The organism is Metabacillus fastidiosus NBRC 101226 (genome assembly GCF_001591625.1).
Taxonomy (GTDB): Bacteria; Bacillota; Bacilli; order Bacillales; family Bacillaceae; genus Metabacillus; species Metabacillus fastidiosus.
In genome coordinates this window covers 1-57,671 of record NZ_BCVG01000007.1, presented here as the reverse complement: position 1 = coordinate 57,671, position 57,671 = coordinate 1, and the positions used below count along the sequence as shown (strand labels likewise).

The 57,671-nt window shown below is 34.2% G+C and carries 59 protein-coding genes and 3 riboswitches; of the genes, 40 read left to right on the top strand and 19 right to left on the bottom strand.

Going from position 1 to position 57,671, the window contains the following annotated elements; genetic code table 11:
- Positions 1 to 143: 143 nt before the first annotated feature.
- Together BFA01S_RS03455 and BFA01S_RS03450 are read left to right on the top strand one after the other, a co-directional pair.
- The gene (locus BFA01S_RS03455) at positions 144 to 1,010 is read left to right on the top strand and encodes a cation diffusion facilitator family transporter (protein ID WP_066225774.1); all 867 of its coding nucleotides are present in this window, start codon (positions 144 to 146) and stop codon (positions 1,008 to 1,010) included.
- 108 nt (positions 1,011 to 1,118) lie between these two features.
- Complete coding sequence (locus tag BFA01S_RS03450; protein WP_066225771.1) at positions 1,119 to 1,304, top strand: hypothetical protein; 186 nt, start codon at positions 1,119 to 1,121, stop codon at positions 1,302 to 1,304.
- A gap of 169 nt (positions 1,305 to 1,473) precedes the next feature.
- Here BFA01S_RS03450 and BFA01S_RS03445 read toward each other — a convergent pair whose 3' ends face one another.
- On the bottom strand, positions 1,474 to 1,764 hold the full coding sequence (locus BFA01S_RS03445) for a YxcD family protein (protein WP_066225768.1): 291 nt from the start codon (positions 1,762 to 1,764) through the stop codon (positions 1,474 to 1,476).
- Positions 1,752 to 2,189 (bottom strand): hypothetical protein, encoded by a 438-nt coding sequence (locus BFA01S_RS03440; protein ID WP_066225766.1) that lies wholly within the window; start codon positions 2,187 to 2,189, stop codon positions 1,752 to 1,754. Before BFA01S_RS03440 ends, BFA01S_RS03445 begins: the two co-directional genes overlap by 13 nt.
- Positions 2,190 to 2,585: 396 nt before the next feature.
- On the opposite strand from BFA01S_RS03440, the gene BFA01S_RS03435 reads away from it, so the two are divergent.
- From BFA01S_RS03435 to BFA01S_RS03420, 4 genes are all read left to right on the top strand, one after another.
- On the top strand, positions 2,586 to 3,218 hold the full coding sequence (locus tag BFA01S_RS03435; protein ID WP_169800428.1) for a Crp/Fnr family transcriptional regulator: 633 nt from the start codon (positions 2,586 to 2,588) through the stop codon (positions 3,216 to 3,218).
- 237 nt (positions 3,219 to 3,455) lie between these two features.
- On the top strand, positions 3,456 to 5,519 hold the full coding sequence (locus tag BFA01S_RS03430) for a bifunctional diguanylate cyclase/phosphodiesterase (RefSeq protein ID WP_066225761.1): 2,064 nt from the start codon (positions 3,456 to 3,458) through the stop codon (positions 5,517 to 5,519).
- Between the two features lie 173 nt (positions 5,520 to 5,692).
- Positions 5,693 to 6,349 (top strand): TetR/AcrR family transcriptional regulator, encoded by a 657-nt coding sequence (locus BFA01S_RS03425; protein ID WP_235842956.1) that lies wholly within the window; start codon positions 5,693 to 5,695, stop codon positions 6,347 to 6,349.
- A gap of 268 nt (positions 6,350 to 6,617) precedes the next feature.
- The gene (locus BFA01S_RS03420) at positions 6,618 to 7,988 is read left to right on the top strand and encodes a VWA domain-containing protein (RefSeq protein WP_066225756.1); all 1,371 of its coding nucleotides are present in this window, start codon (positions 6,618 to 6,620) and stop codon (positions 7,986 to 7,988) included.
- A gap of 142 nt (positions 7,989 to 8,130) precedes the next feature.
- Here BFA01S_RS03420 and BFA01S_RS03415 read toward each other — a convergent pair whose 3' ends face one another.
- The 3 genes from BFA01S_RS03415 to BFA01S_RS03405 form a co-directional block, all read right to left on the bottom strand.
- Positions 8,131 to 9,069, bottom strand: coding sequence for a processed acidic surface protein (locus BFA01S_RS03415; RefSeq protein WP_066225754.1), 939 nt, complete (start codon positions 9,067 to 9,069; stop codon positions 8,131 to 8,133).
- 113 nt (positions 9,070 to 9,182) lie between these two features.
- A complete protein-coding gene (gene thiC, locus BFA01S_RS03410) occupies positions 9,183 to 10,940 on the bottom strand; it encodes a phosphomethylpyrimidine synthase ThiC (RefSeq protein ID WP_066225752.1) in 1,758 nt (585 codons plus the stop codon).
- Positions 10,941 to 11,075: 135 nt separating this feature from the next.
- Positions 11,076 to 11,190, bottom strand: a riboswitch (TPP riboswitch).
- 108 nt (positions 11,191 to 11,298) lie between these two features.
- On the bottom strand, positions 11,299 to 11,544 hold the full coding sequence (locus tag BFA01S_RS03405) for a hypothetical protein (RefSeq protein WP_066225750.1): 246 nt from the start codon (positions 11,542 to 11,544) through the stop codon (positions 11,299 to 11,301).
- 231 nt (positions 11,545 to 11,775) lie between these two features.
- Between BFA01S_RS03405 and BFA01S_RS03400 the strand changes: the two genes are divergently transcribed.
- The 3 genes from BFA01S_RS03400 to BFA01S_RS03390 all read left to right on the top strand — a co-directional run bounded on the left by BFA01S_RS03400 (position 11,776) and on the right by BFA01S_RS03390 (position 13,287).
- Positions 11,776 to 11,961 (top strand): stress protein, encoded by a 186-nt coding sequence (locus tag BFA01S_RS03400; protein ID WP_412758821.1) that lies wholly within the window; start codon positions 11,776 to 11,778, stop codon positions 11,959 to 11,961.
- A 227-nt stretch (positions 11,962 to 12,188) separates the two neighbouring features.
- Positions 12,189 to 12,647 (top strand): MarR family winged helix-turn-helix transcriptional regulator, encoded by a 459-nt coding sequence (locus BFA01S_RS03395; protein ID WP_066225746.1) that lies wholly within the window; start codon positions 12,189 to 12,191, stop codon positions 12,645 to 12,647.
- A 118-nt stretch (positions 12,648 to 12,765) separates the two neighbouring features.
- Positions 12,766 to 13,287, top strand: a complete 522-nt coding sequence (locus tag BFA01S_RS03390) for a D-glycero-alpha-D-manno-heptose-1,7-bisphosphate 7-phosphatase (RefSeq protein WP_066225744.1) — start codon at positions 12,766 to 12,768, stop codon at positions 13,285 to 13,287.
- Positions 13,288 to 13,316: 29 nt separating this feature from the next.
- On the opposite strand, the gene BFA01S_RS03385 is transcribed toward BFA01S_RS03390, so the two are convergent.
- Positions 13,317 to 14,078 (bottom strand): undecaprenyl-diphosphate phosphatase, encoded by a 762-nt coding sequence (locus tag BFA01S_RS03385; protein ID WP_066225742.1) that lies wholly within the window; start codon positions 14,076 to 14,078, stop codon positions 13,317 to 13,319.
- Positions 14,079 to 14,349: 271 nt separating this feature from the next.
- Positions 14,350 to 14,520: riboswitch (yybP-ykoY riboswitch) on the top strand.
- A gap of 115 nt (positions 14,521 to 14,635) precedes the next feature.
- Here BFA01S_RS03385 and BFA01S_RS03380 point away from each other — a divergent pair.
- The 3 genes from BFA01S_RS03380 (at position 14,636) to BFA01S_RS03370 (ending at position 18,053) form a co-directional block, all read left to right on the top strand.
- Positions 14,636 to 15,427: a TerC family protein gene (locus BFA01S_RS03380; protein ID WP_066225740.1), complete on the top strand. Its 792-nt coding sequence runs from the start codon at positions 14,636 to 14,638 to the stop codon at positions 15,425 to 15,427.
- A 644-nt stretch (positions 15,428 to 16,071) separates the two neighbouring features.
- Positions 16,072 to 16,827, top strand: a complete 756-nt coding sequence (gene sigI / locus BFA01S_RS03375) for an RNA polymerase sigma factor SigI (protein WP_066225738.1) — start codon at positions 16,072 to 16,074, stop codon at positions 16,825 to 16,827.
- Entirely contained in the window at positions 16,824 to 18,053 is a 1,230-nt protein-coding gene (locus tag BFA01S_RS03370; protein ID WP_066225736.1) for an anti-sigma factor domain-containing protein, read from the top strand. The genes sigI and BFA01S_RS03370 overlap by 4 nt, the downstream gene beginning before the upstream one ends.
- A gap of 67 nt (positions 18,054 to 18,120) precedes the next feature.
- On the opposite strand, the gene BFA01S_RS03365 is transcribed toward BFA01S_RS03370, so the two are convergent.
- Positions 18,121 to 18,318 (bottom strand): alpha/beta-type small acid-soluble spore protein, encoded by a 198-nt coding sequence (locus BFA01S_RS03365; protein WP_066225734.1) that lies wholly within the window; start codon positions 18,316 to 18,318, stop codon positions 18,121 to 18,123.
- 179 nt (positions 18,319 to 18,497) lie between these two features.
- The gene (locus BFA01S_RS03360; protein WP_066225732.1) at positions 18,498 to 19,196 is read right to left on the bottom strand and encodes a DUF1836 domain-containing protein; all 699 of its coding nucleotides are present in this window, start codon (positions 19,194 to 19,196) and stop codon (positions 18,498 to 18,500) included.
- A gap of 148 nt (positions 19,197 to 19,344) precedes the next feature.
- Here BFA01S_RS03360 and BFA01S_RS03355 point away from each other — a divergent pair, with 148 nt between their 5' ends.
- From BFA01S_RS03355 to BFA01S_RS22725, 4 genes are all read left to right on the top strand, one after another.
- Entirely contained in the window at positions 19,345 to 20,700 is a 1,356-nt protein-coding gene (locus BFA01S_RS03355; protein WP_066225731.1) for a TrkH family potassium uptake protein, read from the top strand.
- Positions 20,701 to 20,777: 77 nt separating this feature from the next.
- A complete protein-coding gene (locus BFA01S_RS03350; protein WP_066225729.1) occupies positions 20,778 to 22,799 on the top strand; it encodes a penicillin-binding transpeptidase domain-containing protein in 2,022 nt (673 codons plus the stop codon).
- Positions 22,800 to 22,892: 93 nt separating this feature from the next.
- Positions 22,893 to 23,045 (top strand): hypothetical protein, encoded by a 153-nt coding sequence (locus tag BFA01S_RS22730; protein WP_169800427.1) that lies wholly within the window; start codon positions 22,893 to 22,895, stop codon positions 23,043 to 23,045.
- A gap of 2 nt (positions 23,046 to 23,047) precedes the next feature.
- A complete protein-coding gene (locus tag BFA01S_RS22725; protein ID WP_169800426.1) occupies positions 23,048 to 23,209 on the top strand; it encodes a hypothetical protein in 162 nt (53 codons plus the stop codon).
- Between the two features lie 29 nt (positions 23,210 to 23,238).
- On the opposite strand, the gene BFA01S_RS03345 is transcribed toward BFA01S_RS22725, so the two are convergent.
- Positions 23,239 to 25,005, bottom strand: coding sequence for a B12-binding domain-containing radical SAM protein (locus BFA01S_RS03345; RefSeq protein ID WP_066225727.1), 1,767 nt, complete (start codon positions 25,003 to 25,005; stop codon positions 23,239 to 23,241).
- Between the two features lie 245 nt (positions 25,006 to 25,250).
- On the opposite strand from BFA01S_RS03345, the gene BFA01S_RS03340 reads away from it, so the two are divergent.
- Together BFA01S_RS03340 and BFA01S_RS03335 are read left to right on the top strand one after the other, a co-directional pair.
- Complete coding sequence (locus BFA01S_RS03340; RefSeq protein WP_066225725.1) at positions 25,251 to 27,431, top strand: PAS domain S-box protein; 2,181 nt, start codon at positions 25,251 to 25,253, stop codon at positions 27,429 to 27,431.
- A gap of 9 nt (positions 27,432 to 27,440) precedes the next feature.
- Positions 27,441 to 27,938, top strand: a complete 498-nt coding sequence (locus tag BFA01S_RS03335; RefSeq protein ID WP_066225722.1) for a methylated-DNA--[protein]-cysteine S-methyltransferase — start codon at positions 27,441 to 27,443, stop codon at positions 27,936 to 27,938.
- Between the two features lie 274 nt (positions 27,939 to 28,212).
- Here the strand turns inward: BFA01S_RS03335 and BFA01S_RS03330 are convergent, their stop codons facing one another.
- On the bottom strand, positions 28,213 to 28,980 hold the full coding sequence (locus BFA01S_RS03330) for a divergent polysaccharide deacetylase family protein (protein WP_066225721.1): 768 nt from the start codon (positions 28,978 to 28,980) through the stop codon (positions 28,213 to 28,215).
- 65 nt (positions 28,981 to 29,045) lie between these two features.
- Positions 29,046 to 29,441, bottom strand: coding sequence for a YkvA family protein (locus BFA01S_RS03325; protein WP_066225719.1), 396 nt, complete (start codon positions 29,439 to 29,441; stop codon positions 29,046 to 29,048).
- A 432-nt stretch (positions 29,442 to 29,873) separates the two neighbouring features.
- Between BFA01S_RS03325 and BFA01S_RS03320 the strand changes: the two genes are divergently transcribed.
- The 3 genes from BFA01S_RS03320 to BFA01S_RS03310 all read left to right on the top strand — a co-directional run bounded on the left by BFA01S_RS03320 (position 29,874) and on the right by BFA01S_RS03310 (position 31,811).
- A complete protein-coding gene (locus BFA01S_RS03320; RefSeq protein ID WP_066225717.1) occupies positions 29,874 to 30,128 on the top strand; it encodes an aspartyl-phosphate phosphatase Spo0E family protein in 255 nt (84 codons plus the stop codon).
- Between the two features lie 119 nt (positions 30,129 to 30,247).
- The gene (locus tag BFA01S_RS03315) at positions 30,248 to 30,703 is read left to right on the top strand and encodes a hypothetical protein (protein WP_066225715.1); all 456 of its coding nucleotides are present in this window, start codon (positions 30,248 to 30,250) and stop codon (positions 30,701 to 30,703) included.
- A 160-nt stretch (positions 30,704 to 30,863) separates the two neighbouring features.
- Positions 30,864 to 31,811, top strand: a complete 948-nt coding sequence (locus BFA01S_RS03310) for an aldo/keto reductase family protein (protein WP_066225714.1) — start codon at positions 30,864 to 30,866, stop codon at positions 31,809 to 31,811.
- A 97-nt stretch (positions 31,812 to 31,908) separates the two neighbouring features.
- Here the strand turns inward: BFA01S_RS03310 and BFA01S_RS03305 are convergent, their stop codons facing one another.
- Positions 31,909 to 33,408, bottom strand: a complete 1,500-nt coding sequence (locus BFA01S_RS03305; protein ID WP_066225713.1) for an ATP-binding protein — start codon at positions 33,406 to 33,408, stop codon at positions 31,909 to 31,911.
- A gap of 187 nt (positions 33,409 to 33,595) precedes the next feature.
- Between BFA01S_RS03305 and BFA01S_RS03300 the strand changes: the two genes are divergently transcribed.
- Complete coding sequence (locus BFA01S_RS03300; protein ID WP_066225712.1) at positions 33,596 to 35,161, top strand: bifunctional metallophosphatase/5'-nucleotidase; 1,566 nt, start codon at positions 33,596 to 33,598, stop codon at positions 35,159 to 35,161.
- Between the two features lie 63 nt (positions 35,162 to 35,224).
- On the top strand, positions 35,225 to 35,671 hold the full coding sequence (locus BFA01S_RS03295; protein WP_066225710.1) for a MarR family winged helix-turn-helix transcriptional regulator: 447 nt from the start codon (positions 35,225 to 35,227) through the stop codon (positions 35,669 to 35,671).
- Between the two features lie 68 nt (positions 35,672 to 35,739).
- Here BFA01S_RS03295 and BFA01S_RS22225 read toward each other — a convergent pair whose 3' ends face one another.
- The 6 genes from BFA01S_RS22225 to BFA01S_RS03275 form a co-directional block, all read right to left on the bottom strand.
- Positions 35,740 to 35,910: a hypothetical protein gene (locus BFA01S_RS22225; RefSeq protein ID WP_156483517.1), complete on the bottom strand. Its 171-nt coding sequence runs from the start codon at positions 35,908 to 35,910 to the stop codon at positions 35,740 to 35,742.
- Positions 35,911 to 36,076: 166 nt separating this feature from the next.
- Positions 36,077 to 36,835, bottom strand: a complete 759-nt coding sequence (gene motB / locus BFA01S_RS03290) for a flagellar motor protein MotB (protein WP_066225708.1) — start codon at positions 36,833 to 36,835, stop codon at positions 36,077 to 36,079.
- 8 nt (positions 36,836 to 36,843) lie between these two features.
- A complete protein-coding gene (motA, locus tag BFA01S_RS03285) occupies positions 36,844 to 37,626 on the bottom strand; it encodes a flagellar motor stator protein MotA (protein WP_066225707.1) in 783 nt (260 codons plus the stop codon).
- A 130-nt stretch (positions 37,627 to 37,756) separates the two neighbouring features.
- Entirely contained in the window at positions 37,757 to 38,041 is a 285-nt protein-coding gene (locus tag BFA01S_RS22220) for a hypothetical protein (protein WP_156483516.1), read from the bottom strand.
- Between the two features lie 92 nt (positions 38,042 to 38,133).
- Entirely contained in the window at positions 38,134 to 39,159 is a 1,026-nt protein-coding gene (locus BFA01S_RS03280; protein ID WP_066225706.1) for an FUSC family protein, read from the bottom strand.
- A 312-nt stretch (positions 39,160 to 39,471) separates the two neighbouring features.
- The gene (locus BFA01S_RS03275) at positions 39,472 to 41,598 is read right to left on the bottom strand and encodes an ATP-dependent Clp protease ATP-binding subunit (RefSeq protein ID WP_066225704.1); all 2,127 of its coding nucleotides are present in this window, start codon (positions 41,596 to 41,598) and stop codon (positions 39,472 to 39,474) included.
- 315 nt (positions 41,599 to 41,913) lie between these two features.
- On the opposite strand from BFA01S_RS03275, the gene BFA01S_RS03270 reads away from it, so the two are divergent.
- From BFA01S_RS03270 to queF, 8 genes are all read left to right on the top strand, one after another.
- Complete coding sequence (locus tag BFA01S_RS03270; protein WP_066225702.1) at positions 41,914 to 42,951, top strand: YkvI family membrane protein; 1,038 nt, start codon at positions 41,914 to 41,916, stop codon at positions 42,949 to 42,951.
- A 492-nt stretch (positions 42,952 to 43,443) separates the two neighbouring features.
- A complete protein-coding gene (locus BFA01S_RS03265; RefSeq protein ID WP_066225700.1) occupies positions 43,444 to 44,796 on the top strand; it encodes a hemolysin family protein in 1,353 nt (450 codons plus the stop codon).
- Positions 44,797 to 44,842: 46 nt separating this feature from the next.
- Entirely contained in the window at positions 44,843 to 44,965 is a 123-nt protein-coding gene (locus BFA01S_RS23140; RefSeq protein WP_235842955.1) for a DUF6254 family protein, read from the top strand.
- Between the two features lie 69 nt (positions 44,966 to 45,034).
- Positions 45,035 to 45,187, top strand: coding sequence for a DUF4083 domain-containing protein (locus BFA01S_RS21700; protein WP_235842954.1), 153 nt, complete (start codon positions 45,035 to 45,037; stop codon positions 45,185 to 45,187).
- A 115-nt stretch (positions 45,188 to 45,302) separates the two neighbouring features.
- A riboswitch (PreQ1 riboswitch) is annotated at positions 45,303 to 45,347 on the top strand.
- A gap of 123 nt (positions 45,348 to 45,470) precedes the next feature.
- Positions 45,471 to 46,130 carry a 7-cyano-7-deazaguanine synthase QueC gene (gene queC, locus BFA01S_RS03260; RefSeq protein ID WP_066225698.1) on the top strand — a complete coding sequence of 220 codons (660 nt, stop codon included), beginning with the start codon at positions 45,471 to 45,473 and terminating at the stop codon, positions 46,128 to 46,130.
- Positions 46,130 to 46,564 carry a 6-carboxytetrahydropterin synthase gene (locus BFA01S_RS03255; protein ID WP_066225697.1) on the top strand — a complete coding sequence of 145 codons (435 nt, stop codon included), beginning with the start codon at positions 46,130 to 46,132 and terminating at the stop codon, positions 46,562 to 46,564. Before queC ends, BFA01S_RS03255 begins: the two co-directional genes overlap by 1 nt.
- Positions 46,565 to 47,296: a 7-carboxy-7-deazaguanine synthase QueE gene (gene queE / locus BFA01S_RS03250; protein ID WP_066225695.1), complete on the top strand. Its 732-nt coding sequence runs from the start codon at positions 46,565 to 46,567 to the stop codon at positions 47,294 to 47,296. It begins immediately after the preceding gene.
- A gap of 19 nt (positions 47,297 to 47,315) precedes the next feature.
- Positions 47,316 to 47,813: a preQ(1) synthase gene (queF, locus tag BFA01S_RS03245; RefSeq protein ID WP_066225693.1), complete on the top strand. Its 498-nt coding sequence runs from the start codon at positions 47,316 to 47,318 to the stop codon at positions 47,811 to 47,813.
- Between the two features lie 55 nt (positions 47,814 to 47,868).
- On the opposite strand, the gene BFA01S_RS03240 is transcribed toward queF, so the two are convergent.
- On the bottom strand, positions 47,869 to 48,069 hold the full coding sequence (locus tag BFA01S_RS03240; protein ID WP_066225691.1) for a YkvS family protein: 201 nt from the start codon (positions 48,067 to 48,069) through the stop codon (positions 47,869 to 47,871).
- Positions 48,070 to 48,463: 394 nt separating this feature from the next.
- On the opposite strand from BFA01S_RS03240, the gene BFA01S_RS23615 reads away from it, so the two are divergent.
- The 9 genes from BFA01S_RS23615 (at position 48,464) to BFA01S_RS03200 (ending at position 57,596) form a co-directional block, all read left to right on the top strand.
- Positions 48,464 to 48,565: a helix-turn-helix domain-containing protein gene (locus tag BFA01S_RS23615; protein ID WP_235842953.1), complete on the top strand. Its 102-nt coding sequence runs from the start codon at positions 48,464 to 48,466 to the stop codon at positions 48,563 to 48,565.
- Between the two features lie 187 nt (positions 48,566 to 48,752).
- Complete coding sequence (locus tag BFA01S_RS03235) at positions 48,753 to 48,947, top strand: hypothetical protein (RefSeq protein ID WP_066225689.1); 195 nt, start codon at positions 48,753 to 48,755, stop codon at positions 48,945 to 48,947.
- A 196-nt stretch (positions 48,948 to 49,143) separates the two neighbouring features.
- Positions 49,144 to 49,689, top strand: coding sequence for a cell wall hydrolase (locus BFA01S_RS03230; protein WP_235842957.1), 546 nt, complete (start codon positions 49,144 to 49,146; stop codon positions 49,687 to 49,689).
- Positions 49,690 to 49,811: 122 nt separating this feature from the next.
- Positions 49,812 to 51,278, top strand: coding sequence for a spore germination protein (locus tag BFA01S_RS03225; protein WP_066225687.1), 1,467 nt, complete (start codon positions 49,812 to 49,814; stop codon positions 51,276 to 51,278).
- A 19-nt stretch (positions 51,279 to 51,297) separates the two neighbouring features.
- Positions 51,298 to 52,389, top strand: a complete 1,092-nt coding sequence (locus BFA01S_RS03220) for a GerAB/ArcD/ProY family transporter (protein WP_169800425.1) — start codon at positions 51,298 to 51,300, stop codon at positions 52,387 to 52,389.
- Positions 52,386 to 53,456: a Ger(x)C family spore germination protein gene (locus BFA01S_RS03215; RefSeq protein WP_066225683.1), complete on the top strand. Its 1,071-nt coding sequence runs from the start codon at positions 52,386 to 52,388 to the stop codon at positions 53,454 to 53,456. The genes BFA01S_RS03220 and BFA01S_RS03215 overlap by 4 nt, the downstream gene beginning before the upstream one ends.
- 68 nt (positions 53,457 to 53,524) lie before the next feature.
- Positions 53,525 to 54,862, top strand: coding sequence for a polysaccharide biosynthesis protein (locus BFA01S_RS03210; RefSeq protein ID WP_066225682.1), 1,338 nt, complete (start codon positions 53,525 to 53,527; stop codon positions 54,860 to 54,862).
- Between the two features lie 151 nt (positions 54,863 to 55,013).
- Complete coding sequence (locus BFA01S_RS03205; protein WP_066225680.1) at positions 55,014 to 55,496, top strand: TlpA disulfide reductase family protein; 483 nt, start codon at positions 55,014 to 55,016, stop codon at positions 55,494 to 55,496.
- A 171-nt stretch (positions 55,497 to 55,667) separates the two neighbouring features.
- A complete protein-coding gene (locus tag BFA01S_RS03200) occupies positions 55,668 to 57,596 on the top strand; it encodes a heavy metal translocating P-type ATPase (protein WP_066225678.1) in 1,929 nt (642 codons plus the stop codon).
- Positions 57,597 to 57,671 lie beyond the last annotated feature (75 nt).

The following is a 57,671-nucleotide window of genomic DNA, read 5'->3' as shown; positions in this document are numbered from 1 at the left end:
AAATAGAAGAAAAGTGGATTTTGGTCATAGGAAACAGTGTTTGAATGTCTTTATTTTTATAGGTTCATTAAAAAACGTTGCTATAGACCCACACGATTCTACATTGTTAAAATATTGTTAAAGTAGGAAGTGGAGGAAGAAAGATGGAGGAAAAATATAAAGATTTAAAATTGGGGGAAAGAGGAGCCATTATCAGTATTGCTGCATATCTTTGTTTGGCAGCTCTTAAATTGATTATCGGTTTTCTATTTCATTCAGAGGCGCTGCGTGCCGATGGTTTAAATAATACGACAGATATTTTTGCATCTATAGCTGTATTAATTGGACTTAGAATTTCTCAAAGACCACCTGATCATAATCATCGTTACGGACATTGGAAGTCAGAGAATATTGCTTCTATGGTTGCTTCCTTTATTATGATGGTTGTCGGTCTTCAAGTTCTATATCAAGCTGCAATTTCAATCTTTACTCCATCGTTAGAAGCACCGGATTTAATTGCTGCATGGACAGCCGCATTTGGCGCAGTTGTCATGTACTTTGTGTATCTTTACAATCGAAAGTTAGCAAAAAAAATTAATAGTCAATCTGTTATGGCAGCAGCAAAAGATAATCTTTCCGACGCATGGGTCAGTATAGGAACAATTATTGGAATTGTCGGTGCTCAGTTTCATCTACCGTGGCTTGATCCGCTTGCTGCATTTGTTGTCGGTATTATTATTTGTAAAACAGCATGGGGTATTTTTTCCGAAACATCTCATCATTTAACGGACGGATTTGATGAAGAGAAGCTGGAATTGTATAGAGGAACAATAGAGGAAGTATATGGTGTAAAAGGTATTAAAGATATTAAGGCAAGAAACTATGGGAATAATACAGTTGTTGATATTATTATTCTCGTCAATTCGAAGTTAGGTATCCAAGAAGCTCATGAGATTTCTTGTGATGTAGAAAAGGCATTAAGAAAAACCCATGATGTATATGATGTTCATGTTCATGTGGAACCACATTAAAAGGTGTACATTCAAATGTTGAGTGTACATCTTTTTTTATTTTTCTTAAGGAAAAGTTAAGGAGGGAATTCATAATGAGCTTATTCAAAGAAAACAAGGAGGAGGAGAATGAAACAAAGCTTAATTAAGGTATTACTTATTATAAATTTAGTTATTGGTATATGTACGGCGGCAGGAGTTGGCTACTTGGCTTATAAGCAAAATGCATGCCCTGGTTTCTCTGAAATGGGACCGGGAGGCAATGGACAGATGATACGAGCCGATGGACAAATTCAGCAAAATCAAACTCAGTGATAGAAAGGGAGAATGGAAATTGAAAAAGTGGATTATTGTTTCGATAATTGTTGTTGTAATAGGAGGAGCAACTGAGGTCTGCCTCTCTTACACGTAAATGTACGACAAACTAAAAAGGATAGAGAAAGCTTATGAAAAAGCTGCTTTCTCTATCCTTTCCTTATTTTATTTACCCTATATAAGCGATAATTCCCTCTTCATCATCGAGAACTAATTCAATCCGTGCAGAAAACGGATCGATGTTCATTTCTGCATCGAGGAAAAAGCGAATTGCTTCTATTATATTTGCAGTAATAAGCACTTGTTTTCGGTCGTTCACATATGATTCAGCTGAGAAGCCATAGTCATCATCATACATTAATTCAATTTCAACTTCCTGCGGAGTTATTTGTCTTTTAAATGCAGTATGCAGACAAAGAGCATTAATAATGTCCTGTTCCGAAAGAGTTATTTTTTCCATGTATTATAATCCTCGTCTTTTCGTTTCCGCTTTAACATTGTGAATACTTTTCTAATGATAACGATTAGGAAAATGATCGCTGCTATATTAACAAGTAAGCCGAGAATAGAACCGAGCATACCCATTCCGCTTAATAAACCGCCGAATAATAATCCTGCAAGACCCCCAAGCATTAAGCCTTTCATAAGTCCGCCTTTATTTGTTTGTTTCGTCGTATTTTTATTAAGCGAGTTTGTTTCCTGTTTCTTTTGCTGATCTTTTTTTAACTGAGGGGAGTTCGTATTATTATTTGATTTAAACGATCTTTTCCCTGATTTATACCCTTTCGCACTAACTTCAATCGGGTCTTGTTTGAAAACGAAATCGCCGACTGGTGTAAAGGCCAATGATAGTACAATTGCTGCACCGATTAATTTTTTAAACATTTGAAAACCCTCCTAGATATCTTTCTAATATTTATTATATAGTTAATACGTTCTAGATAAAAGAAAGTTTCATTTTTTATTTCCACTATTTTAATGGAAGAGTTATGAATTATTCATAATTTAACTCTCAAAGCCTGTTAAATATGGGATAAAATAAAAAAAGGTAAAAGTTGTGGAATTATGTCGAAAATATGTTAATATATTTTATAAATAGTTCTTTTGGATTATTAAAGATAATTTGGAAAAAAAGCTATTTTTATTATAAATAGCTAGTGGAGAAGACATATTTTAAGGATGGACAATAATGTGACAGATGATCTAACTAAAATAGTTGATGGAATGTTATATAATTCGTACATATTCTCTGAAGAAAGTATAAAAAATTTTAAAAATATAATGTATGAGAAAAAAGTAAAAAGAAGCTGTTTTATTTTCGAAGAAGGAGATAAAGCTGATAAGCTTTATTTTTTATACGAAGGGAAAGTAAATATTTCAAAGGTAATGACTGACGGGAAAATTATTTCATTTTTTCAGTTTAATAGATTTGATCTATTTGGTGAATATGGATATATAGAAGGAAAAAAAAACAGTTTTAGTGCAAAGGCATTGACAGACTGCAGAGTAGGGGTTATTTTTCAAAGAGATTTAGATATACTTCTTTGGCAAGATCGAAAGATTTCTTTTGAATTTATGAAGTGGTTAGCATATATGCGCCAGCTTACCGAAACCAAACTTCGCGATTTATTGTTTTTTGGGAAAAGCGGAGCACTTGCATCAACACTTATACGAATAGCAAATATGTATGGAAGAAAAGATGAAGAAGCCATTTATATTACAAAAAAATTCACAAATGGGGAAATTGCTGATCTCATCGGGGCAACGAGGGAAACTGTTAATCGAATGCTTAATCAATTAAAGAGGGAGTCCGTTATAAGAGATGAAAAGGGCTTTCTCATTATTTTAAATATAGATAAGTTAAGGAATTTGTGTCATTGCGAAGGCTGTCCAAATCATGTTTGCCGTCTATAGTAGCAGGACAGCATTTTTAAACGGTCGATAAGTTTATATTGAATTTGCATCTGAAAATAAATAAAGCGCTTTCGTTAGAGCTTCTAAATTATTGGAAAGATGAATCGACGATGCCTCATTCCAATGTAAGGAGTGGGGTTTTATATATTTTCCCGTTAACTATGACTTGGATGATAAATAAAAAAGAAATGTATACAGACTGATGCTCTTTATGAAGAGTGAGGGGAGTTCGATAAAATGAAAGATTTAGTGGAAGAAATAAAAAAGCTCGGTGGAAATATGGAAGAAACAATCGATTTTGTTTATTGGAAAGATGGAGATGGAAATTGGATAGAGGTGAATGAGTCAACAGAAAAAATATTTGAGTTAAATGGTGTTAATTATGATGGGAAGACGGCAAGTGATATTGCGCACTATGTACCAAATTTTAAAGAGTTTTTCGATACTTGCTCAATAACAGATGAACAAACTTGGAAAAATGAAAAAGTAACAAGGTTTGAGGAACACTTTACTGAGCAAAATGGTAATAAAAGAATTTTTGCTGTAACAAAAGTGCCCTTCTATAATCAGGATGGAAGTCGAAAAGCATTATTAATTATAGGAAAAGATATTACAAAAGTAACACAAAATGAAGCAATACTAGAAAAGACAATTAAAGAATTAGCAGATTTCAAATTTGCGTTAGACCAATCTTCCATCGTTGCGATTACTAATAATAAAGGTAAAATTACGAATGTTAATGATAAATTTTGCGAGATTTCTAAATATAGTAAGGAAGAGCTAATTGGAGAGGATCATCGGATTTTAAATTCTGGGCACCACCCGAAATCTTTCTTCAAAAATATGTGGAAAACGATTGGAAGCGGAAAAGTCTGGATCGGAGAAATAAAAAATAGAGCAAAGGATGGCTCTTTTTATTGGGTGAAAACAACAATTATTCCATTTGTTAACTCGAATAATATTCCTTATCAATATATTGCTATTAGACAAGATATTACAGAACAAAAAGAAATAGCAGAACAAATCTTATATAATGCTTATCATGATAATTTAACGGGACTTAGAAATCGTCATGGGTTTAGAGAAGATATAAGCGACTGGATTGAGGAAAATAGAGAAACGGGGAAAATGGCTGTCTTTTTCCTTGACTTAAATCGTTTTAAATATATAAATGATACACTTGGCCATAATGTTGGTGATCAAATTCTTAAAGCTGTATCAAACAGATTATACAATCACCTCAATGAGAAAGCAGATTTATACCGTTTTGGGGGAGACGAGTTTATTATCGTCGTTAAAAATCATTCTGTAGAAGAAGTAGAACAATTTGCAAAAGATATTATGAGTTTATTTTTAGATCCATTTTATATTGGGAAAGAAAGACATTATCTTACTTCCAGTTTTGGAGTCAGTTTATTCCCAAGGGACGGCCAAGACTTTGACACACTTATTAAAAAGGCAGATACAGCAATGTATTTGGCGAAAGAAAAAGGACATAATGCTGTTCAGTTTTATACAGTTGAAATGTCAGAAAATATGAAGAAGACGATGAAGCTGGAGAAAGCATTAAGACAGGCGATTGATCAGGAGCAATTTATTCTTTATTATCAGCCGCAGATAGATGTAAAAACACAGAAAATGATCGGAGTGGAAGCGTTAATCCGCTGGGAGCATCCGACCCTTGGAATGGTCCCGCCTAATGAATTTATTCCTTTAGCTGAAGAAACAGGCTTGATCACTCCTATTACAGAGTGGGTTTTAAGAACCGCCTGTAGACAAAGCTGTAAGTGGCAGGAAGAGGGAATTAAACCGCTTAGGATGGGAGTTAATATTTCTCCATACTTGTTTAAAGCGAATTTAGTTAATATGGTGAAACAAATTCTCGATGATACAGGACTGGACCCATCTTATTTAGAATTAGAAATAACAGAAAGCATTATGCAGGCAGCTGAAATAACGACTCCAATATTAAATCAGTTAAAGTCGCTTGGGGTAAGGCTTTCTATTGATGATTTTGGTACGGGATACTCATCGCTGGCATTTTTAAGATATTTCCCAATCGAAAGCTTGAAAATTGATCGTTCCTTTATTGATGAAATCGAGAAAGACAATGGAGTTATTGTAAAAACAATTATTGATATGGCAACCCATTTAAACTTAAATGTTGTGGCAGAAGGAATTGAGACGAAGGAGCAATTAGATTTCCTTTCTGAACTTGATTGTGATGAGGGCCAAGGATATTTATTCAGCCGTCCTTTACCAATTTCCCAAATGGATGAGTTATTGCATAAGATGAATTAATTTTTTAAGACTGGATAACTATTATCCAGTCTTTCTTCATATGCTAACGCAGCAGAAATTCTTTATTTAACTTCATTATGTTTTTATCCTAACAGCCGTTATAATAGGAAGTATCACTTTTCATATTTTATATTTATAGAAAAAGGTATAGGCAGTATAGCGAAAAAACAGAGGTGTCAAAATTGTACTCAGCTTTTGAAAAATTATCGGAAGAGAAAAGATTGTTAATTATTAATGTTTGTGTACAGGAGTTTGCACAAAATGGATATGAAAAAACATCGACAGATATAATTACAACGAAGGCAGGGATTTCAAAAGGGATCTTATTTCATTACTTTAAGAATAAAAAGAATCTCTATCTTTATATAGTTGATTATGTCGTAAAATTCTTAACAGAAAAAACATTACAGACAGTAAAGGAAGTGAAATCAACAGACTTTTTTGATCGGATAAAGGAACTTGTATTATTAAAACATCATGTAACATTTGAATATTTCCTGGAAAGTCAGCTGCTTATGAATGTTTACTCTAATCCGCCCATTGCCGTAAAAGCGGAGGTGGAACAATTATTTGCTAAGCATATAGAGAAATATGGCGGAGCCGAGATAAATGAATTATATAAGACAAGGCTATTAAATGAGGAAAGCTTAAGAGATGGAATTACAGTTGAAAAGATAACAAATATGACGTTATTAATTTTGGAGCAGTTAGTAAATAAATATATTAATCTTTATAAGCTTGGTCAATTTGATTTTCTGAAAAACCCAGAACCGCTTATTAAAGAGCTCGATGATTATATTGATATCATTAAAAATGGTGTATATAAATAAGGATTTTAATAATTAATATTTAATTAATTTTAGCTCATTTGACTGTTGGAAAATGGATTCTCTTTAAGAGCGAATGAATTATCCGATTTTTAAATTGTATATTATATTTTTTAGAAAATGACAGGGAATTATGAGGAATGACATAGGCAATTATGCACAGGTAATTAATTAAATGGAAAATTAACCTAAAAGTACCTTGTATTAATATACATATATGGTAATATTGCAACTATATTTCTAGTTAGAATTAGAAGAACGGAGGTTTAGCATGAGAACTGTAAAGCAAGTACTTTTTATTGCTTTAATTGTTTTATTATCGGCTATATTATTCGCTTGTGGCTCGAATGAAACTGGAAATGATCAAAAGCCTGGAAATGAAAATAAAAACAAATTAAAAGCTGATGAAAAGGCAGAAGACGAGGAGGAAAAGCTCCCGTTTGCATCAACAGCTGAAGAAATTTTGAAAGAAAAACCAGGACAATATTCAGGAAATAAATATAATAAAGCAATCATTCATCGGACACTAGACGAGGAAAATTTTCTAGAGAAAGACAGCTTTGAAATTTATAATACTCTTTTAACATATATTCGTGAAGGAGAAAATTATAAACAGCATTACGATTTTTTTGAAGAGTTTAATCCGTCCATTGAAACACCGGTATCAGAAATGCCTGGCGGAATGAAACTTGAAGAAAATGGTGAGGTTGGGCTAAACACGAATATTGCTATATTGCTTGATGCAAGCGGCAGTATGGCACAGAAAATCGGCGGGAAAACAAAGATGGAGCTTGCAAAAGAAGCAATCAATGAGTTTGTTGCGACGATGCCGGAAGAAGCAAATGTCATGCTGCGTGTATATGGTCATAAAGGAAGCAATGATGATGGGGATAAAGAGCTGTCATGCGGGGCGACGGAAGTTATGTATGATCTGAAGCCTTATAATGAAACAGAGTTTAGATCCTCTTTAGAAAGCTTTGAGCCTAAAGGATGGACACCGATTGCAAAGGCGATTCAGGAAACGAAAACCGATTTTGAAAAGGGAAATGAAGGAAGCAATATTATTTATGTTGTAAGCGATGGAATTGAAACATGTGATGGAGATCCTGTTCAGGCAGCAAAGGAACTCCATGATTCAAATATAAAAGCAGTCATTAATATTATCGGATTTGATGTTGACAGCGATGGACAGAAGCAATTGTTTGATGTTGCTGAGGCTGGTGGCGGACAATATAAAACAGTTAGCAATGCTGCAGATTTTAAAAAGCTTTGGGAAAGTGAAAGACGCCGTTTGTTTAATGAATGGTGGAATTGGAGCAACTCTAACTGGAGTAAAGTATGGAATGAACAAACAAAGAAATCAAACGAAATTTATAAGGAAAAATCAAAGTTTAACAGCTTAATCTATGATGAAAAATCTCGATTAAATGAGGCAGCATACTATTTACAGCAAAAAGAGCAAATGAGCTATGAGACAAGACAAGAAGTCGATAGTTTAATTAAGCAGCGTTATGACATTTTAGATACATATTTATCAGATAAATCTGATGAATTAAGGAAGACACTTGAAGAGGAAAGTGCAGAATTAAAAGAGGCTATTAAAACAAAAGGCGAGGAAATGAAAAAGAAGTATGGAGATTGATGAAAAAGAGGATGTCTAAAAGGCGACCCCTTCCAGACATCCTCCTGAAAGGCCCCTTTAGGAGAATCCAGTAAAATTAAGGATTTTGTGAAGGGGCCTTTCAGCTTTTCAAACTTATTAGGGACTTATCGGACAGCTCCTTTTAGTAACGCCATTTTCTTATAATTGTACCGAATAAAATTAAAAGCAGTCCAGCCGTTATATATAAGCCAAAAGGAGATGCTGTATCGGGGAGTCGATTATTTTGTTTATTCGTCAGCCCACGTGTAAAATCATCAGCATTTGCAACATTTTGACCAAGTTCCATTAGGAAATCAGAGTTCAGCATATTTTCAGATAAGAGTACATCTAATAAAAATTTCCCTTCTGTACTATATAACTGAATTAATAGGTCATTTCCGTAAGGTTCCTTCATATTGAGTAATTCGCTGAATGAGATAGCTGTTTGTTTCCCATTTTTATCGACTAAGAAAAACTTTGTTTCCAAATGGAAAGCTTTCATCGTATCCTGTAAAATAGAAACTAATTCATCCTGTTGTGCCTGTGTTAATTCTGTTATATCTTCTATATTTAAAAAGGAGTCTAATCTTGAGGTAATTGCCTCCATCTCTCGTTCAAGGGTTGCTTCATCAAGTGCCGTAAAGTGGTTTACTAACCTTTCAATTTCCTCTTCAGTAAGACCAATCATAGAAAGAAATTCATTATATTCTTCCATATTTTCATCATAGTTTAAATAAAAATCCATCGTTTCTTCCACTTCTTCGATGAAAAAATAATTTTCAAGAGAATCATCAAATTCTGAGAATAAATCGTTAACATCTTGTCGGCTCATTTGATAATCAGAAAATAAAGCATTGAGCCCGCTTTCTGTAATTGGGGTACCTAATTCATTTTTAAGATCATCAATTGTTGCATAATCCTCTAAACTTACTTCATAAAAATCAAGATATCTTTGCAGGTCATTATTCGTCCAGCCAATCTCTTGTAATAATTTATTTACTTCAACTGATGAGGGGGCAGCAGAAACTTCGTACTGAAATAAAATGAGTAATAGTAATATAGAACAAATTAATTTCTTCATTTACAACACTCCCAAATAATTCTTATAAAGTTATTATTTGTTGATAAATTTAATTTATACTTGGGAGTTTAATTACAAGAAGGAGGCTGCCATAGTGGACAGCCTCTTCCTTATTATTTATAAATCTCAGAACCTGTACTTACAAATTCCTCTGATTTTTCTTTCATACCTTCTAAAATAACATCTTGCTCTGATGTTCCTTTTTGTCTAGCGATCTCACGAATATCATGAGAAATTCTCATAGAACAGAATTTAGGACCACACATAGAACAGAAGTGAGCAGTTTTTGCTCCTTCAGCAGGTAACGTTTCATCATGATATTCTCTTGCTCTTTCAGGATCAAGAGATAAGTTGAATTGGTCTTCCCAGCGGAATTCGAAACGAGCTTTTGATAATGCATCGTCACGAATTTGTGCCCCAGGATGTCCTTTTGCAAGGTCTGCAGCGTGTGCTGCAATTTTATATGCGATAACCCCTTCACGAACATCGTCTTTATTTGGAAGTCCTAAATGCTCTTTCGGTGTAACGTAACAAAGCATTGCTGTACCGAACCAGCCGATCATTGCTGCACCGATTGCCGATGTAATATGGTCATAACCGGGTGCGATATCTGTCGTTAAGGGTCCAAGCGTATAGAATGGTGCGTCGTGACAGATTTCTCTTTCTTTATCAACGTTTTCCTTAATTAAGTGCATTGGAACGTGACCAGGTCCTTCGATCATTACTTGAACATCATATTCCCAAGCAATCTTCGTTAATTCACCTAATGTTTCAAGCTCAGCGAATTGTGCTTCATCGTTCGCATCAGCGATTGATCCAGGACGAAGACCGTCACCAAGTGAAATAGAAATATCATATTTATTTAAAATTTCACAGATTTCTCTGAAATGTGTATAAAGGAAGTTCTCTTCATGATGAGCAAGACACCATTGAGCTAAAATTGATCCACCGCGAGAAACGATACCAGTAGTACGTTGAATTGTTAAATGGATATAGCGTAATAGAACACCGGCATGAATGGTGAAGTAATCAACACCTTGTTCAGCTTGCTCAATTAATGTATCACGGTATACTTCCCAAGTTAAGTCTTCTGCAATACCGTTTACTTTTTCTAATGCTTGATAAATTGGAACAGTTCCAACTGGTACTGGTGAGTTACGGATGATCCACTCACGAGTTGTATGTATGTCTTTACCTGTTGATAAATCCATTATGTTATCTGCGCCCCAGCGTGTTGCCCATGTCATTTTTTCTACTTCTTCTTCAATAGAAGATGTTACTGCTGAGTTTCCGATGTTTGCATTTACTTTCACAAGGAAGTTACGGCCGATAATCATTGGCTCACTTTCAGGGTGATTAATATTTGCAGGAATAATAGCACGGCCGCTGGCAATTTCTGAACGGACAAATTCTGCGTCTAAGTTTTCACGAATTGCGATAAATTCCATCTCAGGAGTAATGATGCCTTTTCGAGCATAGTGAAGCTGTGTTACAATTTTTCCTTCTTTTGCACGAAGAGGGCGAATATGATCTGTGTTAAAAACTTCAAGTTTTTTACGTTTTTCTTCTGAACGATAGCCATCGTCCTCCGGTTTAATAGTACGGCCTACGTACTCTTCCACATCATTTCTTTCTTTGATCCAATTTTCTCTTACTCTAGGTAGCCCTTTGCGAATATCCACTTGGTGGTTCGGGTCCGTATATGGACCACTTGTATCATACACACCAACTGGTGCATTATATTCATCACCAGATTCACGCTTTGTTTCGCTAAGAGTAATTTCTCTTACAGGTACTTTAATATCTTCTCGTGAACCTTGAATATAAGTTTTTGAGCTTCCTGTGAATTGTTTTTTGAAATCGATTTGCATTTTGTAAAGTCCTCCTATTAATCGTTATTTTGATCAAATAGAGAACCAGCAGCGGGTAAAATAAAAAACGGGTTCTGTATATATACAGAACCCGATTGAATGTAAGAACAGAAAAGCTAATAGCAAAAAAAAGCTTTACGTCTGTTGCTACTTCCCTACGCTGGTATCATCCAGATCAGGTTCAAAGGGTCTAGAAACTTAAAACAGTTCCATTCTCAGTCCAAATTATTGGACCCCCCTAGTAGAAATTGAGATATTTAGTTTACGAGTCTTAATATAGCATATAAAGATATAAATGGAAGTTTATTTCGTTGAAAAACTATAAAATGATTCAAAAGTCCTATTTATTTTCTCTTTTCTAGTTTCTTTCTAACACAATATAGCCATTTACACCTGTTGATTGTTCAAATTGTATTTTGAAGCCGTTATTTAATAGACATTTTAATACTGGTTTAAGTTTTGCCCCATTAAAAATTTGATGAGTGCAAGGTCTCACCTCACCGATAATAGTGAATTTAAAAATTCTTTTCGGTGAGTTAGGTTGCAAAGGATTTTTTTTCCAATAAAGGAAGATAACATCGGATTGTCTAGGGATTGTTACCATAGAATTCATCACCTCCAATCTATAAAGATCTTTTATATTTTATGTAGTGGCAGTTAAAATGTTTGGTCTAATGCTAGTAAATATAAAAATAAATAGATTTTCACTATTTGTTCATAAATTTTTAATAATTCGGTTAGCAAATCTTTACATTCTGTTAATTTTCTACTTACAATTTTAGGGTAGATTATAGAGAGTAAATATTATTAATGGAGATGATGCATCTTGAGCAGCATGATAAAAATTGCTCTTGAAGAGCAAAGAAAATATTACTCTCAAAAACTATTGGCAATTGGGGTATACAATTTAGAAATAATGGAACAAATGACTCTCTCAGAACTGAAAAATGAGTACAAATATTTCTACCATAACGTCCCAGAAATAAAGAGACAGAAAAAAATGGGTGATTTCAGCATTTAATCTATTTACTCACTGATGATCCACTTTCTGAAGCAGAAAATCCCCTAAAAAAGTATCCACTTTAGCTATCAGATAGAATTAATATTATCTATCTGATTATACCTTTAAAGAAAAAAACAATTTTAGAGACATTTGATGAAAATCCTTCTAATTTTAGTAGAATAATAGTAAAATTAAAAATATAAGGGACATAAGGATTATTATTATAGTGGTAAAGGGCGAGAAGAATGAGGTCATATACAGAGGAAGAATTACAGAATGCATTAAATTTGTTCAAAACTTTTGCAAGGGCTTTCAAAAGCATATCTGAACACTCTATTCGGGATAGCAAGGAGCATGGATTTAATCCAACAGAGTTTGCTGTACTAGAACTTTTATTTACAAAAGGCCCGCAAAAGCTTCAGCAAATTGGTTCGAGACTTTTACTCGTAAGTGGGAATGTAACATATGTTATTGATAAATTAGAGAAAAATGAATTTATTTATCGGGAGCAGGATCCGAAAGATAAGCGGTCAGTTTATGCAAAATTAACGGAGAAAGGCCAGCAATATTTGAGCGAAATTTATCCAATTCATGCAGTTCGAATCGCTAGGGCTTTCTCAGGATTAACAGCTGAAGAACAAGAAGAATTAATGAAGTTATTGAAAAAAGCAGGTGTTCATAGCCAGCATTTACTTTTTCGCTAATTAGTCTGATCATTATGATTAGGCTTTTTTATTTTTTAATCCTATCCGGTATAAAATTTTTTGAATAGTACATAGTAAGTGAAATACATACCATTTTCGGCTGTAAAAGGAGAGATATATGGAAAAGGCAATATTTTTAGATCGTGATGGGGTTATTAATGAAGTATTAACGAAGCGAGTTAAATTTGTAAACAATCCAAAGCAGTTTTATCTGCTTGATGGTGTCGGAGAAGCGATTAATTTAATGAAAAATATGGGATATAAAATATTCGTTGTTACAAATCAAGGTGGTGTTGGGCTTGGGTTTATGAAAGAGGAAATGTTAAAACTTGTTCATGAGAAAATGAAAAAGGAGATAGCTAAATTTGGCGGGGAAATTGATGATGTTATTTATTGTGCACATAAACCGGAATCAGGCTGTTCATGCCGTAAGCCGGAACCGGGAATGATCATGTCATTAGCAGAAAAACATCATATTTCTCTCAGTGAAAGTTATATGATTGGTGACCGCGATGTAGATATTATTGCAGGAAGGAAAGCAGGGACGAAAACGATCTTAATAGGAAATGAAGAAGGAGTAGCAGATTATGAATTCAAGACATTGTTTGAGGCTGCAAAATGGCTGGGGACAGTCCAATGAATTAGATAATGAAGGACTATCCCCGTTCATTAGATGAAAAGCACAACTAGACCAAGTGCGAAAACATAGACGGCAAATATTTTTAATGAGCGCTTTTTAACAAACGAGATCATAAATTTTACGGCTATATATCCGAAAATAGCGGAGGCGATAGTAGCACATAACATTGATAAAAAAGAGATTTGCGGTATATTTCCTGTATAAATATCCTTCATTTGAAAAACAACACCACCAAAAATAGCAGGGATTGATAAGAGAAATGAGAAATATGCTGCTGCTTCTTTGTCCATCTTTCGGATAATTGCTCCGACAATTGTCATTGCTGACCGCGATATGGCCGGGAAAATGGCGAATGCCTGAAAACTGCCGATGAATAATGAATCAAAAAGGGTCAGGTCCTCTACTTTTTTCTCACCCTTTTTGATGGAATCAGCGAACCAGAGAACCAGTCCGGTAATGAGAAATTCCCAACCGATTGTTACACCAGTTTTTGAAATTTCATCAAAAAAATCACTGAATAGAACCCCTGCAATGACAGCTGGAATGGTACCGACAATTAATAATAATGTGAGCCTGCTAAAAGGGTTTTTAATTAATTTTAGTAAAATATCTTTGTAAAAAACAATTAGTGCAATAAAGGTACCTATATGCAGCATCGTATCTAAGAAAAGACCAGCTTCTTCAAGTCCGAAAAGCTTTCGTCCTAAAAAAAGATGCCCTGTACTGCTAATTGGCAAAAATTCGGTCAACCCTTGAATAATACCTAAAATGATCGCTTGAAGCCAATCCATGACGTAAAATCCCCCATTCGTAGTAAGGTTGTCTCTCTTATGAATATGTATAAGCTTTCGCATTGTAGAACTGTTATAAGTGTCTTAATCCATTTTAAATAATGATTATGGAGATTTAATGCCTAGTTTTACAGGAAAGTTAAACCGTATTTATAGATAAATCCAAGGTATGCTTCTAACAAAATTTGTCTATATATATTTATCTAAAAAATATAAAAAATGGATTGACAAATTAAAAGAATAAAAGTTAAAATGATATTAACTTAATAATCTTCTTTTCAAAGGGGAGTAGCGTTCAGGTTTATACCTGAAAACAAAGTCGTCATTTCATGGATACTCGTCCATCGGCTTTGTTGGCATGAACGGTGATTTTTAACATGTCTAGCAAGACCTTTGCCTAAATAATCGGCAAAGGTCTTTTTTGTGTCTTGCAAAAATGCCCAGCCAGTAAAAGGTAGAAACGCTGATTATTTATGGATTGAAGAAGGTTTATCAAAGTAAATCTGAAGTATGAAGAACCCTATATTCTTCATACAATCTACATTAGGGGGAAGAAAATGGAACTATCATTATTACTCGAATATGGATGGGTTTTACTCGTCCTAATCGCACTTGAAGGGATCTTATCAGCTGATAATGCACTAGTTATGGCAATTATGGTAAAGCATCTTCCTGAAGAACAGAGAAAGAAAGCATTATTTTACGGATTAGCTGGAGCATTTGTTTTACGATTTGGATCGTTATTCATTATTTCCTTTCTTGTTAATGTATGGCAAGTACAGGCAATTGGTGCACTCTATTTATTATTTCTTGCACTTAATCACATATTTAGAAAGTATGTGTTTAGAAAACAAGAAGAAGAAAAAGATGGCAAGAAAAAGAAATCAGGCTTTTGGGTTACTGTTTTAAAAGTAGAGCTTGTTGATATTGCATTTGCAGTTGACTCTATCTTAGCGGCAGTAGCACTTGCGCTTACATTACCGAAGACAAATTTACCGCAAGTTGGAGGATTAGATGGTGGACAATTTGCTGTTATCTTCCTCGGTGGTATTATGGGATTAATTATTATGAGGGTTGCAGCAAACTTCTTTGTAAAGCTGCTTCACGAAAGACCGAGCTTGGAAACAGCAGCTTTTCTAATCGTTGGCTGGGTTGGAGTTAAATTAGGATTGTACACGTTGGCACATATTCATATTATTCCAGAAGAATTTATTCATTCAGGATTATGGAAAACTATTTTCTGGGTAGTACTTGCTGGATTAGCTGTCGGAGGCTTCTTCTTATCTAAGAAATCAGAAGGACCGGCAGAAGATGATGATGTTGTATTAGGAAAAGCAGAAAATCAATAAAAGTATTAAGAAAAAGACTAATCTATATGGTTAGTCTTTTTCTGTTGAAAAGGACCGAAGCTTTGTTAATATAGGTCTGCAAGATTGTCTGCATATGGAGAATAGATAAGTATTGTTCCGTATAAAAAATATCTCTTTTTCTATTCATAGAAGGGAACGGGGGAATCAGAAACATTTTCTACATACTTATATCTATACAAATAAAATTTAAAATCTTGAGAAATATTTTGAATAAAGAGCTGATATATAGGATGATTTTATGAAAAAATGAGCAAATATACATGGTTAGATGTATAATAATATACCTATAAATTACTAAATAAAAGTTAAAATAAGGTCTATTTACTTAATTCAGCTATTAAATTTAATTTTTATTTAAAATTATCCCCTAAAATAATAATATCATTACGAAAATATTTATTGAGTTACAAAAAGATTACAAAGGAGGTTTGTTTTCTAAGTCTTTAAACCTAATCCTTTTTACTTATTTTTAAAAATTTTTACCCATAATTGTAAGAGTTGTTTTGTTTTTCTCTCTTTTCCTATTTGTAGTAATTGTAACAGCAGCTAATTTCCATCATTCTTCCTTTGCTTACTCCTGACAATCTAGTATTATTAACAGGATAGGATTGGGAAGAACTGAGGTGAAATCAGTGCTAAGCCTTTTGTTTAGACTGAAAACGAAAGAAAGAACATTAGAAGAAACGGTTTTATTAATTCAACAAGGTAACTTACAGTTACAAAATGAATTGATCGAACAGTATAAACCATTTATAGCAAAAGCAGTTTCATCTGTTTGTAAGAGATATATAAGTGAAAAAGATGATGAATTCAGTATCGGATTAATCGCTTTTAATGAGGCGATTGAAAAGTATTCAAGAGATAAGGGAAGTTCCTTACTCGCTTTTGCAGAATTAATTATAAAAAGAAAAGTAATTGATTATATAAGAAAAGAAGTAAGATACGGACAAACAGTAAATTTTGATTTTCAAGAGAATGAAGATGGAGAAATATCTCAAAGTAAGGTTGAAGCTGATTTATCTATCGATGAATACAAGAAACTTATCGAACAGGAACATCGGAAAGAAGAAATCATTTTTTACCAGAAGAGATTAAATGATTTTGGATTAACGATGGCAGAATTAATTGAATATTCCCCAAAGCATATGGATGCAAGACAAAATGCGATAAAAGTAGCACAAGTTCTTGTTGAAAATGAACAATTAAGGGAAATACTTTTCCAAAAAAAGCAACTTCCAGTAAAGCAGCTGGAACAGTTAGTTTCTGTTAGCCGAAAAACGATTGAGAGAAATAGAAAATATATTATCGCGATGTCTATCATTATGTGCGGTGATTTTACTTATTTAAAAGATTATATCAAAGGGGTGCTTCATTCATGAAAAAAGGGGTCGTCGTTGAGTTACAAGATGACTTTGTTATATTGCTCACCCCAGACGGGCAATTTTTAAGGACAAAAGTTGGTACGGCGAATTACGAATTAGGGGAAGAAATACCCTTTTTAACGACTATGGATGATAGGGAAGAAGCTATAACCCGGAGTGGGAGACGGGAAAGCTTTTTTAACTTTCAAAAAATGAAACTTGGTGTGATTTCTGCACTTGCTATTATTTTGATCTTTTTTACTGTAGCACCAGTTTTTAAAGAAGATAGAGTATATGCTTATATGACTGTTGATATTAATCCAAGCTTTGAGATTGCAGTGGATGAACATCTTAAAGCGATTAGTTTGAAGCCTATTAATAAAGACGGAGAGAAGATAGTGGATGAAATCTCTAACTGGAAGAAAAAGCCGGTTAAGGATGTCATACATATTATTATAAGTAAATCAAAGGAAAAGGGATATGTTTATAGCGGCAAGGAAATCTTTCTAACGACTGTTTATAAAGAAGAAGATAAAGAAAAAAAGTCCGAGCTTGAAAAAGGTGTAAAACAAATTCAATCTTCTTTTGAAAAAAGTAACGTGGTTGTAAATATTGCGGAAACAGATGTTAATACGCGAGAAAAAGCGTTAGAGCAAGGGATATCCACAGGAAAATATTTAAAAATACAATCAGCTAATAAGCAAAAAGAAGAAATAAAAAAAGCAAAAGAAGATCATAAGGAAATAAAAAGAGAAGTTGAAAATAAAGCTGAAGTAGAAATAAAGGTACCAGAAAAAAATATTGAGCAGCAGAATAATAATGAAGTGAAAGATTCATTACAAAAAGAGACAAAAACAAAACTTCAAGAAGTTCAAAAGAGTTTAAAGGAAAATAACCGGAATGAGGAACGAGAGGAACAAAGACAACAAGAATTAAAGAAACAAAGGCAAAAAGAATTAGAGGAACAAAGGCAAAAAGAATTAGAGGAACAAAATAAATTAAGAGAAAAACAATTAAAAGAACAGAACAAGAAGAAGGAAGAGGAAGAGAAGGAACGAGAGAATCAGAGGAAAAAACTGGAAAAACAGAAAGAAAAAGAATCGAAAGAACGAGAGAAACAGAGAGAAAAATTTGAGAAGCAACAAGAAAAACACAGAGAGAAGCAAGAAAAGGAAAGAGAAAAGCAGGAAAAGGAACGTTATAAACAAAAAGATCACGATGATGATGACGATGACGATGATTAAATAAATGGAAAACGAGGCTGGCTTATAAAATGAGATCATTTTATAAGCCAGCCTTTATTTATATGTTTTATTTATATTTTCCATTTAGCTCTGCTTGGGCTTGGGTAACTAAACGTTTTGTTATTTCCCCGCCAACAGATCCATTTGCTCGTGAAGCTGTACTCCCATGCAGCTGGACACCAAATTCTTGAGCGATTTCAAATTTAATTTGATCCAATGCTTGTTCGATACCAGGAACAAGCAATTTATTACTGCTACTAGTCATCCTTATTCACTCCTTCATATCATATTTCCTCTTTAGTTTTTAAAACTAATTGCTATCTTATACTTAGAAAAATATGTATGACGCTTATTACTCTCCCGAGAAATTAATATATAAACAGGTTTAGTTCCATGTCTTACGGTGAAAATGAATTTATATAATGGATATTAAGAATTTTTTAATTATCCTCGTTCATTATAGTTTATTTGAAACAATTGTTGTGCTTTCCTCTGAATATGAGAGGAAAGTACAGCGAGTACAGTAATAGTAAGGATATATTTAATTTCTATCCATTCACAAGTTTGGAGTGCACAGAAACGATGTTGAAAGCGGTCAATTGTCAACATTACTTGTTCTTCAAGTGTCTGACCATAAATGGAAAAATCCCCAACTGGGTCCATTTCTTCTAATACAGAAGAATATGTTTCATAAAAAATAATTGGGCTTATTAAATCATCGCTTCGGTCTGATAATGTATTAAAGACAACTGTTAATATTTTTCGAATGGTTTCAAAATCAAAAACTGCTTTTAAATCACGGACAATAAGAAGAATGGCAACTTGTTCAATCGAGTATTTTTTACCAAGTTCGGGAGGGCCGATTAATTCTTTTACATCACGTTTAATCCAATTTTGGACCGATGTTGATTTTAAAAATGTTAACTCACATAAATTGGCGAGAAGGACAATTTCATTCGTTGATAATCCAATTTCATTCATTTTTCGCTTTCTTTCGAATTTTTTTAAAAAAGGAGGGAGATTTTTCTCATCTATATTTAAATCGATTGCTTCTTTTAATACTTGCAATGGACTGGAATAGTCTCCTTTTAAAGAAACAAGCAATTTCGCCATTTGTTTTCTAGTTAATTGAAGTAACATAATCCACCTCAGTTTCTACGTACTAACAATACATTATAGTTCACTATACAAAAAGATACCAAATAATTAGTATGGATTAGGAAGAAAGTCTTTATCTTTCAGTCTTTATCTTTTAATATAGTAAAGGTTAAAGTGAAATGAATAATAAAGGATGAGTTTTTTGAATATATGGAAAAGATATTTGCGAAATATGACACATGTGCGGCTCATTGTTTCATATTATATATTTGCCGTTACTGTTTCTGTTCTACTATTAAGTTTGCCGATCGCTCACAAGCCTGGTATTGATCCGTCATTCATCGATACATTATTTACAGCAGTTAGCGCAGTAAGTGTCACCGGGTTAACAGTTGTATCCACAGCCGATACATTCAGCACTCAGGGAATTTTCATCCTTGCATTTGTATTGCAATTTGGCGGTATTGGGGTAATGACTCTTGGCACATTCGTCTGGTTAATTGTTGGTAAAAAAATTGGATTAAAAGAACGCAGCCTTATCATGCTTGACCAGAATCAGTTAAGCTTATCTGGAGCTGTTCAATTAATTAAACAAATTATTATCTTAATATTGCTTATTGAATTTATTGGTGGCCTTGTATTAGGTACATATTTTTTAACATATTTTGAAACGTGGCAGGAAGCTTATTTAAATGGGTTTTTCCTATCAATTAGTGCAACGACTAACGGTGGTTTTGATTTAACAGGTGCATCAATGATTCCTTACGCAAATGACTATTTTATTCAGTTTATTGTCATTTTGTTAATTGCATTAGGTGCAATTGGCTTTCCTGTTCTTATTGAGCTGAAAAAATTTTTAGCGAGTGAAAGAGGAAATTATCGCTTTTCTCTTTTTGCTAAACTAACGACACTTACTTTCTTAGCCCTTATCGTTCTTGGTACTATTTTTATCGCAATTTTTGAAAATAATCTATTTTATAAAGGAAAAGAATGGCATGAAGTGTTCTTCTATTCCCTTTTTCAATCAGCAACGACAAGAAGCGGCGGTCTTGCAACGATGGATATTAGCCTCCTGTCAGATCCGACACTGCTTTTATTATGCGCACTTATGTTTATTGGAGCTTCCCCAAGTTCAGTCGGAGGTGGAATTAGAACAACGACATTTGCGCTGAATCTTTTATTCGTTTATCATTTTGCAAAGGGAAATAAGACGATTAAAATTTTTAAGAGGGAAATTCATGAAGACGATATAAGAAAATCAGTTGCTGTTACGATTACTGCATTTTTAATATGCTTTATTTCTGTTCTTACTTTATCAATTACTGAAAATTTCAGCCTTATTGAAATTTTATTTGAAGTCTGTTCTGCATTTGGAACGACAGGTCTTTCGATGGGTATTACGCCAGAATTAAGTACAATCGGTAAAAGCCTTATTATCGCTTTAATGTTTATCGGCAGGATTGGTGTTTTCTTCCTTTTGTTATTAATCGGTTCAAAAGAAAAAGAAGCGAATTATCATTATCCAAAAGAACGTGTAATTATCGGGTGATTTAAAAAAGTTGGTACAAATTATAAAGTACCAGCTTTTTTATTATGATACAATTTATTGAAAAAGGGGGAAGGTAGATGAAGAAATTATATTTTATTTTCACACTTCTTTGTTTTGTCATCATATTAAGTTCCTGCTCGAACAAGCCGACAGCTGAGCAGCGTCTTAATGAGTATATAAACTTATGGAATAAACAAAATTTTTCTGAGATGTATCGTATGCTCTCAGCTGATACACAGGAAAAGGTTAGTGAAAAGAACTTTATTGATCGATATAAAAATATATATGAAGCAATTTCTGTTAAAAATTTAAAAGTCTCAACGAAGAAAATAGAAGAGAAAGAGAAGGAGAAGGCTACTGTCTCATTGCCATTGTCTTTAAGTATGGAAACAGTTGCAGGACCTATTTCATTTACAAAAGAGGTTACTCTCCAAAAAGAAGAAAAAGAAGGAGAGAAAAACTGGTATATAAATTGGGATCCTTCTTTAATTTTTCCACAGCTAAAGGAAGGGGATGAAGTGAAGGTTACTTCTGACCAGCCTCTGCGGGGAGAAATTTATGACCGGAATAATAAAGGACTTGCGGTAAATGGTACTGCTTATGAAATAGGGATTATTCCGCAAAAACTTCTTGAAGATAAAGATGAGATTCTTAATCAATTAGCGGCTCTACTGGAAATAGACCGTGCTCAAATTGATGCGAAGCTGAATGAGAGCTGGGTTAAACCTGAGTTATTCGTTCCAATTAAGAAAATAGATCCAGCCGATAGGGAAAGATTTGAACAGATTATTGATATTCCAGCTGTCCAGAAGAAAGACAGTGCATCAAGATATTATCCAGCCGGAGAAGCTAGTGCTCATTTGATTGGCTATATCGGCAGTATTACAGCAGAACAGCTGGAAAAATTAAAGGATAAAGGATACAGTACAAATTCCGTTGTTGGAAAGTCTGGTCTTGAGCAGGTGTTTGAAGACCGTTTAAAGGGAGAGACTGGTTATAAAATTTTTGTCGGCGGAACAAATGAAGTAATTGCTGAAAAGAAAGCTAGAAACGGTGAAGCAGTCTATTTAACAATTGACTATCAATTACAAAAAAATATGTATGAGCAGTTAAAAGGTGATGCAGGAACAGCTGTTGCTCTTAATCCAGTTACCGGTGAAACGCTGGCAATGGTGAGCAGTCCTGCTTATAATCCGAACGAGTTCATCTTTGGAATGGGGGCGTCTAAATATCGCGAACTTTCTGAAGATCCTTTAAAACCGTTAATGGCAAGATTTAATAAACTGTATTCTCCAGGTTCATCATTGAAGCCTTTAGTCGGTGCTGTTGGCTTAGAGACAGGTACAGTAAAAGGTTCTGATGTGAAGAAGATTGAAGGTCCAACATGGCAAAAAGATGCTAGCTGGGGAAATTATTTTGTTAAAAGAGTTTCCACGAAAGTATCGGATGTGAATTTACAAAAAGCACTGATGTATTCGGATAATATTTATTTTGCACAGCTTGCATTAGAGCTTGGAAGTGAAAAATTCAGTACAGGTTTAAAACAATTTGGATTCGATGAAAAAATAGACTTTATTTTTCCAACAGGACAGTCATCTATTGCAAATAGCGCATTAAGTAATGATCAGCTTCTTGCAGATTCAGGTTATGGGCAAGGTGAAATACAAATGAGCCCTATTCATTTGGCAGCTGCATACACGACATTTTTAAACGAGGGAAATATGTTAAAACCTTATTTAGAAAAGACTGATGAAGCAAACGTGACCGTTTGGAAGGAAAAAATCATTTCTTCTGAGACTGCAGCAGTAATTTTAGATGATTTAAAGCAAGTTGTTGAAAATCCTGAAGGAACAGCATATGCACCAAAATTGGAAGGTGTCCAGCTTGCAGGAAAAACAGGAACAGCAGAACTAAAGCAATCGAAAGATGATACGCAGGGAAAAGAAAACGGCTGGTTCGTTGCGGCTGATATGAATGAACGACACCTCCTGACTGCAATGATGATTGAAGATGTGAAGTCAAGAGGAGGAAGTCATTATGTCGTTCCAAAAGTGAAAAAGGTATTTGAGCAATACGTGAAAAGTAGTCCTCAAGAATAAATCTTGAGGATTTTTTTGTTTCAAAAAAATGACATTCATATATTCGATAATATAGAACAAATTAAATAAGAATAATTAAAAGAGGTGACGAACATGAAAAGAAGAGTTGCAAGAGATGCAGCGATTAAAAATAATTTTACACCGAAGGAAAGTATGCCGGATACGGAATTTTCAGCTGCTTATGATAATGAGAACCCAATGAAAGGTGCAAACCGAAATTCTAAAAAAGGCAGCCAGGGGAGATAAAAATGACGAAGAAGAAAATGCATAGTAAAGACATGCAAAACCATAAAAAACCTTTTTCAAAAGATTTATTACAAGAGGAATTTGGCAGTGAACTTGGTGACGTAAATTCATCTAAGATATATGATCTTTTAGCTGATAAAACTGACAAAAAAGAAAAAAAGTGAGGGGATTTCCTCACTTTTTATAAATTAAATTAACTTACTTTTACTTCAAGCTCACGAATAGGAGAAGTAAAGACGGTTGTTTTTCCTTCATTCGGTTCATAATGAACAAGCAGTAAAGAATCGTCTTTTATAATTTCACCTGTTTCTTCATAATGCTTTATATTAAACGGGAGAACTTCAATGACAGTATGTTTAAATAAGTCCTTCTCTGTAAATTGCTTTTCAGAAAACTTTGTCCCCAGCCTCTCCGGCTTTTCTAAAATCTTACGGTAAAGGGCTGAACGTTCTTCCTTAGATAATAAATCTGACCACCAAGGCTTTCTTGGTTTATGTTTCTGGTTGCGTAAATAATCATATTTCATAAAGCTTCTTGCAATTGTAAGCTCCTCTTCATATGACTCTTCCAAAAATTCATAAAGTCGTCTATATAAATCCTCCAGCTGATGACCGATTCTGCTCCAGCCTCTATCATCCCAGAATGTTCCAAATTGTTGGAAGAAATCAAAAGGAGAAGGAAACACATGTTGAACTAAATATTCTACTGTTTCATCCATACGGTGATCATTCCAATATTTCTCTAAAACATCTTCTACCTGTTTAATTTTCACGATATCCTCAAACGGCAGAACATTATTTTTTAATATTTCATAAGGAGAATGATCCATATATACATAATCATGATCACTCGCGCGAAGTCTTAAGCCGGTTCCGCGCAGCATTTTTAAGAATCCGAGCTGCAATTCTTCAGGACGCATTTCAAATACATCATTAAATGTCTTTCTGAATGAATTATAATCCTCTTCTGGAAGACCTGCAATTAAGTCCAGATGCTGATCGATTTTATTGCCTTCTTTCACCATGGTAACTGTTCTTTTCAGTTTACTGAAGTTTTGTCTTCTCATTACTAGCTCGTTTGTTGCATCATTCGTTGACTGGACACCGATTTCGAAACGGAACAGTCCTTTTGGAGCATTATTATTTAAAAACTCGATTACTTCAGGACGCATAATATCTCCGGTGATTTCAAACTGAAAAACAGTTCCAGGAACATGCTCATCAATTAAGAACTGGAACATTTCCATCGCGTAGCTGCGGCTAATATTAAAAGTCCGGTCAACGAATTTAATCGTTTTTGCTCCATTTTTCATTAAGAAGCGTATATCATCTTTTGTTTTTTCACGATCGAAATAGCGGACACCTACTTCGATAGAAGATAAACAAAATTGACAGCTGAAAGGACATCCTCGACTTGTCTCAATATATGTGATACGCTTGGATAAGTATGGTAAATCTTCTTCGAAACGAAAGGGGGATGGAATTGATTTTAAGTCTAACTTACCACTTTGCGGGTTAAAGGCAATCTTTCCATCTTTCCGATAGGCAACTCCGCTCACATTTTCAAATTGCTGCTTCCCATGGATTTCATCTAAAAACTGCTTAAATGACTGTTCACCTTCACCGATGAAAATAAAATCAACTTCAGGGATTTTTTCCATCCATTCTCGCGTATCATATGTTACCTCAGGTCCGCCCAGCAAGATAATTAAGGATGGGTTAATTTTTTTAAGCATCTTAATTACTTTGATCGTCTCTTCAATATTCCAAATATAACAGCTAAACCCAATAACATCAGGATTTTTTTGAAATAGGTCAGTGACGATATTCATCGCTGGATCATTAATTGTATATTCAGCGAGCTGTACATTATACTCTGGCTGTGCATATGCTTTCAAATAACGAATAGATAAGCTTGTATGAATGTATTTTGCATTTAAAGTAGATAAAATAATATTCATATTACACCACTTCTTCTCATTTTATTAACTTCTTATTTTACCATAGTTTAAAGTAAAAATAAAAAGGAGAGAAAAAGAAGATTTATCCTTTTTGTAATGAAGTTGTAACTTAATTGTAATTAAATTACAAATGTCATTTGGTATATTTTGAGTAGAAATTCAATTTTGGAAAAATGGAGGAGAGTGAAAGGAGAAGGTCAATCATTTTTTGCTGAAAAGGTTCAGTAACATAGGGGGCGTGTCTTATGAGACAAGCAATAAGTGAAAATGAAATAAATAGGCAATTAAGGCTAGAAAATGAAAGATTATTAAGAGAATTAGAAAATCAGCAGCTTATTTTTGAATGTACACTTGACGCCATTATGATACTTGATGAAAAAATGAACTTTATGTCAGTTAACAGTGCTGCGTGTAAAATGTTTCAATTGAGAGAAGAGAAGTTAAAAACAAGGAGTTTAAAAGAATTTCTTTCTTTATTTCCGGAAGATGGTCTAAAAAAGGTAGAAAACCACATAAAAGAGAAAAAGGAATGCTGCTCAGATGAATTACTCATAAGGCTTGACAATGGACAACTTAAATTTATTGAATATGCTGTTCGGAAGAATGATTTTAGCACATCGTTTCTTATTATTATGAGAGATATATCTGAAACAAAAAAATTAGAAAGAGAAAATGCGATTAATGAGAGGACAGTGAAAGATTTATTTCATCAAGCAGTGGATTGTATCGTTATTTTTGATTTAAAAGGCCGCTTGATTGAAGTAAATCGCTCCTTCCTAGTGAACTTTGAAGTTCAGGAAGAAGAATTACAGAAATTAGTGCTTGCTGATTTTGTAAAAAAAGAACATAAATCCGAGCTTCTATCTTTATGGGATCGGTTAAATGAGCATAGCAAAGTACATGGAGAACTACCAATCGTATTAAAAAGCGGGAAAAAAAAAATATTTGAATATACGATTACATCAAATATTTTCAGTGGTCTTTATATGGCTATTATGAGAGATGTTACTGATAAGAGATTAATTGAAAGAAAGCTTTATAAAAGTGAAGAGAGATTTAGAGAAATTTATGAGAATGCTGTTGATGCTATTATGATTATGGATAAAAGAGGAAGAATTATTCAAGCTAATAACTCAGCTTCACGGACATTTGAAATTCCGCTGGAAAAATTGATAGAATCTAAATTTACAGATTTCATTGCTAAGAAGGATGAAAACTATGAGCGCGTAAAAATGGAATATAGGAAAAAAGGATCAATCCGCAGTGAACTGCTTTTTTATATGCCAAACGGTGAGTATAAATCACTGGAATTCACCGCGAAATTTGATGCAGTGGAAGGACATCATTTAGCTATTTTGAGAAATGTAAGTGACCGGAAGAAGATGGAACAAGATTTACGAAAGAGCGAAGAGAAGTTCCGAAAAGTATTTAATGCTTCCATGCATGCCATTATTTTATTCGATAATGATTATAATATATTAGATGCAAATCCAATTGCAGGGGAAATTTTTAATATTCCATATGACAAAATAAGTTCTTCTAATTTATTTGAGGATATTATACATAAAAGGGAGAAGGGAAGCAGCAGCCTTGATAATTTTGAGGAGATTGATAAAGCAGCAGGGGAACTTGTCTTTAAACTCGAAGGAAGAGAAAAGATAATTGAGTTTTGTTTAAAACGGAATATTACTGAAAACATGAATTTAGCAACTTTTCGGGATATTACAGAAAGAAAACAATTAAAGGAACAATTAAGAAAGTCTGATACTTTACACGTTGTTGGAGAATTAGCAGCGGGTATTGCTCATGAAATAAGAAATCCGATGACTTCATTAAAAGGATTTATACAGCTTTTAGAAGCTAGTGTAAAAGAAGATTTCTCTACATATTTCGGTATTATTACATCAGAATTAAATAGAATTGAATCCATCATTACTGAATTTCTCGTTTTAGCAAAACCTCAGGCAACTAAATTTTTACAAAAAGATATATGTGAAATAATGAAGAATACGATTGATTTATTAAATGCCCAGGCAAATTTATTAAATGTACGGCTGGATCTATATTATGATAATAATCTGCCGGCTATTTATTGTGAACCAAATCAATTGAAACAAGTATTCATTAATATTTTAAAAAATGCAATTGAAGTTATGCCAAAAGGCGGAAATGTTACGATTGATATAAAGAAAAAGAATTCAGAAGAAATTATCGTTTCTATCGCGGATGAAGGGTTTGGGATTCCGGCTGATAAATTAAAAAGGCTTGGTGAACCCTTTTATACGACAAAAGAACGAGGCACTGGTTTAGGGTTAATGGTTAGCTATAAAATTATTGAAGAGCATTTTGGAAAAATAAAAGTGGAAAGTGTGGAGGGAGAGGGAACGATATTCCATCTTATATTACCGATTAATAAACATTTATGAGGGATGAAAATGTATTATAAGCAAATAAATACAGAAATTGGTTTATTAACGATTGTTGCTGATAATGAGAATATTACACATTTATTTTTAGCACAATCCGATTTTGATATATTTAAAGAGGAAAATAAAATAGTTTCCTGCTCCCAATGCTTGATTTTAGAAAAAGCAGCTGTCCAGCTGCAGCAATATTTCCAAGGCGAGCGTTCAATATTTGATTTACCTTTTTCACAAGCTGGTACAGCCTTTCAGGAAAAGGTATGGCGTGCATTGGCAGAAATCCCATATGGCGAATCTCGTACGTATTTAGATATTGCAATAAAGATCGATAATCCAAAAGCTGTCCGTGCTGTTGGACAAGCAAATAAAGCCAATCAGCTGCCAGTCTTTATTCCATGCCACCGTGTTATTGGGAAAAATGAGAAACTAACGGGCTATGCTGGAAAACAAATAAATATAAAAGCAAAATTATTAGATATTGAACAGATTCCATATAAAAATAGTGAATAAATTTTTTTTCAGTAGGTAAATGCTTGTCGCAATATATGGAATAACGACATACTATTTACTACAGGAAATAAAATTGCGTAAGGGAAAGAAAAGAGGGAGAAAGATGTGTAATAAGCAAAATAAAATAGTATTCTATACATCACTATTAAGTAAATTAAATTTACTTACTGAAGAACAAAAGCAAAATATTATTTCGAGAAAAAATGGATGAAATAGGAAAATGCGAGACTGTTTTTAGAGAATCATACTTAAATACTAAACAGTCCCGCTTATTTTATTGAATATCTATTATGTTCCTGTTTATAATGAGCAAATCAGAAAGTGTAACGGGCTTTGCTTTTTCTTTTACAATTGGTACATATTCTTTTAATACTATAGCTGTTTTTTCACCAGCAATACCAACATGTCCAATTGCTATCATTTGCGGTGTAGATTCCAATTTTTTCACTAATAAATTAGCCTGTTTAATAATATGGCTTGTCGTATATTGTTCATCAAAAAAAAGCTGATTTTCTAAATAAGGCAAGCCTAATTGTTCTGCAAGCATCGGTACAACACTTTTACTACTCGTTTTGCTATCTAGGTAATAAAGTCCGCGTTTTTGGCATTCTTCTAAAATAATTTGCATAATTCTTTTATTTGAAGTTATTTTTGATCCCATATGATTGTTCATACCAACAGCATGTGGAACCGCATCAATTGCTTCATTAACCCGTTTTCTTATTTCCTGTTCAGAGAGATCTTCTGTAATAGCTCCGGGTCCGAGCCAGCTCTTCTTCCCATTTTCCGGCTCCATAGGTAAATGAACAATTACCTCGTGTCCTTTTTCGTATGCGAGCTCTGCGTCCCGCTGAGTTGTTGATAGAAAAGGCATGACAGCGACAGTTAGAGGAATTGGTAAAGAGAGAATTTCATTTGTTCCTTTCATCCCATTTCCAAAGTCATCGATAACGATTGCAACATGTTTATTACTTTCAGCAAAACAGTTGGAAGGTGTGATTAATATAGACATAAAAAATAAAATAATTATTTTTTTAATCATCTGTATCTGCTCCTCTGTGTAATTATTCCTATGCTTTTAATTTACCCAGAAGAAAGTGAAACATGTTATGTTACTTCTTTTCCTTCATATTTATCTTTCCATTTTTCAAATTTTTCCAAATCTTTTGTGAGCTGTTTTGCGACGAAAGCAATAATTGCTGCGTCGTCTAAAATTCCTAGTCCTAATAAGAAATCTGGAATTAAATCGATAGGAGAAACAAAATAAATGATTGCTGCAACTATCATAATAAGTGATGCTTTTGGAAAATGCGGATATGCACCAGATTTCCATGATCTTAATGCTTCAAATAAAAGCTGCAAATTACCCCATACTTGCAGAAGTGAGGATTTGTTTTTTACTGCCTTTTTAGTTGCTCTTGTAAGCAATTGTTCTGTCTCTTTTTTATCATTTAAATAAGGATTTGCTTGGTTTTTATATCGTTTAAGCAGATGGTGCAGCATATAGAAACATCTCCAATTTACAAAAATATTAATTATTACAAGTTTAAACCAACTCGATTAAGGAAATACATAGTTTAAGGCGAATAAAATTTACATATTTGCCATTAATGATAAGATTTTATCATGTTTTACGCCGAGAATATTGTCTAATTTTGCGAACCTGTTTACAAATTTAGTACAATCTGTAATAATGCACGAGTATATCATTATTGTTTAAGAAAAAGGGATGAAGCTTAAGCTCGTTAATTAAGTATTGCACTTTGTGAATAACTGGAATAAAATAGAGTTAGGACATAGTGGTATTTTTTAGCATTAAGCACTCTCCTTTAAAAGTGGTCTATCTGTTCCAATCACAATTTCTTGAAAGCTAGGATGGAATTTGACCGTATGTACATTGCGAAATAAGCATCGTTTGAAAGGGAGGGAAGGTCGGTGAAACAAGAACTACTAAGAGCTGAACTTCTAATGTCGATAAATAACAAACGAGAAGAAATGATAAAAACGGCTGAAAAGGAAAGCTTTACAAGTGAGGCTGTCTTAAAGGTTAGCCAGGATTTGGACGAGCTTCTAAATATTTATCAAAGGCTTTCGATTCAAGAAAACGAATCAAATCATCCTATTCAGGACTTTTATATAGCAAATAAAAAATCATTGACTCCTAGGGATGCCTGTTCAGCAAACGGCTAAAAAATAATAAGCATCTTTTAATTGATCTTTTGAATGGCTCCATTATAATGGAAAGCAAAGAATGCTTTTTATTATAATGGAGCTTATTTTTTTAAAAAATAGATAGACCGGGGGAGCGTATGAAAGAAGTTATTTTAATGATCGTTGAGTTTATGAATGAATTCCATGATTTATTTATTAGTGCATTCGGTTTATTGGGAATAAATATGACGGATAAAGAGATGCATTTTTGGGTTTTGGGTATATTTGGTATAATTTTCTTTTTCGCAACACATATAATCTTTCGACTTGTTTCGAGGTGGAGTATTACTGTTATATCTTTTATTTATACATTTACAGTATTGATTGTTATCGTTTTTGCTATTGAAATTCAGCAGAAGGTAACTAATCGTGGTCATATGGAGTTTCAAGATGCTGTTCAAGGGTTATGGGGGTTTCTCGTCCTTTTTGGTATGTATGCAGCAGTTAAATTAATCATGTTTTTTATGAAAAAGCTGTTTCATAAAAAAGGAATTAAAAATAAAGGGAAAAAGAAGTCTAGAACAACGAGAGCTTCTAGACATCATGATGTTTGAAAATGTCGGGACAGGTCGAAGGAAAACTTCCACTTGTCCTTTACGTGTTTAGGAATTTTTGATAAGTTTAGAGTAATATTCCATCTATGAAATTTAAGTTTCTTACCTGTTATTCGAGATAGAAAATAAGACTTCAACAAGATTTCAAGGGGGAAATGAAATGAACTATAGGCGACTAGGAAGATCGGGGTTAAAGGTTAGTGAGATTAGCTTAGGAAGCTGGCTGACATTCGGGAAATCAGTTTGTGAACAAAAGGCAACTGATATTATCCATCAGGCATATGAAGTCGGAATTAATTTCTTTGATAGTGCAAATGTCTATGAACGGGGACAGGCGGAAATTGTGATGTCACGAGCATTAAAAGCTTTTCCAAGAGAATCATATGTTATGACAACAAAGGCATTTTGGCCAATGGGGGACGGACCGAATGACCGGGGTCTTTCAAGGAAGCATATTATGGACCAAGTTCATTCAAGTTTAAAAAGGATGGAGCTCGATTATGTAGATATATTTTATTGTCATCGCTATGATGTGGAAACACCGCTTGAAGAAACATTAAGAGCGATTGATGATTTAATTCGTCAAGGAAAGATTTTATATGTCGGAGTGAGTGAATGGACAGCGGCACAAATACAAGAGGCATTTACGATTGCGGACCGCTATTTACTCGACCGGATTATTGTGAACCAGCCGCAATATAATTTATTCCATAGGGATATTGAAGAAGAAATATTACCGATGTGTGAGCGAATAGGTGTATCACAAGTTGTCTGGTCTCCGCTCGCCCAAGGTGTACTTACAGGAAAATATCGAAGAGGGGAAATTCCAAAGGGAAGCCGTGCATATCAATCAGGGGAAAGCTCCTGGATGAAAAAAGTAATTAATGATATCTTCAATCGGAAAATTGATCTTCTTGATGATATTGCTAAAGAGTATGATATTACATTAGCACAGCTGGCGCTCGCATGGATTTTAAGGCAGCCGAATGTAGCAAGTACACTTGTCGGTGCTTCTGAACCTAGTCAAATTATAGAAAATGCTCAAGCTTCAAATGTTGTATTAAATTTTGAAACATTACAGAAAATTGAAGAAATAACCGCTATTTAATAAATCAAAAAGACATAGATTCAAGTAAAAAATCTCCTATGAAAATGATAGGAGATTTTTTAATGAATAAGCTTATTTAAATTTGAAATAACTAGATTTAATTTTCCGCTAAAGGAAAAATAATTGTTACCGTCGTTCCTACATTTACTGTACTATCAATTTTGATATCTCCTTTATACATAGAAACAATCTGTTTACAAACGACCAGACCGAGTCCTGTACCTGTATCTTTCGATGTAAAGAAAGGCTTGAATATTTTCGCCAGTCCTTCCTTAGATATCCCTTTTCCAGTATCTCCCACTTCAATCAGTACTTTCGACTGCTGCTTCTTTAATGTTATCGTGAGAGTACCACCATTTTCCATTGATTCCAATGAATTTTTCATTAAATTTAATAAAATTTGTTTAATATGATTTTTTGTACATACAACAGTTAAAGGTACATCCTGCTCACGGATTAATTCTAGTTCAACATTGTTTTGATTCGCTTCAGATTGTATGATTGGTAAAAGCTCTGTAACAATTGATCGAATATCATGTGCGACATGATGATGTGCAGTTGGCTTTCCTAACACGAGGAATTCACTAACGATTTCGTTAATTCGATCAATTTCTTTATTAATGACTGAAAAATATAGCTGATCTTCTTCGTCTCGGTATTTTTCTTTTAATAATTGGATAAATCCTTTAATGCCAGTGAGCGGATTTCTGATCTCATGTGCGCTGCTTGCCGCAAGTGTCCCTACCAGTTCCAATTTTTGTGCTTCATTTTGCTGTCTTTCATATGATGCCTTTCTTCTTAGAAGTGTGTATTGGATGAGTAGGAAAATAATTGATAAAACAGCAGCTGATATAAAGAAATAAAGGAAGACGCTAAAGAGCATATCATTAAAATCTACCTTATCCGGCGTCGCTTTTAACACCCAGTTAATCTGATTAAGATGGATGTTAACAGGAGGCATATCAGTCTGTTTCTTATGATTCGTTTCAAATACTAGATCGTCTTTATTATTTACAACAAGAATTTTTTGATCAAAGCTTAATACATTCATAATATTTTTTAAATAATCTACTTCAATTGCTGCAACAAGAAGTTTTGAAACTTCTTTATTTCTATCAAGAATAGGGCTGCAAATAGTGACGATTTGACTATTAGTAATATTACTGAAGTATGCATCAGAGACAACTGTTTTTTTAGTTGACATGACAGTCTGATAAAATGAACTATTCCGTATGGAAATATTATTGTTAACTACTTTTGTACTTGATTCAATATCTCCGTTTTTATCGACATAAAATAAAACGGAAAAACGGGGATCAATTTCATAGGTTTTTTTTAGTATCGACTCTACTTCTTTTTTATCTGTTTCATCATTTAAAACAATTGCCATCGTTTCGAGCCTAGCAATTGTTTCTCTGAATAAATGATCAATTTGATTTCGATGAATGTATAAAATACGTTCTGTTTCCCGAAAGTTGTCTTTATTAATTGAATCTGTTTTTTGTTCATAAAGGAAGAAAGAAATAATAATGGAAGGTATAACGACGATAGCTAAATAAAGAGAGATCGTTTTAAATTTAGAAAAAATAAATGTCATTCTTAAAAGCTCCCATTCATCTTCAATATAATTGCTTGCAAACTATTTGTATATTATATCATTAAATTCGAAAAAAATAATCCAATCTTCTTATAAATTGGTAAATAATTGTTTTAATAATATTGTAGGATGAAAGGTTGTTGTGTATCATTAGTCATATAGACACTAAGGCTTAGAAGGTGAAGAATTGAATACCATTAAATTGTCAATTTTACAAACGAGTGATATTCATGGACATATACTTCCAAAAAACTATCGTTCACAAGAAGAATTACATTTAGGGCTTGGAAAACTATCATCTATTATAAAAAAAGAAAGAGAAATGAATGAGCATGTACTATTAATTGATAATGGAGACTTAATCCAGGGTACACCTTTAACGTATCATTTTTCTAAGAAAAGTAACGAAAAAATAAATCCGATGATTAAAGTTTTAAATGAATTAAAATATGATGCAGCTGTAATCGGGAATCATGAATTTAACTATGGAAGACATGTGTTGAATGAAGCAGTATTACAATCTACTTTTCCGTGGCTGTCAGCTAATATCATTTCTTGTGAGTCCAATGAACCATTGCTTGGAAAACCATATATGGTGAAAAGTTTTGAGGGAGTAAAAATAGCGGTCTTAGGTGTGACGACACACTATATTCCAAACTGGGAGGATCCTTTAAATATTAAAGGGCTTCGTTTTGAGGATGCGTTAGAAACGACAAAACAATGGGTAGATTTTATAAAAGAAAAAGAAAAGCCAGATGTAATGATTGTCTCCTATCATGGCGGTTTTGAAAGAGATATAGAAACAGGAGAACCGACAGAACAATTGACAGGAGAAAACCAGGCATATGAAATTTGTTATAAAGTTCCCGGTATTGATGTGCTGTTAACAGGACATCAGCATCGAAAGATAAGCGGGCAATTAAACGGAGTTACAATTGTTCAGCCAAGTTTTAATGGACAAGTAATTGCTAAAATAGACATTATTTTAAATAAGGAAAATGGGATAAAAATTTCGACAAAGTCAGCATCACTTTTAACGATGGAAAATGTAAAAACAGATCAGTCAATTGTGGAACTCATCAGGCAGTATGAAGAGGAGACAATCGAATGGTTAAACATGCCTATCGGTGAAGTGGATGGTAATATGGAAATAGAGGATGTTTTTGAGCTAAGATTGAAGGAGCATCCATTAATTGAATTTATTAATAAAGTACAAATGGATATTGCTGGTGTAAGTATTTCGAATACAGCATTGTTTCATAATGAATCACCAGGTCTGCCGAAATATATTACAATGAGAGATATCGTTGCCAACTATATTTATCCGAACACACTTAAAGTTATTTGTGTTACCGGTCTTGATATAAAATTAGCATTGGAGCGGTCTGCTACATATTTCGATCTGGATGAACATGGTGCAATTGTTGTTAATCCGCGTTTTTCAATACCAAAGCCGCAGCATTATAATTATGATATGTGGGAAGGAATTGAATACATACTTGATATTTCAAAGCCCTTTGGTGAGCGTGTGACAAAGCTAATGTACAATGGTAAGTCGCTTGGACTTCAGCTTGAATATGATGTAGTAATGAATAATTACCGCGCTGGCGGTGGCGGCGATTATGATATGTATAAGGGAAAGCAAGTCGTAAAAGAAATTCAAATTGATATGACAGAGCTGCTTGCAAATTATATTAATGAGCATAAAACGATTAAAGCAGAAGTAAATCATAATTGGAAAGTTATTTGGTAAAAGTAATCAGTAGTAAATAAACATAAAAATCGGAGATATTTTTTATCAAAGGATTGAGAAGAAATGGATAAAAACAAACAAAAGGAAGAATCATTAAAATTTTTCATCGTCTTATCACGTGCACACCGGGCAATTAATGATCAGGTCAATAAGCATATTTCAACATTTAACTTAAATCCAACAGAGTTTGCGGTATTAGAGCTGCTTTACCATAAAGGAGAACAGCCTTTACAGCAAATAGGTGGTAAAATCTTACTTGCTAGCGGTAGTATAACATATGTAGTTGATAAGCTTGAGAAGAAGGAACTGCTTATTCGCAAAGCATGTGATAAGGACCGACGTGTAACATATGCACAAATTACTGATAAGGGAAAACAGTTGATTGAAGAGATATTTCCGTTGCATGAGGAACAGCTAAATGAAATTGTAAGTATTTTATCTGATGAGGAGAAGCAGCTTGTAACAGATTTATTAAAAAAAGTAGGGTTTCATGCACGTGATTTTATCTAATCAAAGGGAAATAAGGCCTCTCTAGCTGGGATTGGAAAACAGACCGATAGAGAGGCTTACTATTTCTCTTATTTTTTTCCATCATCTTTTTTCTCTTCCTCAGGAAACTTCTTTAAAATGGCATCTAATTTACCATTAATTGATTTAAGTGCATCTTGATGCTGTTTCAGCTTTTGGGCAAACCATGAAATCATATAAAGTAGTAATATAAAACAAATTAAATTAATAATAGCACTCATTAAAATGTAGCCTCTCTATATAATTTACTATTAATCTACCATTATTTACTTTATGTGTAAATGGAAAGCTGATTTTTCTTATTATATATGTTTAGATCAAGGCTATATATTTATAATGGTAGAGAGAAGCAGTAAAAAAGCTTAATCGCTAGACAGCGATTAAGCTTTATTCTTCTACTTTATTTGGCAGGATTAATACTTCTACACGTCGATTTTTTTGTCTGCCTGCTTCTGTGTCATTAGAGGCAACAGGCTTAAATTCTCCGAATCCTTTTGCACTGAAATGTTCAGAGTTAAGCTTATCATTTTCCATGACGATCTTCATAAAATTAACAGCTCTCATTACGCTAAGTTCCCAGTTAGAGTCAAACTCAGAGTTACTGATTGGAATATTATCTGTATGACCGCTAATAATAATATTACGGGGAGGATTCATGACTAGCAATTCTGAAATTTCTCTTGCTAGCTGTTCATCTTTTGCTCGTACGAATGATTTTCCGGAATCAAAGAAAATATCGTTCAAAATCGTCACAAGCAAGCCTTCATCTGTTAATGTTGTTTTTAAGTCTGCATTTAAATTATTATTTGTAATATATTCATTGATTTTTTGCTGTACTTCTTTTAATTCTTCTTGTTCCTTTGCATCCAGCTTCTTTTCTTCCTCTTTTTCCTCTTGTTCTTGTTTATTTAATTGTTCCATCTTTTGATTAGGAGTTGGACTTGGGAACTCAAGCACTCCTGTTCCACCACTGAATTCACTATTAAAAGCACGTGCTAGTTGCTGGAACTTTTGGGCATCAAGGGAACTCATTGAAAACAATACGATGAACAGAGCAAGTAAAAGGGTTAATAAATCGGCATAAGGAATTAACCAGGACTCGTCAATATGCTCTTCATGATGTTTCTTTCTCTGTTTTTTAGCCATTTATTAGCTCACCCCTCATCAGAAGAAGTAAGTTTTACTCTTTCAGAAACAGGTAAAAATGTTGCAAGTTTTTGTTCAATCGCTTTTGGGGCTTGTCCTTCAAGAACAGAAAGAACACCTTCAATCATCACTTGTCTTACTTTTACTTCGTGTTTTGATTTCGTTTTTAATTTATTTGCAAATGGATGCCATAAAACGTATCCAGTGAAAATCCCTAATAAAGTTGCAACGAAAGCAGCACTGATTGCATGGCCTAATGCTTCAATATCATTCATATATCCAAGTGCCGCAATAAGTCCGACAACTGCTCCCAATACACCTAATGTTGGGGCATATGTGCCTGCCTGTGTGAACATGGACGCGCCTGCCTGATGACGTTCCTCCATTGCATTTATTTCCTCATTCATTACGTCACGAATAAATTCGGCGTTTTGACCATCGACTGCCATTAATAATCCATTGCGTAAAAATGGGTCTTCCACTTCTGATAATTTTGCTTCAAGAGCTAATAAACCTTCTTTACGAGCCACTTGTGCCCAATCAGAAAATAATGGAATTAATTCCTGGATCGAAGGTATTTTCTGTTCTTTAAACAAGATTCCGAACAATTTTGGTATTCTTTTAACTTCACTCGTCGGTGACGCAATTACTACGGCAGCAATTGTTCCGAGAATGATAATAAGAAGGGCAGCAGGGTTTCCAAGTGCCGAAACACTAACACCTTTCATCACCATTCCGACTCCGACCGCAATAACAGCTAATACTAATCCAATCAAAGATGTTTTATCCATATAAAATCACCAAATCTCCTTCATTTTCTTACTCTTTATATCGGTACAATGCTATAAGTTTTTAGGTTTATAGCAAAAGGAGATTGAAAATTTTTTTAGGAAAAAAGTTTCGGGTCCAAAGATAGAGGGATTACATTAGTGGCAGTAATTTAATTCCAATTAAAAAGTAGTAGTATGGAAGGAAGAAAATAATGAGATTCGTATAGAAGAAGAATGATTGATAATAAGATTTCTTCAAGATACCATCGTCTGCAATAGACGCGCAAAGAGCGCCTAAAAGGGCTGTAAAATGAAAAAGAACAGTTCCAAATAATTCACCGAGACGAGCACAATAAATAATAAAGCCGATAGAAGAACCATTGAAGACGATAAAGGTAAGGGATAGAAGAAGATAACATTTGGAATATAGATTCATGGAACAACACCTCATCTATTGTATATGAGGGTAGGGGATAGAGAATGACAGATAAAAAAAGACTGCTGTTAAACAGTCTCTTTTCATAATTTTTAAGCTGCTGCTTTTGCACGATATTGTTCAATAAGTTGATCGAGCCGTTGTAATTGAAAAGCATATTCAAAAATAGAAGAACCGATGACAACGAGGCGCAGTTTTTTTTCATCTGTTTCATGATCAATTTCCATCACTTTATTTAAAAATAATTGACTGTCAGTAAGATCAAATGGCTGCTGCTCGTTAAGTTTAATTTTTCCTTCAAACTTTAATAATAGATATTCATGATACTTTGTTAATTGTTCAAGCTTTTCATCAAATAAATCATTATTTCCCTCATCTTTTCGGCTTTGGAAATAATGTTCATCAACTATTTCTAATACTGTCGTACCGCTTCGCATCGCATGAAGCATTTGTTTAAAAATAACAAATTCACGTACATCAACCGGATTCATTTTTTTCATTTTTGCTCTTTCTTCATTGAATAAATGATAAAACTCTTCTAGTTGCAAAATGCCGTCATTTACTCTGTCCCAATGCTCACGGTAGGATGCCTCCGTCATTTCATTTGATACAGATGTTCGAAGCAGAAGCGATAGATCATGGAAAACGGATTGAATTTTCCCGTAAAAACTTTTTTTATATTTCGGTGGAAAAATTAATAGATTTACTAAAAAAGCAGAACCAACCCCGATTAAAATAACAACGAAACGCTGGATGGTAAAAATCATATCCTCATCAACGGGTACACTCATAATTGCCAGCACAGTAACGGATGTTAGAGGAATAGTACCTTCCATTTTTAATTTTAAACTAATTAAAATAACAAGGACGATAACAAGTCCAAAAATAATTGGTCCATTACCTAGAAAGTGAAGAGAGAAGAGAGCAAGCGCTGCCCCGAGTATATTTGTTCTAAGCTGGTCTAAAAGATGCTTCCACGTTTTGTAAATGGACGGCTGCATCGTAAAAATTGCAGCAACAGCCGCAAAAACAAAATGTTCTAATTGTAAAAAGCTGCAAATATATAATGCGAGTGTAACAGATAATCCGGTTTTTATAACACGTGGCCCAAGAGTCACCATGATCTTCCTTTCAATCTTATAAAGAGATATCGTTTTTCTAATATTAAATCGAGTTGTCCGTAAAAACAATGAAAATAAATAGTATATATTGTGAAATGACAAATGAGGATGTCCCAAAAGGGTAAAAAGCAACCTTTTTGGGCATCCTACTGAAAGGCCCTGTGATGGAAATCCGGTAAAATTAAGGATTTAGTGATAGGGCCTTTTAGCTTTTAAAGCTTATCCGGGACTTAGCGGACAGCTCCATACTTGAATGCTTGATCAATCAAAAAAAGAGACTCAATTGAGCCTCTTTCCGTTTAAATCTATTTATTTCACAATAATTTCATCATTTTCAATCTCGACAGTGATTTCTTTTATTTCAGAGTTATCCAATAAAATATCTGTCACCTGATCTTCAATTTTCTCTTGGATCACACGGCGGAGAGGTCTTGCACCGAATGAAGGATTATAGCCTAATTGTGCCAGTTTTTCTTTCGCATTATCTGTCACAGTAATTACAATATCCTGCTCTGCTAATGTGCCAGCTAAATCTTTGAGCATAATATTAACGATTTCGATAAGATGTTCTTTTTCTAATGATTTAAATTCAATAATATTGTCAAAGCGGTTTAGAAATTCAGGTTTAAAGAAAGCACTTAAAGATTCAAGAAGATTGCTTTCGGGAGTTGAATCTGTCATATCTTTTTCAAAGCCGACAGTTATTTGTTTGTGACCGACACCAGCATTACTTGTCATAATAATAACTGTATCTTTAAAACTTACTGTTCTGCCCTGACTATCTGTTAATCTTCCATCCTCTAAAATTTGTAGAAACATATGCTGTACATCTGGATGTGCTTTTTCAATTTCATCAAGTAAAATGATGCTGTATGGATTGCGGCGTACTTTTTCTGTTAATTGTCCTGCTTCATCATGGCCGACATATCCTGGAGGAGAACCGATAATTTTTGCAACAGAATGTTTCTCCATATATTCACTCATATCTAAGCGGATCATTGCATCTTTTGAACCGAATAATTCATTTGCCAATGTTTTTGTTAATTCTGTTTTACCGACACCAGTCGGTCCAACGAAGAGGAAAGAACCAATCGGACGATTTTTTGCTTTAAGCCCCGCACGGCTTCTACGAATCGCTTTTGCTACCTTTTCGACAGCTTCGTCTTGGCCAATTACTTTTTTCGCTAAGTTTTCTTTCAAGTATTTCATTTGCTGCTGTTCATTTTCTTGTAATTTACCGACAGGGATACCTGTTTGTTTTTCGATGATAGCTTGAATATCTTCTACATTTACTACTGTTTTTACAGAAGCGGTATTGTGTTCAAGTTCTTTTTCCAAGGCTGTTTCCTCATCACGAAGTTTTGCTGCGAGTTCATAATTTTCCTCTTTTGTTGCTTGTTCTTTTTCGATTGCAATTTGATTTAGTCGTTTTTTCATTTGTTCTTCACTTCCATTTGTCTGGCCGAGATTGTTTTTCGAACCAGCTTCATCTAAAAGATCGATTGCTTTATCCGGAAGGAAACGGTCTTGAATATAGCGATGTGATAATGTTACACATGCTTTAATCGCTTCATCTGTAAAGGAAACATTATGGTATTCCTCATATTTCGCTTGGATACCTTTTAAAATATTAATTGCTTCATCTATTGTCGGTTCATCAACGATAACAGGCTGGAAGCGGCGTTCAAGTGCCGCGTCTTTTTCAATTTTGCGATACTCTTTAAGTGTTGTTGCGCCAACAACTTGGAGTTCTCCACGTGCAAGTGCAGGTTTTAAAATATTTCCCGCATCCATTGATCCTTCAGCAGAACCAGCACCTACAAGCTGATGGATCTCATCGATGAAAAGGATAATGTTTTTACGATGCTGAAGCTCTGAAATTACTTGTTTCATTCTTTCCTCGAATTGTCCGCGAATACCTGTGTTTGCAACGAGTGCAGCAACATCAAGTAAATATACTTCTTTATTTTGCAGTTTTTTCGGTACTTTACCTTCAACAATACTTAATGCTAATCCTTCAACAATTGCTGTTTTACCAACCCCAGGTTCACCGATCAAAACAGGGTTATTTTTATTTCTTCTATTCAAAATTTCAATGACGCGATTTACTTCTTCCACACGGCCGATAACAGGGTCAATTAAGCCGGCTCTTGCTGCATTTGTGACATTACGGCCAAGTTCATCGAGAATTCCGCCTCCGCCGGATTGCTGCGTTTGTTGTTCGTTTGTCTGATGTTCAAAGTTATTATGCTGGGCAAATCCTTTGAAAAATTGCTCAAATGGGAAACTTCCAAAATTTTGTGGAAAATTGCTTGGAATCTTATTTTGAACTTTTCCATAACAGCTTTGGCATAAGTGATATTGTTTATGATTGTTATTTAATTGAACATGGAAATTAATTGTAGCTTCATTTGTTTGGCATTTTTGACAAAGCATGCTTTATTCCTCCTAGATTTTTATATTATTTGACTTTGATTAACTTTGACCTTTGGTTTTAAAAATGATCGACTATTACATTTTTCATTAGTCGATTTTATTATTTTCTATACCTACTTTAGAATTTGTCGTTTCTTCATTCTAATAGTAGCAGAAAGTCGAACTTTGACCTTTCTTGACTTTTATTATACTTTGACCTTTTTTGACTTTCAAGTGTTTTTTTGAAAAAAATTCAAACTTTTTTCCTAAATGATATTTTACACACTTGTCTCATATATATTAGGGACTAGCGTTTTACGGAAAGGATGTAATTGAATGGATCGTGGATGGGGCAGTTCATTTCAAGTTGCGGCAGTATACGTTGGTACAGTAGTCGGTGCCGGATTTGCGACTGGAAGGGAAATCGTTGAATTTTTTACGAAGTACGGATTTATCGGAATTATCGGTATCGCTATTGCAGGCTGCTTTTTTATTTGGATTGGTACGAAAATGATGATTGTATCAAAAAGAATTAATGCTACATCCTATCAAGATTTGAATATATTTTTGTTTGGCAGATCAATTGGGAAAGTAGTTAATTTATTAATGCTTATCGTCTTAATTGGTGTCACATCCGTTATGTTGTCTGGGGCTGGCGCAATTTTTGAAGAACAATTGCAATTATCAAAGCAAGTGGGTGTCATTATTACTGTCTTATTAACATTATTTGTTATGGCATTCGGTGTGCAGGGCTTACTTAGTGTAAATGTGATTGTTGTCCCGATGTTAATTCTATTCAGCTTAATCGTTGCATTTCAATCAATTGGAGAACATACAGTTATTACAACGGTGACAGATGAATTTGGAGTAATCAACTGGATTGTGTCAGCATTGTCTTATGCAGGATTTAATTTAACGATGGCTGCAGCTGTATTAGTTCCGCTTGCGACAGAAATGAAAGATGAAAAAGTATTGAAAAGAGGTGGAATACTTGGCGGTATTTTACTGACTGTTATTTTAATAGGGAGTCATATTTCACTTGCAACTCTTGCCGATGTTTCTACATATGATGTGCCAATGGCAGAATTAATGAGAATTACTTTTTTCTCTTTCTTCTTTATTTATGTTCTCGTTATATATGGAGAAGTTTTTACATCTGTTATTGGGAATTTATTTGGTTTAGAAAAGCAGATTTTACAAATTGTTCATTTACCTAGAATGATTGTTATCGCTTGTATTTTAGTCATTGCTATTATCATTAGTCAGTTTGGCTACAGCTCACTGCTTTCTATCTTATATCCGCTTTTTGGGAAGGTGAGTCTAATTGTTCTTGCTTTATTAATTATAAAGAGGATTCCGAAACAGCAATTATAAAATGAAAAGGGGGAACGGCAATTTAATTTTTCTATAAAAGTTACGCAAATATAGTAAGAAATTATGTGAAGATTCTATGATATAATGAAATTATTTAAAAAATTTAAATGTACAAGGATTTTAGTCGAATCATGTAGAATACAATGATTAAACGATGTATTACTATAAAGCCGGCTTAAATTTGCTTAAAAGGCTGATAATCTCTTTAAACTGGTCTTTTTGCCAGTTTTTAGTCATATTTATTAGAAAATCAGCTAATTATTCTGTTTGACTAAGTTATTCTTCTCATATTATGATGTTAAAAATATAAAGTGGGGTGAGAAAATGGGGCAGTGCTAAAGATGAAAATAATAGCTTCCATTGTAATAAACTCCAGGCGGAAAATAAATAATTATATATCAGTTTTCGAATGTTTTAACGAAAAATATTTGAGGATTTAATTACTCAGGAGGTGACTCCTTTTTTCGCTTACAGCGGGATAAGGAAACTTATTTGGACATAGTGAATTTATTGCTTGTTGCAATTTTAATCGCTCTCACAGCTTTTTTCGTGGCTTCAGAGTTTGCGATTGTTAAGGTTAGGGGTACAAGGATTGACCAATTAATTGCAGAAGGAAATAAACAAGCAATCACAGCAAAAAAAGTAATCGATAACTTAGATGGATATTTATCAGCATGTCAGTTAGGGATTACAGTTACAGCACTTGGACTAGGCTGGTTAGGACAGCCGACAATTGTCAGACTTTTAAGCCCGTTATTTGAGCGATATGAAATACCAAGCTCATTTTCACAGCTTATTTCATTTGCTATTGCATTTTCTCTTATGACATTTTTACATGTTGTTGTCGGAGAGCTTGCACCGAAAACATTAGCGATTCAAAAGTCAGAAAAATTAACATTATGGCTTGCAAAACCATTGATCCTGTTTTATATATTAATGTACCCATTTATTTGGGCTTTAAACGGGTCAGCTCGTTTTATTACTGGGTTGTTTGGATTAAAGCCGGTTTCTGAGCATGATGCTGCTCATAGTGAAGAAGAATTAAGAATTATTCTTTCTGAAAGCTATGAAAGAGGGGAAATTAATCAATCAGAATTCAAATATGTTAATAAAATTTTTGAATTTGATAACCGCATTGCGAAAGAAATTATGGTTCCAAGAACAGAGATTATTACTCTTTCCATTGATGAGCCAATTAAAGAGCAATTAAATATTGTTAAAAATGAAAAATATACAAGATATCCAGTTGTTGATGGTGATAAAGACCATATTATTGGTTTAGTGAATGTAAAAGAAGTGTTCACGGAACTTGTTCATAATAAAGATTCATCCTATTCGATTGAGACGTATATTCGTCCGATCATTCAAGTATATGATTCCATTCCAATCCATGAATTACTTCTGAAAATGCAAACAGAACGAATACACATGGCTATTCTTATTGATGAATATGGTGGAACAGCCGGACTCGTAACAGTTGAAGATATTTTGGAAGAGATTGTTGGTGAAATCCGTGATGAATTTGATACAGATGAAGTACCGCTTATTCAAAAGATCACCGAAGATCAATATATTATTGATGGAAAGGTGCTTGTAAGTGAGATAAATGATTTATTCAATTTAAATATTGATGACACAGACGTTGATACGATAGGCGGCTGGGTTATGACAGAAAGATATGATGTTCAAAAAGATGAAATAATTGAACTTGATGATTTTATTATTCGGGTAAGTGATATGGAGAACCATCATATTCGTTATTTAGAAATTACGAAAAAGCAAATGGATGAACAGCCCGAGCCGATTATAAATGAAGAGATTGCGGCATCATCAAAAATGGCATAAAAATAAGCCTTCATGCACATCTTATTGTGTAAAGGGGGCTTATGAAATGACTCAATCTCAAAGACAGCAGGAACGTCAATGGAAGACGAGAAAACAAACGCAAAAGCCGCATGGAAAAGTAAAATCATTTGAAGAACTTGCAGAAGATGCAGGGAAAAATCGGTCATAGATGACCGATTTTTTTGTTTCGTATAATTAGGAGGCGGTTGTCATTACTGTTAATATAGGCGATATAGTTTTGCAATTATTTTATTTCGGATTTCTTTTATTTGTTATCGTATTAATCATTTCAGTTTTTTTACGCTCTAACAAGAAAAGAAAAAGCCAGCTTGACCGAATGGAAGATAAGCTCGATGAGTTGCTGGAACAGTTGAAAAAATATGATCATTAGACTTTGAAATATAATTCAATTTTCAATTTATTAGTTCTTAAGGAAAAATAAATTGAAAGCTTTTTTTTCTCATGATATATTAAAATAGAACTAAATAAAATCCAAGTTTTTAAACTTGGGAGAGGTCCCAGCACAACCCTCTATAAAAAACTAAGGATATAACTATATGCTTGTTTCATATAGTTTTTAGCTTTTTTATAATGTAAATGCTAGACATCTCAGTTTGAAAGAGATGTCTTTTTTTATGGGCTTCTCTATGTAAAAGTATAAAGGAGAAGTAATAATGAAAAATGAAAAAGCGATTGTCGTTTTTAGCGGTGGCCAAGATAGTACGACATGTTTATTTTGGGCATTAAAAGAGTTTAAAGAAGTGGAAGCTGTTACGTTTCAATATGGTCAGAGGCATGATCTGGAAATTGAAGTAGCAAAATCGATAGCAAAAGAACTGAATGTGAAACATCATTTATTAGATATGTCATTGTTAAATCAGCTCGCACCAAATGCATTGACGAGAGATGATATTGAAATTGAACAAAAAGATGGTGAACTGCCTAATACATTTGTTCCAGGGAGAAATTTATTATTTTTATCATTTGCGACAGTGTTAGCGAGTCAAGTTGGAGCACGACATATTATAACAGGTGTATGTGAAACTGATTTTAGTGGTTATCCAGATTGCCGTGATGTTTTTATTAAATCATGTAATGTAACAGTTAATTTAGCAATGGATAATAATTTTGTCATTCATACTCCATTAATGTGGTTAAATAAAGCAGAAACATGGGAGCTTGCAGATAAGCTCGGACAATTAGATTTTGTAATAAATAAAACATTAACATGCTATAACGGAATAATGGCGGAAGGCTGTGGGAAATGTCCTGCGTGTGAACTTCGCAATAGAGGGTTAGAGCAATACTTACAAGTGAAGGGAGAGAATATGTAATGCTCCAACAAATATATCCGCAAGTACAGCATGATTTTCAATATGAATTAAATAAAGATATGACAATAGCGGCTGCCCATTATATTCCCCATGAGGATGCTGGGCAATGTCAGTATATTCATGGTCATACGTATTTTATTAATATAACAATTGCTGGTGATGAACTCGGTGATTCAGGTTTTCTCGTTAATTTCAGAAGAGTGAAGGAGCTTGTTCATAATCGATTCGACCATTCTGTTTTGAATAATGATAAAGCTTTATTTAATGATGAAGACGGTAATTTTTTCCCTTCGACAGAGGTCATTGCCCGTACTGTTTATGAGATTATTCAAGCAGAATTGGACAGTCTTGCCCATAAACCGCAATGTGTACAAGTATTTGTAAGAGAAACACCGACGAGCTATGTGGTATATAGACCGAAGAAGAAGGCGTAAATGATGAAAAAGATTCCGGTATTAGAAATATTCGGGCCGACTGTACAGGGAGAAGGGGCTGTGATTGGACAGAAAACAATGTTTGTCCGTACAGCAGGCTGTGATTATTCATGTGCCTGGTGTGACTCTGCCTTCACTTGGGATGGCTCTGCTAAAAATGATATAAAACAAATGACAGCAGAAGAAATATGGAATGAACTAATAGGACTTGGAGAGAATCGTTTTTCACATGTGACGATTTCCGGAGGCAACCCTGTTTTATTGGCAAATTTGGCCGAGTTTATTCAGCTGTTAAAAGATAAAAATATAAAAATTGCGATTGAAACACAAGGAAGCAAGTACCAGGAATGGCTTCATCATATTGATGATCTGACAATTTCTCCAAAGCCGCCAAGTTCAAAAATGAATACAGATTTTGATAAGCTCGATGAGATCATTCATTCTTTAGTAGAAGGCGGCAGACTTCATACGTTAAGCTTAAAGGTCGTCGTTTTTGATGAAATTGATCTTGAATATGCAAAAAAAGTTCATAACCGTTATTCCAACATTCCTTTTTATGTACAAGTTGGAAATGATGATATTTATGAACAAAATGATGAAAAATTAATCGCAAAACTATTAAGAAAATATGAGTGGCTCATTGATCAGGTCGTAGTCAGTGACGAACTAAACAATGTCCGTGTGCTTCCTCAGCTTCACACATTAGTATGGGGAAATAAACGCGGTGTCTAAAAGGAATGAGGGATAGGAAATGGCAGGAAGAAAAGAAGAAGAATTAAAAGATATCACATTGCTCGGAAACCAAGGAACAAAATATATTTTTGAATATTCACCAGATATTTTAGAGTCTTTTGATAATAAACATCCGAATCGGGATTACTTTGTAAAATTTAACTGTCCGGAATTTACTAGCTTGTGTCCAATGACAGGCCAGCCAGATTTCGCAACCATTTATATCAGCTATATCCCTGATAAAAAAATGGTAGAAAGTAAAGCATTAAAGCTCTATTTATTCAGTTTCCGTAATCACGGAGATTTCCACGAAGACTGCATGAACATCATCATGAATGACCTAATCAAATTAATGGACCCTCGCTACATTGAAGTATGGGGCAAGTTCACACCAAGAGGCGGAATTTCGATTGATCCGTACTGCAACTACGGGAAGCCTGGAACGAAGTATGAGGAAATGGCGAATTATCGTTTAATGAATCATGATTTGTATCCTGAGACGGTTGATAATCGATAGGAATTGAAAAAAGCAAAACGGAATTAGTATTTATTCTAATTCCGTTTTGCTTTTCTCACCCTTGTAAGTCAAAAGTGCTCTCTTTAATAATTTTATAATTTTTATGATTAACGACGGTGCGTCTTTCAAGGTCTAGGGAACTGAAGTTTTCCATGTACGTTAAGTCAACAATGACGGAATTTTCATTCACCTTTTCGACGATACCTGTTAATCCATCTCTAAATTCGATGATGTTTCCTACATTAGCAATTTTCAATATATATCTCCCCCTTCTACTCGAGTTTTCGCTTCTTTATTTATTGCGATAGGAAGGATGTAAATCATGCTGAATAGAGTTTTTTGTTATTATATATGTATAACAAAAACTCTATTAGGACTATTTAACACTATTTCATTCGTTTAGTAAAGTATTTTCCTAGTGATTGGAAAAAATAGTTTTATCATTTCACGACAGAAGACTCTTACTTAAAGGAATGTGCAATGGGTAAGTGGGAGATGAATGTCGGTTGACGGTAGCTAAAATTTTCCTCTACATAGTATAATGGAAACATTTGTTTCTATTGGGGGGGAGTAGTGAAAACATGATTGTTAACAGAGCTTATAAATTTCATATCTATCCAAATAAAGAATAAACTGCGCTTATTAATAAAATGATAGGCTGTTCACGTTTCGTGTTTAACTTTTTCCTTGGAAAACAAAAAGAAAAAGATGCTTACTGGTATATCTGTGAAGAAATGAAACAAAGTGGTTAACGATTGGAATGGTGAGTTCTTAAACAAATATGAAACAGTCAAAGCAATCCCTCATCTAAAAAAGTAGATAGTATTGCCTTGCAGAAATCTCCCACTTCAAACAACCTGTAAGGATGTTGAGTGGCGAGTAGTTCAATTATGTTCTAATATTATAGATAGAAAATAGAGAAAGGTGAGAAAACTAACAATGGATGAACAGACAATTACAGAAATACTGGACCAGTTGCGTGATGGTGAATTACTTACACATGAAGTATCTAAGGAAGATTTTTTAGAATTTCGTAAAGTGTTAATAAAGAGGGATGATTTTAAGCATTTTAGAGGGATTGCACAGCAGGGTGGTTCCGTTATCTATGAGTATCTGCAAGAAGCGAGAAGCTGACTTTTGAAGCTTCCCGCTTTTCTTTTTTTATATAAAAACATACTGGAAACCAATCCATATATTGAGGGGTGTTATTAGTCTATGAAGCTGTTAGGCTTATATATGTACTAAGAAACAGCTGAATTATTAGGAGGTTATTATGAGGAAAAAGATGTTAAAACTTGTTGCTGTTTCAACATTAGCTCTCGGCTTATCTATGTTCCAAAGTCCGCAAACAGAAGCTAATGCTGCAACAACATATCAAGTAAAATCAGGAGACACTCTATGGTTAATTGGTAAGAAATATGGAGTTCCTGTCCAGTCATTATTAGCTCAAAATAAGAAAAATTCATCACAATTATTTGTAGGAGAGAGATTAACTATCCCGGCTACTCTTACAAATGCAGAGAAAGACTTACTTGCAAGATTAGTGAATGCAGAAGCAAAAGGCGAACCATATGCCGGGAAAGTAGCCGTTGCATCAGTTGTATTAAATCGTGTTGACAGCGATTTATTCCCGAATTCTGTTCGATCTGTCATTTATCAAAAAGTAAAAGGTCATTATGCCTTTACTCCTGTACAAAACGGGGAAATTAATAAACCTGCTAGTGTGGAAGCGAAGAGAGCTGTAAATGAAGCATTAGCATTCCAAGGGATGGGGAATGGTTCACTCTATTTCTTTAATCCAAAAACATCAACGAGTAAATGGATTTTCTCACGTCCGGTGACGGTCACAATCGGAAATCACCGCTTTGCGAAATAGTAAGCTGCCTCTAAGGCGGCTTTTTTCTTTTTGTTTAATAAACGTCTATCAATTTGGCGCATAATTCCAATCTTACATACGCAATATAGAAATAGAATGAATAGATCGAGTGGTGACGTTATGTGGATCAGAAAAAGAAAGATTCGATAGAGAAGGCAATCGCTGCTTTAAAGGGTTCATCTGATCTAATCGAATATGAAGAAAAAGCAAAGTTTCAAAATTGCCGGATTATTTATATGAAAACGCTGGCTGACTCAACAGTTATACAGAATAGTGTTTTACCATCTTTAAAACAAGAACAATGGTATACAATTGCGCAATTAAAAGAAACAATTAAAGTAGAAAATATGCTGATTACAAATGATACGGATGTTATAAAAGAGAAAATATTGACCGGCTATATTATGATATCTCTTTGTGAAAGTGCATTGCCATGTTTACTCATTAATGCTAATAAAACTGCTGCTCGTGCTATTTCTCTTCCGGAAGTAGAGTTCAGCGTTGTTGGTCCTAAAGAGGCGTTTGTAGAATCAATGGAGACAAATTTGAATTTGATTCGAAAAAGAATACCTATTCCAGAGTTTCAAGTAAAGGAACTGGAAGTAGGTGATCTTTCAAAAACGAAAGTAGCAGTGCTTTATATAGAAGGGATTACAAATGAAGAAAATGTTAAGACGATTACACAAAGAATAAAAGACATTCAATTTGATCAAATAAGTGACAGTTCGTTTATTTCTCAAATGATTGCTGATAATCATTTATCTCCTTTTCCACAGTTATTAGATACAGAGCGTCCGGACAGAGTCGCATCGGTTTTATCAGAAGGAAAAGTAGCAGTCATTGTGGACGGCTCTCCTCATATATTGCTCGGTCCGACGACATTAATTGAGTTTTTTTCCGCGTTTGAAGATTACTTTTTAAATTGGATTATTTCGTCTTTCTTTAGATTGATTCGGGTATTTGCTGTTGGTTTTTCCATATTGGCAACACCTGTATATGTAGCTGTTTTAACATATCATTACGAACTGATTCCGAGGGAGCTGTTAAATACATTAGTTGCATCAAGACAGAATATTCCAATACCTCCTATTTTGGAAGCTCTTTTTCTGGAGCTTACTATTGAGTTATTAAGAGAAGCGGGGGCAAGGCTGCCGACGAAAGTTGGACAAACGATCGGTATCGTTGGCGGGATCGTTATTGGAACAGCATCCGTTGAGGCTGGAATAACGAGTAATATTCTTCTTATTATTGTCGCTTTAGCAGCACTTGCATCGTTTACGACACCTGTCTATGTTATGGGTAACACGATCAGATTATTACGTTTTCCTTTTCTCCTTTTTGCCCAGTGGATAGGACTGTTAGGTATTGTTTATTGCTTTTGTATTTTACTCACCCATTTATTAAGGCTTACTTCATTGGGAAGGCCGTTTTTAGAACCGATATTTCCACCACGTACCGCCGATATGAAAGATGCTTTTATTCGTCTGCCGTTCTCATTATTATCAAAGCGCCCACTCGAACTGCGAACGAATAATTCAGTTCGTTTTTCAAGTAGAAAAGCGAGGGAAAATAAAGATATTGATGAATAAGTGAAGGGGAATGCAGGAAATGATTCAGATTCCAGAAAAAAATAAAGTTTCCCATTTTCTAGTTTTTTATTTAATACACTGTACCCAATTCGGTGTAGCTGTTTTAGGATTTCAGCCTTATATAGTAGAAAAAGCAGGAAATGATGCTTGGATTTCCATTATTATTGCTGGTTTATATGTTCATCTTTTAATTTGGATGATATATAAAATTTTAGAAGGTGCTAATGGAAATATTGTGACTGTCCATCAGGAGTTATTCGGTAAAAAGCTAGGGAATATGCTTAATCTCCTTTTTTGTCTTTACTTTCTAGTTTTAGGTATAAGTGCACTGGCCGTATTTATCGATCTTATTAGAGTATGGATGTTTCCTGATGTGAATATATGGGCTTTTGCCTTCTTTTTTCTTGCTCTTGTTTATTATATCGTTATGAGCGGATTCCGTATTGTAACAGGTATTGCTTTCTTCGGTGTAATTTTACCGAGTTATATTTTTATTATTTTTCTTTTTCCGCTGCAGTTTTCATCATTAATGAATCTTTTTCCGATGTTTTCTCATTCCTTTATTGAACTTCTTAAAGGAGCAAAGGAGGTGGGATTATCGATGCTTGGTTTTGAAGCATTACTCGTTTTTTATCCGTTTCTTAAAAATCCAAGTCTTTCTAAGAAATGGGCGCATATAGGTGCTGCCTTTACAACTTCTACTTATTTGCTTATTATGCTTGTGTCTATGGTCTTTTTTAGTCAGGCGCAGCTTCAGGAAAATATTTGGCCGACATTAACGATGTGGAAGATTGTTGAATTTCCGTTTCTCGAGAGATTTGAATATGTCGGTATTGCGAATTGGAACCTGATTATTTTACCAATTGTATGTATAGCTGTATGGTGTTCAATCAGAATCTTAAAAGACGCCTTTCATTTTAAGCAGAAATATATGCTGATAATTATCTTGTTTTTAACTTATATTTTCAGCAATATGCTTCAAACAAGAGTTAGGCTTGATGTATTTAAAAGTAGCCTTGGAGATGTAAGTTTTTATCTTGTTTATGTATATATTCCCTTCCTCTATATAATGTCGCTAGTGATTCGCAAAATAAAGGAGAAAAGAGCATGAAATATTCCATTATCATCTGTTGTTTGATTTTTTGTGCCTTAAGTGGATGCGTTGAGCAGGAAATAATAGATGATATTAATCTTGTTACAACGGCTGGCTTTGATAAAAAGGAAGGGGAAGAGAAATATACTGGAATGGTTCTTATTCCGCAATTTTTAAAAGATCAGCCTGTTCAAGAAGAAAGATTGACAGGGGAGTCCTTGTTAAGTCGTGAAATTCTGTCTGAAATAGAAAGGGAGTCCTCCCGTCCGTTAGCGATAGGAAAGATAAAGCTTGTGCTGTTCAGCGAAGAATTAGCAAGACAGGGAGTAAAGGACTTTATGGACCCGCTCCAAAGGGATGAATCCATCGGTTCGAGAGTTCTTTTAGCTATTACAAGGGGAGATGCTGCTGACATAATGAGTGAACAGCTCGGTCTAAAAGGTACTTCTACTTATTTAACATCATTAATTTTACATAATAAAGAACAAAGGGATGTACCGATGGCTAATTTACATTTATTTTTAAATAACTATAAATCTGCCTGGTCCGACTCATACTTGCCATTTCTAAAGAAGAAGGATGATGGCGTCATAATTGATGGACTGGCATTATTTAACGGTGATAAATTGGTCGGAGAAATTCCGAATGAAAAACTTTTTTCGATGAAAATATTAACAGATAGTCATACAAGTGGCAACTATATGCTGCGTATTCCTGAAACAGATGAATTAGTTTCTATATACAATATTCATTCTTCAAGGAAAATAAGGGCAAAGCAGTTAAATCCACTTAAAGCATCTGTAGATATTAAAATGAAAGGCGCCATTCAGCAATATACTGGCAGGGATTTAACGAAGGAAGACATTTATAAAATTGAGAAAGCTTTAGAGAAGGATATTAAAAAAGAAGTGATAGCTCTTTTTGAAAAATTCCAGGAGCTTAACATTGACCCGGTACGTCTTGGCAGAGAAATAAAAGCATATTCGAGAGAATTTGATCTTAGCGAGTGGAGAAAACGAAAGGAAGACTATTCTGTTATCGTAAATGTGGAGGCTGTTATTTCTGAAACAGGTGTGACAGAATAAATCGTTTTAATAATTTCATAGCCCGTCTCATATGTTATTGTATCAACTAGTTTACAGGGAGACGATTTATGAATTCTTTTTATAGAGGAACGATACTGCTCATCATTGCTGCCTTCATTAGTGAAAGCCTTGAATTTTTAGTAAATATGATTTTAGCAAGAGAATTAGGGGAACATGGAATGGGACTTTATATGTCCATTTTGCCCGTTGTTTTTTTAGTTGTTATTATTGCAAGTTTTGAACTGCCGATTTCTATTTCCAAATTCGTTGCTGAGAAAAAGCCGGAGCTTCACTATAATATGTTGAAGCATACGATACGTTTAACGATTTTCTTTGTTATTTGTTTCATGCTGATTAGTGCTGTTATTTTACCGGCTCTTCCAATTTTTAAGGAATATCATCCATTAATAAAATGGCTTCTTATTCTGTTAATCCCAATTGTTGCTTTTTCTTCGATCGCAAGAGGATACTTTATGGGAGTACAGCAAATGGGGAAAATTGCGGTTTCTAATTTTCTTAGAAAATGTGCGCAGCTGATCATTTTATTTTTTGTTTATCACACATTCCAATTCGATTTAGAAATGGCGCTTCTTATTGCATTAGCGACATTGATCGGCAGTGAATTACTTGTCTGCGCCTATTTAGTTGCTGCTTTTATTATTCATTTTCAACTTATTAAGAGCAGGCCAAAAACATTTATGAATGCAAGTTCTGTACGAAAAAACCTACTCGCTGTTTCCTTACCGACAACAGGACTGCGGTTATTCCATTCGTTAACACATGCGGTGCAGCCATTTCTAGTAAAAATAGCACTTGTCACATCAGGTTTAACAGGAGTAATGGCGACAGAGCAGTATGGAATGCTTGCAGGTGTCGCAATGTCGATTGGCTTCTTTCCGGCTTTTATAGGACATTCCCTTATGATTATGCTTATTCCGAATGTATCTGAAGCGGCGGCTAAAAAAGATCGGACAAAGCTTGTTAAATTACTTCAGCAGTCTATGATTATAACGATTTGCTACGGCTTTCCAGCGATTATTATTATGTATATATTTGCGGAGCCGTTGACGCATTTATTTTTTCAATCATCAACACCAGCCTTTTATTTGAAAATGCTTTGGCCGTATTTCCTATTCCAATATTTTGTCTACCCGATGCAATCTTATTTAATTGGACTTGGTCTTGTGAAGGAAGCATTTTTTCATACGGTATGGTCACATGTTATTTCATTTGCGATGATGTACGTGCTCGGTTCTATGCCGCAATTTGGGATGGAGGGAGTAATTATCGGAATGAATATGTGTGCTGTATTATTAATGCTCATGCATTATTTCACTATTTGCAATAAGATCGGTGTTAATTTATTGCTCGGAGAAAGTAATTTAAAGAAAACGACTATTTTCTAAGTGTCTTCTTCTCTAATGACTTTATTTCATTAGAGAGGGAGATGCTTTTTATTTACCCATTATTAATCATTACAGGCAGTAAGGAGGGGAAACATCTATTGATGGAAGCGGTGATTTAGGGGAAAGCTAAGAAGAAAAAAGGAGGATATAAATGAAGAAAATAATGACAGCTTTTTTATTTTTTACAATGATTTTTTCGTCTGAGGTACAGGCTCTTACAGAAAATAGTAAAGCGATTGATTTTGAACTTCGTACAATAGATGGACAGAATGAGAAGTTATCCGATTATAAAGGAAAAACGGTCATTCTTAACTTTTGGACAAGCTGGTGTGAATACTGTTATGAAGAAATGTTGGAATTGAATGCGTTATATGATGATGCAGATAGAACAAAAGTGGAATTATTAGCTATCAATATCACCTCACAGGAAAGAAGCGAGGAAGATGTTCGTCATTTTGCTCAAGTAAATAAAATACATTTTCCGATACTATTAGATAAAAAAGGTGAGGTAATGAAGAATTATCGTATTCTTGGTATACCGACAACGATCATTATTGATGAAGAAGGAATGATTAAAAAAACAATGTTCGGACCGGTTACAAAGAAGGTAATTGAGGAAGAAATAAAGAAATAATAAATACTTAATTATAATGATTCTAATATAATATCAATTATAATTTATACTTGAAAAAATATTTATGTCTGTTATACTGAATATACACTATATAAATGAACATTTCACTCATCTTTTATTATTTTAATGTTAAATGAATTTGATTTTTATTCTCAATTAGGGAGTGATAAGATGGAAGCGGATGTAAATGTGAAATATGATGATTATAATGATTCTAAACAAGAAATTTCTTTTATCGGAAAGATAAAAGAACACCATGAACTTATTTTTGCTATTTTTAGTGGAGTACTCATCTTAATCGGTTGGCTTCTACAAAGACAAGGGGTCGAAAATATCGCCATTCCTCTTTTTATCGCAGCATTTGTTATTGGTGGATTTGCGAAAGCGAAAGAAGGAATTGAAGATACGATAGCTGAAAAGAACTTGAATGTGGAATTATTAATGATTTTTGCGGCGGTTGGTTCTGCGATTATCGGACACTGGCTGGAAGGTTCTATTTTGATTTTTATTTTTGCAGTCAGTGGTGCCCTTGAAACATATACAATGAATAAAAGTCAGCGTGAACTATCCGCGCTTATGAGTTTGCAGCCGGAGGAGGCAACATTGCTTATTGATGGGGTGGAAAAAGTTGTTCCTGTTTCCCAGCTAGGATTGAATGATCTTATTATCGTAAAACCAGGTGAACGTATTCCAGCTGATGCTGTCATTGTAACAGGGAGAACGAGTATTGATCAGTCAGCAATTACTGGTGAGTCGATGCCAGTTGAGAAAAATATCCAGGATGAAGTATTTGCCGGAACAGTTAATGGGAGCGGCTCAATTACATTAAAAGTAACGAAGAAAAGTTCGGAAACATTATTCCAGAAGATTTTGCAGCTTGTTCAAAGTGCACAATCCGAAAAATCACCTTCACAGCAATTCATTGAAAGGTTTGAAGGAACATATGTGAAAGTTGTTTTAATCACAGTTGCGCTAATGATGTTTTTACCACATTATATTATCGGCTGGAGCTGGAGTGAAACAATTTACCGTGCACTCGTTCTAATGGTTGTTGCATCACCTTGTGCATTAGTTGCATCCATTATGCCTGCTACATTATCAGCAATTTCTAATGGAGCAAGAAACGGTCTTTTATTTAAAGGCGGTGTCCATCTGGAACAATTAAGTAAAATAAAAGTTGTTGCTCTTGATAAAACCGGAACATTAACAAGGGGTGCTCCAGCTGTGACAGATGTTGTCATCGCAGATGGAGTTAACGAAGAGGAATTTTATCAAGCTGTTTATACGATCGAAAGCCAATCAAATCATCCGCTTGCAAAAGCAATTGTAAAGCATATCTTACAAGAAAATGAGAGATTAGAGCGAATTGCAGTTTCTGTACATGAACAATCAGGTTTCGGTGTCGGTGCAATTATTAACAATACAGAATGGAAAATTGGAAAAGCGGATTTTGTGAATAAAGATTTAACAAATTCTTTCCACAGTAATATTGGTCAAACGCTTTCTAAGCAAGGGAAAACGGTAGTTTATATAAAACAAGGAAATGAAATTGCAGGACTAATTGCATTAAAAGATGTTATTCGTGATGAAACAATAATAGCAATTGAAAGCCTGCGGAATGAAGGCATTAAAACAATTATGTTAACAGGAGACAGCAGAGGAACAGCAGAAGCAATAGCGGCAGAATCGAAAGTTGACGGCTTTGTTGCTGAATGTTTACCTGAAGATAAAGTAAATGAGATTAAAAAGCTTGAGAAAGAATCAGGTTCTGTCGCAATGGTCGGTGATGGCATTAATGATGCACCAGCATTAGCCACAGCAAGCGTCGGTGTTGCAATGGGAGAAGGGACAGATGTTGCACTGGAAACAGCAGATGTCGTTCTTATGCAAAATGATTTAACGAAGCTGACAAAGGCTGTCCAGTTGTCGAAAAAAATGAATCGAATCGTGAAACAAAATATTGTCTTTTCAATGATTGTTATTGCATTGTTAATCTGCTCAAACTTCTTACAAATATTAGACCTTCCGCTAGGTGTTATTGGGCATGAAGGAAGTACGATTCTTGTTATATTAAATGGTCTTAGACTATTAAAATCATAAGCTGAAAAAACGATGCTAACAAGTGGCATCGTTTTTTTATTTAATCCATTTATCCCAGCCTTAACGGGCAGTAAG

Bases quoted from the DNA above. Each gene is read 5' to 3' on its own strand.
- BFA01S_RS03435 (WP_169800428.1), top strand. From the start codon at position 2,586: ATGTATGAGAAAAAAGTAAAAAGAAGCTGTTTTATTTTCGAAGAAGGA.
- thiC (WP_066225752.1), bottom strand. From the start codon at position 10,940: ATGCAAATCGATTTCAAAAAACAATTCACAGGAAGCTCAAAAACTTAT.
- BFA01S_RS03420 (WP_066225756.1), top strand. From the start codon at position 6,618: ATGAGAACTGTAAAGCAAGTACTTTTTATTGCTTTAATTGTTTTATTA.
- BFA01S_RS03275 (WP_066225704.1), bottom strand. From the start codon at position 41,598: ATGCTTTGTCAAAAATGCCAAACAAATGAAGCTACAATTAATTTCCAT.
- BFA01S_RS22225 (WP_156483517.1), bottom strand. From the start codon at position 35,910: ATGAGTGCTATTATTAATTTAATTTGTTTTATATTACTACTTTATATG.
- BFA01S_RS23140 (WP_235842955.1), top strand. From the start codon at position 44,843: ATGACTCAATCTCAAAGACAGCAGGAACGTCAATGGAAGACGAGAAAA.
- BFA01S_RS03325 (WP_066225719.1), bottom strand. From the start codon at position 29,441: ATGCTGCACCATCTGCTTAAACGATATAAAAACCAAGCAAATCCTTAT.
- BFA01S_RS03210 (WP_066225682.1), top strand. From the start codon at position 53,525: ATGAATTCTTTTTATAGAGGAACGATACTGCTCATCATTGCTGCCTTC.
- BFA01S_RS03345 (WP_066225727.1), bottom strand. From the start codon at position 25,005: ATGAATATTATTTTATCTACTTTAAATGCAAAATACATTCATACAAGC.
- BFA01S_RS03405 (WP_066225750.1), bottom strand. From the start codon at position 11,544: ATGGTAACAATCCCTAGACAATCCGATGTTATCTTCCTTTATTGGAAA.
- BFA01S_RS03315 (WP_066225715.1), top strand. From the start codon at position 30,248: ATGAAAGAAGTTATTTTAATGATCGTTGAGTTTATGAATGAATTCCAT.
- BFA01S_RS03415 (WP_066225754.1), bottom strand. From the start codon at position 9,069: ATGAAGAAATTAATTTGTTCTATATTACTATTACTCATTTTATTTCAG.
- BFA01S_RS03205 (WP_066225680.1), top strand. From the start codon at position 55,014: ATGAAGAAAATAATGACAGCTTTTTTATTTTTTACAATGATTTTTTCG.
- BFA01S_RS03305 (WP_066225713.1), bottom strand. From the start codon at position 33,408: ATGACATTTATTTTTTCTAAATTTAAAACGATCTCTCTTTATTTAGCT.
- BFA01S_RS03440 (WP_066225766.1), bottom strand. From the start codon at position 2,189: ATGTTTAAAAAATTAATCGGTGCAGCAATTGTACTATCATTGGCCTTT.
- BFA01S_RS03255 (WP_066225697.1), top strand. From the start codon at position 46,130: ATGCTCCAACAAATATATCCGCAAGTACAGCATGATTTTCAATATGAA.
- queE (WP_066225695.1), top strand. From the start codon at position 46,565: ATGATGAAAAAGATTCCGGTATTAGAAATATTCGGGCCGACTGTACAG.
- BFA01S_RS03340 (WP_066225725.1), top strand. From the start codon at position 25,251: ATGAGACAAGCAATAAGTGAAAATGAAATAAATAGGCAATTAAGGCTA.
- queF (WP_066225693.1), top strand. From the start codon at position 47,316: ATGGCAGGAAGAAAAGAAGAAGAATTAAAAGATATCACATTGCTCGGA.
- BFA01S_RS03370 (WP_066225736.1), top strand. From the start codon at position 16,824: ATGAAAAAAGGGGTCGTCGTTGAGTTACAAGATGACTTTGTTATATTG.
- queC (WP_066225698.1), top strand. From the start codon at position 45,471: ATGAAAAATGAAAAAGCGATTGTCGTTTTTAGCGGTGGCCAAGATAGT.
- BFA01S_RS03380 (WP_066225740.1), top strand. From the start codon at position 14,636: ATGGAACTATCATTATTACTCGAATATGGATGGGTTTTACTCGTCCTA.
- BFA01S_RS03430 (WP_066225761.1), top strand. From the start codon at position 3,456: ATGAAAGATTTAGTGGAAGAAATAAAAAAGCTCGGTGGAAATATGGAA.
- BFA01S_RS03445 (WP_066225768.1), bottom strand. From the start codon at position 1,764: ATGGAAAAAATAACTCTTTCGGAACAGGACATTATTAATGCTCTTTGT.
- BFA01S_RS03365 (WP_066225734.1), bottom strand. From the start codon at position 18,318: ATGACTAGTAGCAGTAATAAATTGCTTGTTCCTGGTATCGAACAAGCA.
- BFA01S_RS03455 (WP_066225774.1), top strand. From the start codon at position 144: ATGGAGGAAAAATATAAAGATTTAAAATTGGGGGAAAGAGGAGCCATT.
- BFA01S_RS03385 (WP_066225742.1), bottom strand. From the start codon at position 14,078: ATGGATTGGCTTCAAGCGATCATTTTAGGTATTATTCAAGGGTTGACC.
- BFA01S_RS03355 (WP_066225731.1), top strand. From the start codon at position 19,345: ATGAGTTTTTTGAATATATGGAAAAGATATTTGCGAAATATGACACAT.
- BFA01S_RS22730 (WP_169800427.1), top strand. From the start codon at position 22,893: ATGAAAAGAAGAGTTGCAAGAGATGCAGCGATTAAAAATAATTTTACA.
- BFA01S_RS03390 (WP_066225744.1), top strand. From the start codon at position 12,766: ATGGAAAAGGCAATATTTTTAGATCGTGATGGGGTTATTAATGAAGTA.
- BFA01S_RS03335 (WP_066225722.1), top strand. From the start codon at position 27,441: ATGTATTATAAGCAAATAAATACAGAAATTGGTTTATTAACGATTGTT.
- BFA01S_RS03350 (WP_066225729.1), top strand. From the start codon at position 20,778: ATGAAGAAATTATATTTTATTTTCACACTTCTTTGTTTTGTCATCATA.
- BFA01S_RS22220 (WP_156483516.1), bottom strand. From the start codon at position 38,041: ATGAATCTATATTCCAAATGTTATCTTCTTCTATCCCTTACCTTTATC.
- BFA01S_RS03200 (WP_066225678.1), top strand. From the start codon at position 55,668: ATGGAAGCGGATGTAAATGTGAAATATGATGATTATAATGATTCTAAA.
- motA (WP_066225707.1), bottom strand. From the start codon at position 37,626: ATGGATAAAACATCTTTGATTGGATTAGTATTAGCTGTTATTGCGGTC.
- BFA01S_RS03295 (WP_066225710.1), top strand. From the start codon at position 35,225: ATGGATAAAAACAAACAAAAGGAAGAATCATTAAAATTTTTCATCGTC.
- motB (WP_066225708.1), bottom strand. From the start codon at position 36,835: ATGGCTAAAAAACAGAGAAAGAAACATCATGAAGAGCATATTGACGAG.
- BFA01S_RS23615 (WP_235842953.1), top strand. From the start codon at position 48,464: ATGATAGGCTGTTCACGTTTCGTGTTTAACTTTTTCCTTGGAAAACAA.
- BFA01S_RS03310 (WP_066225714.1), top strand. From the start codon at position 30,864: ATGAACTATAGGCGACTAGGAAGATCGGGGTTAAAGGTTAGTGAGATT.
- BFA01S_RS03235 (WP_066225689.1), top strand. From the start codon at position 48,753: ATGGATGAACAGACAATTACAGAAATACTGGACCAGTTGCGTGATGGT.
- BFA01S_RS03230 (WP_235842957.1), top strand. From the start codon at position 49,144: ATGTTCCAAAGTCCGCAAACAGAAGCTAATGCTGCAACAACATATCAA.
- BFA01S_RS03220 (WP_169800425.1), top strand. From the start codon at position 51,298: ATGATTCAGATTCCAGAAAAAAATAAAGTTTCCCATTTTCTAGTTTTT.
- BFA01S_RS03270 (WP_066225702.1), top strand. From the start codon at position 41,914: ATGGATCGTGGATGGGGCAGTTCATTTCAAGTTGCGGCAGTATACGTT.
- BFA01S_RS03330 (WP_066225721.1), bottom strand. From the start codon at position 28,980: ATGATTAAAAAAATAATTATTTTATTTTTTATGTCTATATTAATCACA.
- BFA01S_RS03215 (WP_066225683.1), top strand. From the start codon at position 52,386: ATGAAATATTCCATTATCATCTGTTGTTTGATTTTTTGTGCCTTAAGT.
- BFA01S_RS03400 (WP_412758821.1), top strand. From the start codon at position 11,776: ATGATAAAAATTGCTCTTGAAGAGCAAAGAAAATATTACTCTCAAAAA.
- BFA01S_RS03395 (WP_066225746.1), top strand. From the start codon at position 12,189: ATGAGGTCATATACAGAGGAAGAATTACAGAATGCATTAAATTTGTTC.
- BFA01S_RS22725 (WP_169800426.1), top strand. From the start codon at position 23,048: ATGACGAAGAAGAAAATGCATAGTAAAGACATGCAAAACCATAAAAAA.
- BFA01S_RS03450 (WP_066225771.1), top strand. From the start codon at position 1,119: ATGAAACAAAGCTTAATTAAGGTATTACTTATTATAAATTTAGTTATT.